The sequence below is a fragment of the Chryseobacterium sp. AG363 genome, assembly GCF_003610675.1.
GTDB classification, from domain to species: domain Bacteria; phylum Bacteroidota; class Bacteroidia; order Flavobacteriales; family Weeksellaceae; genus Chryseobacterium; species Chryseobacterium cucumeris.
The window spans coordinates 2,690,612-2,746,809 of record NZ_RAQF01000002.1 but is presented as its reverse complement, the minus strand read 5'-3'; the positions used below and the strand labels follow the sequence as shown (position 1 = coordinate 2,746,809).

68 protein-coding genes (2 of these 68 running past the window's edge) are annotated in these 56,198 nt (G+C 36.0%); 34 read left to right on the top strand and 34 right to left on the bottom strand.

Annotated features, from left to right (window positions below; genetic code table 11):
* On the top strand, positions 1-1,569 hold the 3' portion of the coding sequence (locus DEU39_RS12495; RefSeq protein WP_120232123.1) for a M16 family metallopeptidase. The gene continues 1,275 nt to the left of window position 1, outside the view; 1,569 of the gene's 2,844 nt are visible here — the last part of the coding sequence; its start codon lies off the left edge, out of view; the stop codon is at positions 1,567-1,569.
* Positions 1,570-1,649: 80 nt separating this feature from the next.
* On the opposite strand, the gene DEU39_RS12490 is transcribed toward DEU39_RS12495, so the two are convergent.
* Together DEU39_RS12490 and DEU39_RS12485 are read right to left on the bottom strand one after the other, a co-directional pair.
* Entirely contained in the window at positions 1,650-2,234 is a 585-nt protein-coding gene (locus DEU39_RS12490) for a DUF3109 family protein (RefSeq protein ID WP_034696856.1), read from the bottom strand.
* A 6-nt stretch (positions 2,235-2,240) separates the two neighbouring features.
* Entirely contained in the window at positions 2,241-3,146 is a 906-nt protein-coding gene (locus DEU39_RS12485; RefSeq protein WP_062673830.1) for a DUF6427 family protein, read from the bottom strand.
* A gap of 42 nt (positions 3,147-3,188) precedes the next feature.
* On the opposite strand from DEU39_RS12485, the gene DEU39_RS12480 reads away from it, so the two are divergent.
* Entirely contained in the window at positions 3,189-3,422 is a 234-nt protein-coding gene (locus DEU39_RS12480; protein WP_002976854.1) for a DUF6341 family protein, read from the top strand.
* Between the two features lie 83 nt (positions 3,423-3,505).
* Here the strand turns inward: DEU39_RS12480 and DEU39_RS12475 are convergent, their stop codons facing one another.
* Genes DEU39_RS12475 through DEU39_RS12450 form a run of 6 tightly spaced genes read right to left on the bottom strand, consistent with a single transcriptional unit; the run spans position 3,506 to position 7,106 of the window.
* Positions 3,506-3,943: a universal stress protein gene (locus DEU39_RS12475; protein ID WP_062673831.1), complete on the bottom strand. Its 438-nt coding sequence runs from the start codon at positions 3,941-3,943 to the stop codon at positions 3,506-3,508.
* 59 nt (positions 3,944-4,002) lie between these two features.
* Positions 4,003-4,608 (bottom strand): fumarylacetoacetate hydrolase family protein, encoded by a 606-nt coding sequence (locus tag DEU39_RS12470; RefSeq protein WP_120232122.1) that lies wholly within the window; start codon positions 4,606-4,608, stop codon positions 4,003-4,005.
* 7 nt (positions 4,609-4,615) lie between these two features.
* Complete coding sequence (locus DEU39_RS12465; RefSeq protein WP_062673834.1) at positions 4,616-5,176, bottom strand: hypothetical protein; 561 nt, start codon at positions 5,174-5,176, stop codon at positions 4,616-4,618.
* An 8-nt stretch (positions 5,177-5,184) separates the two neighbouring features.
* The gene (locus DEU39_RS12460; RefSeq protein WP_120232121.1) at positions 5,185-5,583 is read right to left on the bottom strand and encodes a DUF2007 domain-containing protein; all 399 of its coding nucleotides are present in this window, start codon (positions 5,581-5,583) and stop codon (positions 5,185-5,187) included.
* Positions 5,584-5,585: 2 nt separating this feature from the next.
* Positions 5,586-6,350, bottom strand: a complete 765-nt coding sequence (locus DEU39_RS12455) for a 3'-5' exonuclease (protein WP_062673838.1) — start codon at positions 6,348-6,350, stop codon at positions 5,586-5,588.
* 42 nt (positions 6,351-6,392) lie between these two features.
* Complete coding sequence (locus DEU39_RS12450; RefSeq protein WP_120232120.1) at positions 6,393-7,106, bottom strand: CDP-alcohol phosphatidyltransferase family protein; 714 nt, start codon at positions 7,104-7,106, stop codon at positions 6,393-6,395.
* Between the two features lie 89 nt (positions 7,107-7,195).
* Between DEU39_RS12450 and DEU39_RS12445 the strand changes: the two genes are divergently transcribed.
* From DEU39_RS12445 to DEU39_RS12400, 10 genes are all read left to right on the top strand, one after another.
* Positions 7,196-9,124, top strand: coding sequence for an LTA synthase family protein (locus DEU39_RS12445; RefSeq protein ID WP_120232119.1), 1,929 nt, complete (start codon positions 7,196-7,198; stop codon positions 9,122-9,124).
* 195 nt (positions 9,125-9,319) lie between these two features.
* Entirely contained in the window at positions 9,320-9,739 is a 420-nt protein-coding gene (locus DEU39_RS12440; RefSeq protein WP_062673843.1) for a DUF2147 domain-containing protein, read from the top strand.
* Positions 9,740-9,975: 236 nt separating this feature from the next.
* A complete protein-coding gene (locus DEU39_RS12435; RefSeq protein ID WP_034696867.1) occupies positions 9,976-10,956 on the top strand; it encodes a pyruvate dehydrogenase complex E1 component subunit beta in 981 nt (326 codons plus the stop codon).
* Between the two features lie 114 nt (positions 10,957-11,070).
* Positions 11,071-13,065: a KUP/HAK/KT family potassium transporter gene (locus DEU39_RS12430; protein ID WP_062673845.1), complete on the top strand. Its 1,995-nt coding sequence runs from the start codon at positions 11,071-11,073 to the stop codon at positions 13,063-13,065.
* A 65-nt stretch (positions 13,066-13,130) separates the two neighbouring features.
* Positions 13,131-13,604 carry a Fur family transcriptional regulator gene (locus DEU39_RS12425; protein WP_002976876.1) on the top strand — a complete coding sequence of 158 codons (474 nt, stop codon included), beginning with the start codon at positions 13,131-13,133 and terminating at the stop codon, positions 13,602-13,604.
* A gap of 3 nt (positions 13,605-13,607) precedes the next feature.
* Positions 13,608-15,347: an OstA-like protein gene (locus DEU39_RS12420; protein WP_120232118.1), complete on the top strand. Its 1,740-nt coding sequence runs from the start codon at positions 13,608-13,610 to the stop codon at positions 15,345-15,347.
* Between the two features lie 13 nt (positions 15,348-15,360).
* Complete coding sequence (locus DEU39_RS12415) at positions 15,361-15,951, top strand: hypothetical protein (RefSeq protein WP_131797507.1); 591 nt, start codon at positions 15,361-15,363, stop codon at positions 15,949-15,951.
* Positions 15,952-15,979: 28 nt separating this feature from the next.
* Positions 15,980-17,155, top strand: coding sequence for an aspartate aminotransferase family protein (locus DEU39_RS12410; RefSeq protein WP_120232243.1), 1,176 nt, complete (start codon positions 15,980-15,982; stop codon positions 17,153-17,155).
* A gap of 188 nt (positions 17,156-17,343) precedes the next feature.
* Complete coding sequence (locus tag DEU39_RS12405; RefSeq protein WP_034696870.1) at positions 17,344-17,730, top strand: START-like domain-containing protein; 387 nt, start codon at positions 17,344-17,346, stop codon at positions 17,728-17,730.
* Positions 17,731-17,808: 78 nt separating this feature from the next.
* Complete coding sequence (locus DEU39_RS12400; protein ID WP_120232117.1) at positions 17,809-18,624, top strand: aminotransferase class IV; 816 nt, start codon at positions 17,809-17,811, stop codon at positions 18,622-18,624.
* Between the two features lie 84 nt (positions 18,625-18,708).
* On the opposite strand, the gene DEU39_RS12395 is transcribed toward DEU39_RS12400, so the two are convergent.
* Positions 18,709-19,290: an N-acetylmuramoyl-L-alanine amidase gene (locus tag DEU39_RS12395; RefSeq protein ID WP_062673854.1), complete on the bottom strand. Its 582-nt coding sequence runs from the start codon at positions 19,288-19,290 to the stop codon at positions 18,709-18,711.
* 103 nt (positions 19,291-19,393) lie between these two features.
* Positions 19,394-19,942 (bottom strand): YqgE/AlgH family protein, encoded by a 549-nt coding sequence (locus tag DEU39_RS12390; protein WP_062673856.1) that lies wholly within the window; start codon positions 19,940-19,942, stop codon positions 19,394-19,396.
* Between the two features lie 24 nt (positions 19,943-19,966).
* Between DEU39_RS12390 and pdxH the strand changes: the two genes are divergently transcribed.
* Positions 19,967-20,608, top strand: coding sequence for a pyridoxamine 5'-phosphate oxidase (pdxH, locus tag DEU39_RS12385; protein WP_062673858.1), 642 nt, complete (start codon positions 19,967-19,969; stop codon positions 20,606-20,608).
* Between the two features lie 241 nt (positions 20,609-20,849).
* Here the strand turns inward: pdxH and DEU39_RS12380 are convergent, their stop codons facing one another.
* Positions 20,850-21,140 carry an HU family DNA-binding protein gene (locus DEU39_RS12380; protein WP_002976900.1) on the bottom strand — a complete coding sequence of 97 codons (291 nt, stop codon included), beginning with the start codon at positions 21,138-21,140 and terminating at the stop codon, positions 20,850-20,852.
* Positions 21,141-21,539: 399 nt separating this feature from the next.
* Here DEU39_RS12380 and panD point away from each other — a divergent pair, with 399 nt between their 5' ends.
* The 8 genes from panD to DEU39_RS12340 all read left to right on the top strand — a co-directional run bounded on the left by panD (position 21,540) and on the right by DEU39_RS12340 (position 28,962).
* Positions 21,540-21,890: an aspartate 1-decarboxylase gene (gene panD, locus DEU39_RS12375; protein WP_002976902.1), complete on the top strand. Its 351-nt coding sequence runs from the start codon at positions 21,540-21,542 to the stop codon at positions 21,888-21,890.
* Between the two features lie 3 nt (positions 21,891-21,893).
* Positions 21,894-22,922, top strand: coding sequence for a lysylphosphatidylglycerol synthase transmembrane domain-containing protein (locus DEU39_RS12370; RefSeq protein ID WP_062673859.1), 1,029 nt, complete (start codon positions 21,894-21,896; stop codon positions 22,920-22,922).
* Positions 22,923-23,103: 181 nt separating this feature from the next.
* Positions 23,104-23,679, top strand: a complete 576-nt coding sequence (locus DEU39_RS12365) for a TerD family protein (protein WP_034698933.1) — start codon at positions 23,104-23,106, stop codon at positions 23,677-23,679.
* Positions 23,680-23,706: 27 nt separating this feature from the next.
* Positions 23,707-24,384 carry a TerD family protein gene (locus DEU39_RS12360; RefSeq protein WP_034698935.1) on the top strand — a complete coding sequence of 226 codons (678 nt, stop codon included), beginning with the start codon at positions 23,707-23,709 and terminating at the stop codon, positions 24,382-24,384.
* Between the two features lie 85 nt (positions 24,385-24,469).
* A complete protein-coding gene (locus DEU39_RS12355; RefSeq protein WP_120232116.1) occupies positions 24,470-25,108 on the top strand; it encodes a vWA domain-containing protein in 639 nt (212 codons plus the stop codon).
* Between the two features lie 17 nt (positions 25,109-25,125).
* The gene (locus DEU39_RS12350; protein ID WP_120232115.1) at positions 25,126-26,169 is read left to right on the top strand and encodes a TerY-C metal binding domain-containing protein; all 1,044 of its coding nucleotides are present in this window, start codon (positions 25,126-25,128) and stop codon (positions 26,167-26,169) included.
* Entirely contained in the window at positions 26,169-27,446 is a 1,278-nt protein-coding gene (locus tag DEU39_RS12345; RefSeq protein WP_120232114.1) for a PP2C family serine/threonine-protein phosphatase, read from the top strand. Before DEU39_RS12350 ends, DEU39_RS12345 begins: the two co-directional genes overlap by 1 nt.
* Before the next feature lie 4 nt (positions 27,447-27,450).
* Positions 27,451-28,962, top strand: coding sequence for a helix-hairpin-helix domain-containing protein (locus DEU39_RS12340; RefSeq protein ID WP_120232113.1), 1,512 nt, complete (start codon positions 27,451-27,453; stop codon positions 28,960-28,962).
* Positions 28,963-29,139: 177 nt separating this feature from the next.
* On the opposite strand, the gene DEU39_RS12335 is transcribed toward DEU39_RS12340, so the two are convergent.
* The 7 genes from DEU39_RS12335 to DEU39_RS12305 form a co-directional block, all read right to left on the bottom strand.
* Positions 29,140-29,580 (bottom strand): GNAT family N-acetyltransferase, encoded by a 441-nt coding sequence (locus DEU39_RS12335; RefSeq protein WP_120232112.1) that lies wholly within the window; start codon positions 29,578-29,580, stop codon positions 29,140-29,142.
* Between the two features lie 18 nt (positions 29,581-29,598).
* Positions 29,599-30,120: a 3'-5' exoribonuclease domain-containing protein gene (locus tag DEU39_RS12330; RefSeq protein ID WP_120232111.1), complete on the bottom strand. Its 522-nt coding sequence runs from the start codon at positions 30,118-30,120 to the stop codon at positions 29,599-29,601.
* 212 nt (positions 30,121-30,332) lie between these two features.
* Positions 30,333-31,532, bottom strand: a complete 1,200-nt coding sequence (gene tyrS, locus DEU39_RS12325) for a tyrosine--tRNA ligase (protein ID WP_120232110.1) — start codon at positions 31,530-31,532, stop codon at positions 30,333-30,335.
* Between the two features lie 481 nt (positions 31,533-32,013).
* The gene (locus DEU39_RS12320; protein WP_120232109.1) at positions 32,014-32,604 is read right to left on the bottom strand and encodes an NAD(P)H-dependent oxidoreductase; all 591 of its coding nucleotides are present in this window, start codon (positions 32,602-32,604) and stop codon (positions 32,014-32,016) included.
* A 75-nt stretch (positions 32,605-32,679) separates the two neighbouring features.
* Positions 32,680-33,498: an AraC family transcriptional regulator gene (locus DEU39_RS12315; protein ID WP_120232108.1), complete on the bottom strand. Its 819-nt coding sequence runs from the start codon at positions 33,496-33,498 to the stop codon at positions 32,680-32,682.
* An 11-nt stretch (positions 33,499-33,509) separates the two neighbouring features.
* A complete protein-coding gene (locus DEU39_RS12310) occupies positions 33,510-34,004 on the bottom strand; it encodes a GNAT family N-acetyltransferase (protein WP_120232107.1) in 495 nt (164 codons plus the stop codon).
* The gene (locus DEU39_RS12305) at positions 33,982-34,602 is read right to left on the bottom strand and encodes a TetR/AcrR family transcriptional regulator (RefSeq protein WP_062673882.1); all 621 of its coding nucleotides are present in this window, start codon (positions 34,600-34,602) and stop codon (positions 33,982-33,984) included. The genes DEU39_RS12310 and DEU39_RS12305 overlap by 23 nt, the downstream gene beginning before the upstream one ends.
* Before the next feature lie 99 nt (positions 34,603-34,701).
* Here DEU39_RS12305 and DEU39_RS24785 point away from each other — a divergent pair, with 99 nt between their 5' ends.
* From DEU39_RS24785 to DEU39_RS12290, 4 genes are all read left to right on the top strand, one after another.
* Positions 34,702-34,836: a hypothetical protein gene (locus tag DEU39_RS24785; protein ID WP_262696573.1), complete on the top strand. Its 135-nt coding sequence runs from the start codon at positions 34,702-34,704 to the stop codon at positions 34,834-34,836.
* Between the two features lie 155 nt (positions 34,837-34,991).
* A complete protein-coding gene (locus DEU39_RS12300; RefSeq protein ID WP_147367588.1) occupies positions 34,992-35,210 on the top strand; it encodes a hypothetical protein in 219 nt (72 codons plus the stop codon).
* A gap of 205 nt (positions 35,211-35,415) precedes the next feature.
* Entirely contained in the window at positions 35,416-35,991 is a 576-nt protein-coding gene (locus DEU39_RS12295; RefSeq protein WP_062673885.1) for a Crp/Fnr family transcriptional regulator, read from the top strand.
* Between the two features lie 59 nt (positions 35,992-36,050).
* Positions 36,051-37,070 carry an NAD-dependent epimerase/dehydratase family protein gene (locus DEU39_RS12290; protein ID WP_120232105.1) on the top strand — a complete coding sequence of 340 codons (1,020 nt, stop codon included), beginning with the start codon at positions 36,051-36,053 and terminating at the stop codon, positions 37,068-37,070.
* A gap of 14 nt (positions 37,071-37,084) precedes the next feature.
* Here the strand turns inward: DEU39_RS12290 and DEU39_RS12285 are convergent, their stop codons facing one another.
* The 11 genes from DEU39_RS12285 to DEU39_RS12240 form a co-directional block, all read right to left on the bottom strand.
* Positions 37,085-37,708 (bottom strand): hypothetical protein, encoded by a 624-nt coding sequence (locus DEU39_RS12285; RefSeq protein WP_120232104.1) that lies wholly within the window; start codon positions 37,706-37,708, stop codon positions 37,085-37,087.
* A gap of 93 nt (positions 37,709-37,801) precedes the next feature.
* Positions 37,802-37,933, bottom strand: a complete 132-nt coding sequence (locus DEU39_RS24780; RefSeq protein WP_262696572.1) for a VOC family protein — start codon at positions 37,931-37,933, stop codon at positions 37,802-37,804.
* A 162-nt stretch (positions 37,934-38,095) separates the two neighbouring features.
* Positions 38,096-38,827: a class I SAM-dependent methyltransferase gene (locus DEU39_RS12280; protein WP_120232103.1), complete on the bottom strand. Its 732-nt coding sequence runs from the start codon at positions 38,825-38,827 to the stop codon at positions 38,096-38,098.
* A gap of 251 nt (positions 38,828-39,078) precedes the next feature.
* The gene (locus DEU39_RS12275; protein ID WP_062673898.1) at positions 39,079-39,492 is read right to left on the bottom strand and encodes an SRPBCC family protein; all 414 of its coding nucleotides are present in this window, start codon (positions 39,490-39,492) and stop codon (positions 39,079-39,081) included.
* Positions 39,493-39,494: 2 nt separating this feature from the next.
* Positions 39,495-39,998, bottom strand: coding sequence for an SRPBCC domain-containing protein (locus tag DEU39_RS12270; RefSeq protein ID WP_062673900.1), 504 nt, complete (start codon positions 39,996-39,998; stop codon positions 39,495-39,497).
* A 36-nt stretch (positions 39,999-40,034) separates the two neighbouring features.
* A complete protein-coding gene (locus DEU39_RS12265; RefSeq protein ID WP_047378845.1) occupies positions 40,035-40,355 on the bottom strand; it encodes an ArsR/SmtB family transcription factor in 321 nt (106 codons plus the stop codon).
* Between the two features lie 162 nt (positions 40,356-40,517).
* On the bottom strand, positions 40,518-40,718 hold the full coding sequence (locus DEU39_RS12260; protein WP_202967943.1) for a YqaE/Pmp3 family membrane protein: 201 nt from the start codon (positions 40,716-40,718) through the stop codon (positions 40,518-40,520).
* 27 nt (positions 40,719-40,745) lie between these two features.
* Positions 40,746-41,129 (bottom strand): tetratricopeptide repeat protein, encoded by a 384-nt coding sequence (locus DEU39_RS12255; RefSeq protein ID WP_120232102.1) that lies wholly within the window; start codon positions 41,127-41,129, stop codon positions 40,746-40,748.
* A 50-nt stretch (positions 41,130-41,179) separates the two neighbouring features.
* Positions 41,180-41,599: a DUF1801 domain-containing protein gene (locus tag DEU39_RS12250; protein ID WP_120232101.1), complete on the bottom strand. Its 420-nt coding sequence runs from the start codon at positions 41,597-41,599 to the stop codon at positions 41,180-41,182.
* A 92-nt stretch (positions 41,600-41,691) separates the two neighbouring features.
* Positions 41,692-42,108 carry a hypothetical protein gene (locus DEU39_RS12245; RefSeq protein WP_120232100.1) on the bottom strand — a complete coding sequence of 139 codons (417 nt, stop codon included), beginning with the start codon at positions 42,106-42,108 and terminating at the stop codon, positions 41,692-41,694.
* Positions 42,109-42,121: 13 nt separating this feature from the next.
* Positions 42,122-44,170: a M3 family metallopeptidase gene (locus DEU39_RS12240; RefSeq protein ID WP_120232099.1), complete on the bottom strand. Its 2,049-nt coding sequence runs from the start codon at positions 44,168-44,170 to the stop codon at positions 42,122-42,124.
* Between the two features lie 213 nt (positions 44,171-44,383).
* Between DEU39_RS12240 and DEU39_RS12235 the strand changes: the two genes are divergently transcribed.
* The 7 genes from DEU39_RS12235 (at position 44,384) to rimM (ending at position 48,633) form a co-directional block, all read left to right on the top strand.
* Positions 44,384-44,914, top strand: coding sequence for an SRPBCC family protein (locus tag DEU39_RS12235; protein ID WP_062673913.1), 531 nt, complete (start codon positions 44,384-44,386; stop codon positions 44,912-44,914).
* A 148-nt stretch (positions 44,915-45,062) separates the two neighbouring features.
* On the top strand, positions 45,063-45,512 hold the full coding sequence (locus DEU39_RS12230) for a hypothetical protein (RefSeq protein WP_120232098.1): 450 nt from the start codon (positions 45,063-45,065) through the stop codon (positions 45,510-45,512).
* A gap of 108 nt (positions 45,513-45,620) precedes the next feature.
* Positions 45,621-46,256: a DoxX family membrane protein gene (locus DEU39_RS12225; protein WP_120232097.1), complete on the top strand. Its 636-nt coding sequence runs from the start codon at positions 45,621-45,623 to the stop codon at positions 46,254-46,256.
* A gap of 44 nt (positions 46,257-46,300) precedes the next feature.
* Positions 46,301-46,810 (top strand): nitroreductase, encoded by a 510-nt coding sequence (locus DEU39_RS12220; RefSeq protein ID WP_120232096.1) that lies wholly within the window; start codon positions 46,301-46,303, stop codon positions 46,808-46,810.
* On the top strand, positions 46,811-47,395 hold the full coding sequence (locus DEU39_RS12215; protein WP_120232095.1) for a hypothetical protein: 585 nt from the start codon (positions 46,811-46,813) through the stop codon (positions 47,393-47,395).
* Between the two features lie 114 nt (positions 47,396-47,509).
* Positions 47,510-48,076 (top strand): 30S ribosomal protein S16, encoded by a 567-nt coding sequence (locus DEU39_RS12210; protein WP_120232094.1) that lies wholly within the window; start codon positions 47,510-47,512, stop codon positions 48,074-48,076.
* A 14-nt stretch (positions 48,077-48,090) separates the two neighbouring features.
* Positions 48,091-48,633 (top strand): ribosome maturation factor RimM, encoded by a 543-nt coding sequence (rimM, locus tag DEU39_RS12205; RefSeq protein ID WP_062673923.1) that lies wholly within the window; start codon positions 48,091-48,093, stop codon positions 48,631-48,633.
* Positions 48,634-48,689: 56 nt separating this feature from the next.
* Here the strand turns inward: rimM and DEU39_RS12200 are convergent, their stop codons facing one another.
* The 5 genes from DEU39_RS12200 to DEU39_RS12180 all read right to left on the bottom strand — a co-directional run bounded on the left by DEU39_RS12200 (position 48,690) and on the right by DEU39_RS12180 (position 54,342).
* Positions 48,690-50,345 (bottom strand): serine hydrolase domain-containing protein, encoded by a 1,656-nt coding sequence (locus DEU39_RS12200; RefSeq protein ID WP_120232093.1) that lies wholly within the window; start codon positions 50,343-50,345, stop codon positions 48,690-48,692.
* 96 nt (positions 50,346-50,441) lie between these two features.
* Positions 50,442-51,356 (bottom strand): helix-turn-helix domain-containing protein, encoded by a 915-nt coding sequence (locus DEU39_RS12195; RefSeq protein ID WP_120232092.1) that lies wholly within the window; start codon positions 51,354-51,356, stop codon positions 50,442-50,444.
* A gap of 167 nt (positions 51,357-51,523) precedes the next feature.
* Complete coding sequence (locus tag DEU39_RS12190; protein ID WP_120232091.1) at positions 51,524-52,363, bottom strand: SDR family NAD(P)-dependent oxidoreductase; 840 nt, start codon at positions 52,361-52,363, stop codon at positions 51,524-51,526.
* Positions 52,364-52,609: 246 nt separating this feature from the next.
* Complete coding sequence (locus tag DEU39_RS12185; RefSeq protein ID WP_120232090.1) at positions 52,610-53,416, bottom strand: helix-turn-helix domain-containing protein; 807 nt, start codon at positions 53,414-53,416, stop codon at positions 52,610-52,612.
* Positions 53,413-54,342, bottom strand: coding sequence for a helix-turn-helix domain-containing protein (locus DEU39_RS12180; RefSeq protein ID WP_120232089.1), 930 nt, complete (start codon positions 54,340-54,342; stop codon positions 53,413-53,415). The genes DEU39_RS12185 and DEU39_RS12180 overlap by 4 nt, the downstream gene beginning before the upstream one ends.
* A gap of 189 nt (positions 54,343-54,531) precedes the next feature.
* Between DEU39_RS12180 and DEU39_RS12175 the strand changes: the two genes are divergently transcribed.
* Positions 54,532-55,170: a hypothetical protein gene (locus DEU39_RS12175; protein WP_062673935.1), complete on the top strand. Its 639-nt coding sequence runs from the start codon at positions 54,532-54,534 to the stop codon at positions 55,168-55,170.
* A gap of 2 nt (positions 55,171-55,172) precedes the next feature.
* Positions 55,173-56,198, top strand: the 5' portion of a protein-coding gene (locus tag DEU39_RS12170) for a fatty acid desaturase family protein (protein ID WP_120232088.1). Its footprint extends 48 nt past the window's final position; only the first 1,026 of its 1,074 coding nucleotides appear in the window; the start codon lies at positions 55,173-55,175; the stop codon falls past the right edge of the window.

The window sequence follows — 56,198 nt, the reverse complement described above, 5'->3', positions numbered from 1 at the left end:
GAACATATTAAAGAAATCCTTCCGACCATAGCACTGGAACAGACCAATAGAATTATCAAAAAGCTGGTAAAAGATGACAGCAGGGTCGTTGTTATCACTGGTCCAAAAAAGGATAATATTACAATGCCAACAGAAGCGATGGTTCTGAAAACATTTGATGCCGTAAAAATGGCTGATCTTAAACCTTATGAAGAAAAAACGAAAACCGGAAGTTTAATAAAGCCTTTTAAATCTGAAGGAAAAATTACTAAAACACAAGTAGACGCTAAATTAGGAACTACCACATGGACTTTGAGCAACGGTGCTAAGGTCACTTTCAAGAAAACAGATTTTAAAGATGATGAAATTGTTTTTGCAGCAATAAGCCTGGGTGGAGTGTCTGTCATTCCCGATACTGATTACAATAAAACAAAATACGCATTTGATGCTTTGCTGGAAGCTGGACTAGCCGGGCTTTCCAAAACAGATCTTGCACACTATCTCGCAGGAAAACAGGTGAGTGCAAGCGCTTATGTGGGTGGCCTTACAGAAGGTGTTTCCGGAACAAGCTCGAAAAAGGATCTGAAGACCGCGATGGAGTTAATCTATGCTTGTTTTACAGATTTAAACTATAACCCCGAATCATTCAACGCCTACAAAACAAAAAAATCTGCAATGCTGGCGAATGTAGATTCGGATCCGGGATATTATTTTTCTAATGAATATTCCAAATTTATCAATCAGAAAAACCCAAGGTTCACCGGCCTCGAACCTACGGAAAAAGATTGGGCAAATACAGATTATAAGAAAGCTTACGATATCTACAAACAAAAATTTGCTAATGCAGGTAATTTCCATTTCTATTTTGTAGGAAATATAGATGAAGTACAGCTTAAAAATGAAGTCCTGCAGTATATTGCTTCACTTCCTGCAACTGGAAAATCATCTACATTTAAAGATACAGGCTACAGACCGGTGAAAGGAGAATATACTAAGGTTTATAAAAAAGGAAAAGAACCGAAGAGCCTTGTAACAATTTCTTACAGTGGAGAAGCTCCTTACAATGAGAAAGAAGCGATGGCACTTTCGGCTCTTGGAGAAGTAGCTACCATTAAAGTTCTTGAAAAACTAAGAGAAGATGAAAGTGGTATTTATGGAGGAGGTGCAAGTGGAAGCTTCAGTAAAATACCATACAGTGCGTATGATTTTAGTGTTAATTTCCCCTGTGGCCCTGAAAATGTAGAAAAGCTTACCAAAAGTGCCATGGCAGAATTACAAAAATTGATAGATAAAGGACCAGAGCAAAAGGATCTTGATAAATACAAAGAAGGAGAATACAACGAATATAAAACAATTCTTAAAGACAATGGATTCTGGCTGCAGGGTATCGCCCAGAATCAATTAGACGGAAGTGACAAATATGATATCTTAAATTATCAGGATAAAGTAAAAGCACTTACAGTAAAAGATCTTCAGGATGTTGCCAGAAAATACTTTACGAAAGAAAAAAATGTAGCAACGTTAATGCCGGAAGATGGTTGGGAAAAGGCTAGAAAAGGGGAAGTTAAAAAAGCAGGAACCTCCAAGTAACCTATTTTTTTAAGCTTTAATAAATAAGAAAACCGCAGGTCTCTCTGCGGTTTTTATTATTTCATTCAAATACATATCGGTTAAGAACCATATTCTTTTTTCCATTCTTCAGCAGCTTCGCTCAGAACGGTATAAAATTCTTCACCATACTTTCTCGTCAGTGGAGTTTTTAAAAACTTATAAACAGGCACCTGAAGCTCTTTTCCAAGGGTACAGGCATCACTGCATACATTCCACTCGTGATAATTCAATGCGGTAAATGCCGAATATTCCGTAACACGGATTGGGTAAAGGTGGCAGGAGATAGGTTTCTGCCAGTCCACGGCACCATCTTCGTACGCTTTTTCAATACCACATTTCGTAATTCCTTTTTCATCGAACGTTACATAAGCACATTCGCGGTTCTCCACCATTGGAGTAACATACATCCCGTCGTGCGGATCAGTAGTCCATGTTCCCTGTTCTTCAAGGGCTTTAATTCCTTCCTGAGTAAGGTAAGGTTTTATTTTGTCAAAAATACTGTCCAATATCTCAAGCTCGTTTTTATCCAACGGAGCTCCCACATCTCCTTCCACACAACATGCACCTTTACATTTTGTAAGGTTGCAAACAAATTCTTCGGAAAAAATTTCCTCTGAAATCAATTTATCGTCTATCTGAATCATAATTTTCTAAAATAAATCAAAAACTGTACCTGCTTTAAAGGTCAGTAAACTAATAATAATAACCCATACACTGGCTTCACGCATCCAGTATTTAGGCAAAAATCTCATCATTCTGCTCAGAATAATACTTGAGGGAAATGCCAGAAGAAGCAGATATTCATAGCTTTTATTCATGTATAAAATGATGGAAACAAGCTGTGCCACAGAAAAAACCAATAGGAAAGTGTATTTATACCTGCTTATCGGACTTTTCTTGTTATAATTTTTAAAATGGTCATATACCGCATAAATAAGCATCAGAACCACAGGTATCAATGGCAGAAGTTCTGTGTAATCTGTTACCGGTTTCATTCTTCCAAACGGAAAATAATCAATATTCCATGATGTGAACTGAACAAAATACATGACAGAAAAATAGCTGAATGTAATCAAAACAATTCCCAATAGAAACCTGAAAAGGTTCAGGGTGATTTTGGCAGAAGTTGCAATCACGTGGATGATAACAAAAACAGCCATCGGCCATGTTGTAGGGAGAAAAATAAAGTTCAGAGCTACAATAGATCCCACCAATACATAAGACTTCTTCCTGATATCTTCATCTGCACTCGTCAGTAGCAGGATAAGAAAGGAATTGGTAAGCAGAGAAACCGCAATTCCTATATCCAGATTTCCGGGATACAGCCCGAAAATAAAAAAGGTGTATAAAAATAAGGGCAGATGGGTCTGATAATTAAGGGCAACACTGTGAAAACAAAAATATCCCAAAGCAATTCCCAGAAAAGTTATTCCGGCAACTATGGCTTCGTAAGTATTGAAATTCAGTATGTTAAATATTATGACTACTAAAAGAAGAAAACCAATATAAACAGGAATTGAAAAAATATTGCTTTCTTTTGAAAGTAATTTAAACATTTTTTATAAATTTGTACAAAGTTAATTTAAAAAAGGAAAATAATGACGTCTTTCTTTCTATTCTTAAGCAAAGTTTTCAAATGGTCTTTCGGTTTCTTTGATGCTTTCGGTAATGTTTTAAACTGGATTCTATTTATAGTTTGCTGTGTACTATTCACTTATTGGTGCTATGTACTGGTGGTTACACTAGGTGGCGATAAAGATAAAGACTATTATTCTCCAACGGAAGGTAAGCACCCTTACTACGATCCGAATATCTACAAAAAAGAAGGTTAATTAATTGGTTATATAGTAAAAAACCGATCAAACATTATGATTTGATCGGTTTTTTTATTACTAACGATTAAAATTTCTTTTGCTTAGTCGTGAATAGGAAGTACCAGCACAGGAATACTTGAACTTTTTGTAATCCCTTTTGTTAAGCTTCCCACGAATACATCATAGATTCCGCTTCTGCCATGTGATCCCATCACAATATAATCTGCATTTTTTGCCTTTGCATGTTCCAGAATAATATCTTTGGCAAGTCCCTGTTTTAAAAGGTGCTCACAATCGATATCATGACTGATGATTCTTTGCTCAATTTTATTAAGCTGCACCAGCTCTTCTCTGATTTCATTGGCTTCCACTTCAGGAAAATATTGAAATCCCATATCACCAATGGCAAAGCCGATATCTGATGGCGCTACGTGGATCAGGTAAATTCTGCCGTTAAGCTGTTTTGCAAATTTTATGGCACCGTCTACCAATTGGTCTGTCTTGTCCCCAAAATCTACGGGTAATACAATATTTATCATAACCTCTAATTTTGTTACCTAAAGATAGGAAAAATTTGTCAGACTTTGATGTTAAATACTTATAATATTCGGATATCAAGGATTTTTTCCTCTTCAAGGTAAGCTTCCAGAATATCATTTTCATCTACTTTTCCAACTCCTTTTGGAGTTCCTGTGAAAATAAGGTCACCTACTCTTAATGTAAAATACTGAGATGCAAAAGCTATAATATCATCAAAGTTGAACATCATATCTTTTGTATTGCCATCCTGTACCTTCTCTTTATTCTTTAATAACGAAAACTGAAGGTTCTCAAGGCTGAAGCTCTCTTTTTTGAAAAAACTGCTTACCACAGCCGAACCGTCAAAACCTTTGGCAAGCTCCCACGGAAGACCTTTTGATTTCAGTTCACTCTGAAGATCTCTTGCCGTAAAATCTATTCCCAGGCCAATTTCTTCATAATGCTTATGCGCTGTTTCTTTCTGAATATATTTTCCTCCTTTTGAAATTTTTAGTACCACTTCAAGTTCGTAGTGAATATCATTGGAGAATTCAGGAATGTAAAAATCATTTCCCTTTAAAACGGCTGTATCCGGTTTCATGAAGATAACAGGATTCTCAGGAATTTCATTTCCTAATTCTTTTGCATGCTCACTGTAATTTCTTCCTATGCAGATTATTTTCATAACTTAATTAATTTACTTTACCTTTAAAATATCCTTTACCTTCTTCTATATATTTTTCAGGACCATATCTTCTTTGAACTTTGAGTTCAGTATATCCGAAGATGCTATCTCCTTTTTGATAAGATTCTTTATCCAGAATAAGTTTACTGTCCAAAACTTTATAATATTCTCCTGTGTCCAAAAAATCAAAGAGTTTTACATTGTCAGTATATGAATAGGGAGAGATTTTATATCTGCTTTGAAAAATATCTATCTGAAAACCACCACCGCTGAAACCATCTCCAACAGAAAATGTAACATTTAGCATTGGATTTTCAGTAATAGAACAGCTATAATATGCTGGACTTATACTGTCTGATTTTGTCTTAAAATCATTGGTTTTAATATCTTCACTCTCTGAACCCCAAATACTTGTTTGCTTTTGCTGATCAAAAGATTTAAAAAGAGGTTTCTGGCTTAAACTATGATCAACTTCTACGCTGTTCCATACCAATATGAATTTTCCTATTATGAAAACAAGAAAGCCAAGAATAACAACGAGAAAAATCTTTCCAAATTTTTTGACCATATTAAACCTTAATGCGTAAACTCATTCCCGCAATAAAAACATTTGAATTTGTGACTCGTCAGGAAAGAAATACCAAAGAAACTGGTAGCACTGTCATCCCTGTAGATGTGGTTTGAACCACATTTCGGGCATACAAAATCAAACTCAGGATCTTCAATGGTATGTTCTACTTCCAGCGAATATTGCTCGTTGTCTTTATAGTCTTGCAGGATCTGCTGTGCTTTTTCCACATCTTCTTCAAACACCTGAAGCTGTATTCCTCCTACCGCCTGTGACAGAAGCCAATCCGACTGGATCAGCTGCTCATTCGCAATGAAACTGTTGATGCCGTTTTCAGCCAGTATCTGCTTGTCCCTGTTAGCTTCAAGGGCAGTTTCATAAAATTTAAAACGAACCAGGTCAGACATATTTAAAATCTACTTGATAATTGAATTTTTGTAAAAACCTTCTTAGTATATAATGGAAAGTCAGCATTCTGAAGCCATCCGAAATATCCTAAGTCTTTTTGGAATACCGCTTTCACGCCCTGTCCTTTATATTTTCCAAAGTTGAAAACCTCTTCCATTTTTTCATTATATCCGATAAATCCTGCAAGATCTGCATTCTTATTATGGAATGTGAATTCACTTAACGGTGCTATTTCATTCGGGATATCATCATATTTTCCAACCTGGGCATCCAGAACTTCAAATGTTGCCCATACATCAGCTTCTGCAGAGTGTGCATTTTCCAATGTTTTTCCACAGTAGAACTGGTAAGCAGCACTTAAGTTTCTAGGCTCTTTTTTGTGGAAAATAGTCTGTGCATCTACCAGTCTGAATTTACTCAGATCAAAATCCATTCCTACTCTTAAAAGTTCTTCAGCCAAAAGGGGAACATCAAATCTGTTAGAATTAAATCCTCCCAAATCACTGCCGGTAATCATTTCCATTACTTTAGATGCAATGTCTCTGAAAGTAGGCGCGTCTTTTACATCTTCATCATAAATACCGTGGATCTCACTGCTTTCTTTAGGAATAAGCATTTCCGGGTTTACACGCCATGTTTTGCTTTCTCTGGAGGCGTCCGGATTTACTTTTAAAATACAGATTTCAACAATTCTGTCTTTTCCTATGTTGGTTCCTGTGGTTTCCAGGTCAAAAATACAAAGTGGTTTATGGAGTTTTAAATTCATGTTGACTATTAATAAATTGAAACGTGTTTTATTTAAATGAGTTTATTTTAATTGTGCCTGAAAAATAAGAGACACCAATATATAATAAATAACAAGCATTGGAATTCCAATAACCTGGAATATCGCAAGAATAGTAATTCCTCCCACCAGTAATACAACTTTAGGGTAATTATCTTTTAATTGTTTTGATTTGAATTTCATCGCCATCATTTTGATCGGGCTGATCAGAAGCCATGAAGTGAGAAGAGTCAGCAGAACCAATAACAATTCATTATCAAACAAAAAGCTGAAAGTTCCGGTTTCTTTAAAGGCATAATAAAGACCAAACAGTAAAACGGTGTTGGTAGGCGTATTCAATCCTTTGAAATAATAGCGTTGTTCTTCATCAAGGTTAAAGATGGCAAGTCTCAGGCAGGAAAATACAGTGACAATTAATCCCAGATATTTGATCTCAAATGGAAAATGAATTCCAAGAAGCTCAGCTCCAAAAGGCTCAAGGGCTTTGTACATCGTCAGTCCCGGGATTACACCAAAGCTTACCATATCAGCAAGAGAATCCAACTGAAGACCAAGATTAGAGTTTGATTTTAAAGCTCTGGCCACAAAGCCATCGAAAAAATCGAAGATAGAAGAGAGAATAAGACAGATTGCCGTTGTCTGATAATCTCCTAAAATTAAATGTATTGCACCTACACAGCCTGCAAATAAGTTAGCCAGAGTTAAGGCATTGGCCAGATTATTCTTTATAAAATCCATAAGCACAAAATTACAGTTTTTAAAAATTCTAACTCAAAATAATATGAACTAAAAAATGCATTAAAGTGATTTTGATGTAAATTTGCTCCATGAAATTTTTAAAAGGATTTAGAAAACAGGAAGTTCTGGCATTGGTTTACAGGATTTTTTTAGCCTATGTTTTTTATCAGATTGCCAGACTTTTATTCTGGTATTTTAATAAAGATCTGATTAAAGTTGACTCGGTTTCTGATTACATAAAGCTGGCTTTCCATGGTACGGCTTTCGATACCACAGCTATTTTGTATGTCAACGCATTATTTATACTCCTGAGTTTATTGCCGCTGGTTATTAATACCAAGAAAATCTTTCAGAAAGTCCTATTCTGGCTGTATTTCATCACCAACGGTATTGCTTATGCCATGAATTTTGGGGATTTTATTTACTATAAATTCGCTCAGGCAAGGCTTACTTCGGCTGTATTTCAGGTGGCTGAACATGAATCCAATGTATCTAAAACACTGATGATCTCTGTGGGAGAACATCCTTTTGTATTGATTTGGTACGTCGTGTTGATGATCTTATGGGTTTTTCTATACAAAAAGGTGAAAGTAGAAGATACAAAACCTGCGAAACTACTTCCTTACTTTATTACATCTATTCTTACTTTGTGTATAACAGCGGTGCTGGTTGTGGGAGGAATCAGAGGAGATTTTAAGCATAGCACGAGACCTATTAATATGGTGGATGCTACTCGTTTTGTAACAAATCCGCTTCAGGGAAACATTGTACTGAATAGTACATTCTCCTTTTTCAGGACTTTAAATACCAATAATTTTAAGGAAGTTCATTTTGTAGATGAAAAATATATTGAAGACTATGTACAGCCTTATAAAGTATATGACAGAAAAGTGGAGAATCGTCCCAATATTGTTATTTTTATTGTAGAATCTTTCGGGAGAGAATATTCAGGAGCTTTCAATAAAGATAAAAAGATCAAAGATTACGTTTCTTACACTCCGTTTATGGATAGTCTGGCTACCCAAAGCCTTATTTTCCCGAATACTTTTGCAAACGGAAGACAGTCTATTCATGGGATGAGCAGTGTATTGGCCGGAATTCCGAGCCTGACGGATGCGTTTACAGGATCTCCTTATTCCAATCAGAAAATTCAGTCTATTGTTTCTGTATGTAATGATCTTGGGTATGATACTTCTTTTTATCATGGTGCCCCAAATGGTTCTATGGGATTTCTTGGATTCGGAAATATCTTAGGATTTAAACATTATTTCGGAAAAACAGAATATAATCATGATGAAGATTTTGACGGAATGTGGGCGATCTGGGATGAGCCTTTCCTTCAGTATTTCGCTAAGAATGTAGGGAAGAAACAACCTTTTATGACTACTGTATTTACGGCATCATCCCATCACCCTTTTAAAATCCCTGAAAAATATAACGGGAAATTTAAAAAAGGAAAAATAGAAATCCATGAGCCGATGCAGTATACGGATTATGCGATCAAACAATATTTTGAGACGGCAAAAAAGCAACCTTGGTACAACAATACCATTTTTGTTTTCACGGGAGACCATACCAATCAGGTCTATTATCCGGAATATGAAAGAGCAATGAATCGCTATGCCGTTCCGTTGGTATTCTATTCTCCGAATCCTGCCTATCAGCTAAAAGGTGTTAGCCAGGAAATCGCACAACAAGCAGATATTTATCCTACACTTGCAGATCTTATCGGGTATAACAAACCTATCCGAAGCTGGGGGAGAAGTTTGGTAAGTGATAAAAAATATCCTTTCATCGTAGTCAACTCGGATGGAAGTACAGATCAGTTCATGATCGGAAATTATATTTACCGCTTTGATGGAAAAGAAATCATCGGAGTCTATGATAAATCTGATCTGAGCCTTGAAAAAAATATCATGAATGAAGTTAAAAATCCTGAAATAGAACAAGGAAAGAAAACGGCAAAGGCGTGGTATCAGGATTATATGGATAGGGTGATTAACAGGAAGCTGTATTAGGCAGAAGACAAAAAATAGAATGGCGAAATAGTCAATAAACTGATTGGCAAATTAATTGTTTTAGTAATCATTGATTTTACTTTTCTTCACCTCTTTATGCTTTGTATAATAAAAATTTTTGTTCGTTGAAAATTAATTTATATTTTTATCAATACGTAGATAAGAATATTGTATAAAATTAAAACTATAAGAAATATGAAAAAAATATTGTTAACGTTCGCACTTTCTTTATGTGGTGTACTTACATTTGCACAGATAGAAGGTAAGTGGAAAACGATAGATGATGAGACAAAACAGGCAAAATCTATTGTTGAAGTATTCAAAAAATCAGACGGAAAATACTATGGAAAAGTTTCTCAGTTGTTGATAAAACCTGCTGATCCAAACTGTACAGTTTGTAAAGATGACAGAAAAGGAAAACCAATTTTAGGATTGGAGATTATCAGAGGACTGAAAAAAGACGGTGATGAGTTCACCGGAGGAACTATTACAGACCCTAAAACAGGAAAAACATACAAATGTACCATTACAAGAAGCGGTGATAAACTGAACGTAAGAGGGTACTTAGGATTATCTTTACTAGGAAGAACCCAGGTTTGGGAGAAAGCTAATTAATATAAGTTTAAATAGAATTTTAGATGACATCTCAGAAATGGGATGTCATTTTTTGTGGATAAAAATTCTGTGAAAATTCTTCGGAACATAAAAAAGGTACAAGAAGGACGCATTTAAGAAGGAAAATTAATTTTAAATACAGTTAATATTATGACTTCTCATGGAAATGAAGACCGTTTTTATGATGTGTATAATAAAAAAACACTATTTTTGTAGTCTAAATTTTTCGAATAAATATGGCAGAATATACTTTTCGTGAGGTAATTGCACAGGCAATGAGCGAGGAAATGCGTAAAGACGAATCCATCTTTTTAATGGGGGAGGAAGTAGCAGAATACAATGGTGCATATAAAGCTTCCAAAGGAATGTTGGATGAGTTTGGTCCTAAAAGAGTAATCGATACCCCAATTGCAGAACTTGGTTTTACAGGAATTGCTGTGGGTGCTGCGATGAATGGTAACAGACCCATCGTAGAGTATATGACATTCAATTTCTCATTGGTAGGAATTGATCAGATTATCAATAATGCTGCAAAAATCCGTCAGATGAGTGGTGGACAATGGAATTGTCCAATCGTTTTCCGTGGTCCTACAGCTTCTGCAGGTCAATTAGGTGCTACTCACTCTCAGGCTTTTGAAAACTGGTTTGCAAACATTCCTGGTCTTAAAGTAGTAGTTCCTTCAAATCCTTACGATGCGAAAGGGTTGTTGAAAACTGCAATTCAGGATAATGATCCGGTTATTTTCATGGAATCTGAGCAGATGTATGGAGATAAAATGGAAATTCCTGAAGAAGAATACTACTTACCGTTAGGAAAAGCAGATATCAAGAGAGAAGGTACAGATGTTACTTTAGTTTCTTTTGGTAAGATCATGAAACTGGCTTTACAGGCTGCTGAAGATATGGCGAAAGAAGGAATCTCTGTAGAAGTTATCGATCTTAGAACAGTTCGTCCTCTGGATTTTGATACTGTTTTAGCTTCCGTTAAGAAAACAAACAGATTGGTTATTTTAGAAGAAGCTTGGCCATTTGCTTCTATTTCTTCTGAAATCACTTATATGGTACAGCAAAAAGCATTTGATTATTTAGATGCTCCTATCAAGAGAATTACGACTCCTGATGCTCCTGCACCTTACTCTGCTGCATTATTTGCAGAATGGTTCCCTAAACTTGAAAAAGTAAAAGAGGAAATCAAAAAAGCGATGTACGTAAAATAGTTATAGAGAAAAACTTCCGAAAGGAAGTTTTTTCATTTATTATATTCATGAAGAAAAATTCTTGACGTCATAAAATTAGTATAAATTTGCGCCTTTAAAATAAATTAAGCTGATATGGCAGAAGTTACAGAAGATGGCTACCACTTCGACATAAAGAAACTTTCCTTCATAGGAGTTTTAGTGTCTCTAGGAATTGTTTTTGGAGATATTGGTACCTCTCCGCTTTACGTAATGAAAGCAATTGTGAATGCAAGATCCCAAGGGAGCAATATGCCTTTCAATGAATACATAGAAGGTGCTCTTTCCTGTATTATCTGGACCCTTACCCTGCAGACCACGATAAAATATGTGATCATTGCTTTGAGAGCAGATAACAAAGGTGAAGGGGGTATCCTTGCTTTGTTTTCACTGGTAAGAAACCTTAAAAAAGGATGGTTGTACCTCATTGCAATCATTGGTGCTGCAGCCCTTATTGCAGACGGAGTCATTACACCATCACTGACGGTAATGTCAGCTATTGAAGGTCTTGAAATTTATAACCCACATACTCCTGTTGTGCCTATCACCATTGGAATACTGATTGCCATTTTTGTGGTGCAGCAGTTTGGAACCAGTTTTATCGGAAAATTTTTTGGTCCTGTAATGGTGGTTTGGTTCCTGGTATTAGGAGGACTGGGAGTAATGCATTTGAGTGAAAATTTTGAGATTTTAAGATCTTTCAACCCTTATTACGCTTATAAACTTATTGCCAACTCTCCAAGTGCTATTGTTATTTTAGGAGCTGTTTTCCTTTGTACAACCGGAGCAGAAGCATTGTATTCTGATTTAGGACACTGTGGCGCAAAAAACATCAGAATAAGCTGGGCATTCGTTAAGATTATGCTTATTCTGAATTATCTTGGACAAGGAGCATGGCTTTTAACCAATTATAACAAACCTGGATTTTCTGTAGTGAATCCTTTCTTTGGAATCATGGAAGAATGGATGATCATCCCAGGAGTAATTTTAGCAACAGCAGCAGCAATTATTGCCAGTCAGGCGTTGATTACCGGTTCTTTCACCATATTTTCAGAAGCAATGTCTCTTAACCTTTGGCCTAATCAGAAAATTGATTATCCTTCCGGAGTAAAAGGACAGATGTATATCCCAAGAATCAACTGGGGACTTCTTATCCTGTGTATCATTGTTGTGCTTCACTTCAGAGAATCAGGAAAAATGGAAGCCGCTTACGGACTTTCCATTACGGTGACCATGCTGATGACAACCGTTCTGTTGGTCTTCTGGCTCCTGAAACACAGAGTAAGCAAAGTCTTGATTCTGGTTTTCGCAATGGTTTATATGGCAATCGAATTAGGTTTCTTCAGTGCCAACATTATCAAATTCATGGAAGGTGGATGGATCACCGTTGTTTTGGCTGGTTCTATCGGAATTTCTATGTATGCATGGTATAACGGAAGACTGATCAAAACAAGATTTATCCAGTTTGTGAAAATAGAAAAATATGTGTCTATTCTTAAAGACATGAAACTGGACGAAACTATTCCGAAATATGCTACCAATCTGGCTTATCTGAGCAGAGCTAAAAGAAATGATGAAGTGGAATCTAAAATTATTTATTCCATCATCAAAAAACAACCGAAAAGAGCAGATCATTACTTCATCCTGAGCATTGTAAACCAGGAAGATCCATATACTTTCAGATATACTGTAGACGAGATCCTTCCGGGAACCGTATATAAAATCAATTTCCTTTTAGGATTTAAAGTAGACCGAAGAATCAACGATTATTTCAATATGGTCCTTAAAGATCTAATGGCGGACGGAACCATTCCTTCAAGAAGCAGCCACCCATCCTTAAGAGCTCATGATATACCACCGGATCTTAAATATGTGATCATAGATAACACCTATATCAACGATATCCTTTTAACTGTTAAACAGAAGATTACTCTTAACATTTACAATTTTGTGAAGTATATCGGAAGTGACGACTTTAAGGCTTGGGGAGTCTCTTCGCATAACGTTGAAGTAGAATCTGCACCGATCACAGAATTAACAGTTTATGATAATAAGATCGAGCAGTCCGGGTATTTCCGTCACAACTCGTAGCCACTCGTATTTAACCATACTATCTATTTAAATAAAATTCAATAAATTTGTAGATAATTTTTTTAATGGATACAATACAAAAAGAAAAGAATATAGCTTTGATCAAGGATGTTTTGAGAAACTACTTATTAGAAAAAGGGTTCAGAAACACACCTGAAAGATATACAATATTGGAAGAGATTTATAATATGGATCATCACTTTAATGTTGATGATCTGTATCTTCTCATGATGCAGAAAAAATATCATGTTTCCAAAGCAACCATTTACAACACGATTGAAATTTTCCTTGATGCAGGTTTAATCCGTAAGCATCAGTTCGGAGAAAAGACATTAACTTCTTCGTCTTATGAAAAGTCTTATTTTGACAAACAGCATGACCACCTGGTGATCTACAAAAAAGACTCTGATAAAGAAATTGAAGAAATTATTGAATTCTGTGACCCAAGAATTCAAGGAATCAAAGAAGCCATTGAAGAAGCATTTGGCGTAAAAATTGATTCTCATTCGCTATATTTCTATGGCACTAAGAATGACTAATTAATGAGAATAGCCCTTTTTCTGTTACTCTTTATTTCTACGCTCAACTTTGCGCAGGATAAAACCCCTGTGAAGAGAGATCCTTATTTGCAGGCTCCTTCACCGGCTCAGCCCAAGCAGGTGAGACCTGAAGATAAAGTAAAGATCATCCATGCGGACGAGATCAAGAAAAGTCCTGAAAAATATGACGGGAATCAATACTTTACCGGAAATGTTCAGATAGAACACCAAGGCTCCATTCTTACAGCAGATGAAGTTGTTCTGTATAATGAAGAGAACTTTGTAAAAGCAATAGGTAATACAAGGCTTCAAAATACCGACGGTTCTGTGATCACAGCAGGAGAAATGGAATATGATGCCAATACCCAGAAAGGTGTTGCCAGAAAAAATGTGGTTTTAACAGATCCGAAGCAAACCATTAAAACAGATATTCTGTATTATGACAGGCTGGCTAATCAGGCTTATTTTAACACAGGAGGGACAATTTCTGACGGGCAGAATGTAACCTACGCCAAAGTAGGAACCTATTTTCTCAATACAAGAGTGGTAGATCTTACTGGGAATGTAAAAATTGAAACCCCGCAGTATACTATAGAAGGACCCAACATCAAACAGAATCAGAACACAAAAATTGCTGATTTTCTAGGTCCTACAACCATTACCAGCAAAACCAATCCAAGAAATAGAATCTACACCGAAAAAGGAACTTATAAAATGGATTCCAAGGAGGCTTTTCTAACCAAAAACTCCAGAATCTATTATAATGAGAAAATTCTTACCGGTGATGATATGTACTATAATCAAATCTCAGGATTCGGTAAGGCAATAGGAAATGTAACTCTTGATGATCCTATAGAAAAAAGATATATAAAAGGAGGTTACGGAGAAATTTTTGAGAAAAAAGACTCTGCCATGATGACTAAAAGTCCGTATGCTGTAAAAGTGATGGAAAAAGACTCCATTTATTTCGCTGCAGAAAAAATTATCTCCTATCAAAGACCGGATACAGTAGATATCAAAGTGAAGAAAAGCTATCTGAGAGCTTTTAAAAAAGCCCGTATATATAAATCCAATGCACAGGGAAGAGCAGATTCCATTGCTTTCAATGAAACAGACGGAATCATGCATATGTATACCAATCCGATTCTTTGGAGCGGTGAAAAGCAGGTTACCGGAGATAAAGTAGAAGCTTATTTCAATACTAAAACAGAAGATATTGACTCCTTAAAAGTAATCGGAAATGCCTTTGCCATAAGTAAAGTTGACTCACTTACCCTGAAAGATGAGTTCAATCAGGTGAAAGGAAAATTCATGACGGTATACTATGAGAAAAATGCGATTAAAGAAGCAAGAGTCGTTGGAAATGCCCAGTCTATCGTGTATGTTGATGATACTGATCAGGAAACCAAAAAACCGGAAAGAATAGGGATTACATTATCAACCTGCGGAATTATCGGAGCATTGTTTGAAGAAAGAGCACTTCAGATTATTTCATGCAGTATTGGAGCTGCTTCCGATACTTATCCTATGAGTATGATAGAACCTTCGAAAAGAAAATTCCCGGATTTTAACTGGAATACCAAAGACAGAATCAGGAAATGGCAGGATATCCTTGTAGATACTCCAAATAACGAAGAAATACAATATACAGCTGATAGTGAGCTATTCGATAAAGCGCAGAAAGCAATTGACGACGAAAAAGCTAAAGAAGAAGCTAAAAAACCAAAGAGAGTAAGAAAATAGAAAACAAGTAGGTATGAAAAAAATTCTGTTACTGTTATTATTTTTCCCATTGATGTTTTTTTCCCAAGATTTACAACCAGGTGAATTTGTATGGAGTAAAGAACGAAAATTACAGAAAGAGGATTATAAATTGATTACCCATGATGATCGTATTTCAATCAGATCAGCAATCAACTTTTCTTATCAGTTAAGGGGATTTAATGCACTAAGTAATAATTTTAATAAAAAGATTATCAATAAATTTTCCAGCAGTGCTTCATCAATAAATCCTGATTCTCGCAATATTCCGGCTATGATAGAATATCAGCAGGTCAATTTTGATTTAGCCGAAGTATATGCCCGAAAAATGCGTAAGGACCTTCTTATTCATAAAAATACGCTGTGGAAAGGTTTTACTTATGCCAATGAAATGTTTAATAATCTGACAGCTGAATATACAAAAGCTCAGGCCCTGATAGACAATGAAACCAATTATGGCCTCAATACTCAGAAGCTGCAGGACTGGAAACAGAAAATTCAGAATGAACTTGATGAACTTTCTGATTTTGATTACAACAATACATCTAAAATAAAAATAAAAAAAGATTCTAAAGAAGAGAACTGATTTAGACTTTCATAACATATTTATGGAAATGCATAAAGATTTTTTTATATATCAGGCTCAAACCACCAAATTTGCTGCCGGTTTTGAAGTTGAAAAAGCAGTAGGAAGCTACATTTATGGTACAGACGGAAAAAGATATCTTGACTTTGTAGCAGGAGTTTCTGCTAATACTTTGGGACACTCGCACCCTAAAATAGTGGATGCCATTAAAGAGCAGGCCGATAAATATCTTCACGTAATGGTTTACGGAGAATATGCACAGGAAAAACCAATCGCATTATGCAGACTGCTTGCAGAAGCCACTCCGGATCCTCTGGAGGTTACTTACCTTGTGAATAGCGGTGCAGAAGCTATCGATGGAAGCTTAAAGCTGGCTAAAAGATATACGGGAAGAGAAGAAATAGTTTCCTTTAAAAATTCTTACCATGGAAATACTCATGGGGCTTTAAGTGTTTCCGGAAATGAAACTCACAAGAGAGAATTCCGTCCTTTACTACCAATGGTGTCTTTCATTGAGCTTAACAATGAAGATGACTTTGATAAAATTACGAAGAAGACTGCTTGTGTTATTCTTGAGACCATTCAGGGAGCAGCAGGCTTTCTGGTTCCAAATAACGACTATCTGATCAAATTAAAAAGAAGATGTGAAGAAGTAGGAGCACTTTTAATTCTGGACGAAATACAGCCCGGATTTGGAAGAACAGGGAAGTTATTCTCTTTTGAACATTTTGGAATTGTTCCGGATATTCTGGTGATGGGAAAAGGAATGGGTGGTGGAGTTCCTGTAGGAGCTTTTATGAGTTCCAGAGAAATTATGGAAACCCTTTCTCACTCACCAAAACTTGGGCATATTACTACTTTTGGAGGAAATCCATTAATTGCAGCATCAAGTTATGCCACATTAAAAGAAGTGTTGGATAGTGGTTTAATGAATGAAGTTGAGGAAAAAGAAAAGTTGTTCAGAGAACTTTTGGTTCATCCTAAAATTAAAAATATCAACGGTAAAGGGTTGATGCTTGCCGTGAACTTAGGAACTCCTGAATATACGCTGGAAGTAGCTAAAAAATGTATGGAAAAAGGGCTGATTGTTTTCTGGCAGCTGTACAGAAATGAATACCTGAGAATCTCTCCACCGCTTACATTATCTCTGGACGAAATTCGGGAAGGATGCAAGATTATTCTTGATATACTGAATGAAAATTAAAGATAAAATCTCTCTGTAAATGAGAGATTTTTTTATGTTTTGCATGGTAATTTTTAGCTTTAAAACCTGACATCACAGAGATTTAAATCCAGTGATAAATATCATACAGATTCTATAAAAAAGTAATTGTTTTTTTGCGTAATAAAAAAATTAATTTATATATTGCGGGACGATAAAACAAAGATTATATGGCGAAACATAAAGTCCATTACGAATTTCCAATGCACTGTTTATCAGAGATTTTATATGAATATCTGGCGACTGCAGAGGGATTGTCTGAATGGTTTGCGGATGAGGTAACAGAGAAAGGCGATGATTTCTTTTTTAGCTGGGGTGGAGGACCTGCTGAGAAGGCCACTTTGATCAGATATAAGCCTGAAGGTTTCGTGCGTTTCAGATGGGAAGAAGATGAAGGAACAAAAAATTTCTTTGAAATGACTATCACTATCGATGATATTACAGAAGATCTTGCTTTAAATATTACAGATTTCTGTGAAGAAGGTGATGAAGAGGAAAATGCAATGTATTGGGAAAATCTTATCGAAAACCTGAGAATAAAACTAGGTGCGGCATAATACCGGGCTATATGAAATGATAAAACTGATGAACGATTTATCGTTCATTATTTTTTTGTAAATAAATCATATCAAAAATTGGAAAATCAATATTTTACATCAGACGAGTTAAGTGTAAAGAACAGAGCTTTTCTTTGGGGAGACTCAGTAAAAGTATCTTTCTTTGTAAGAAATGGTGGATTGATCATGGACGAAGAATGCTATTTTTTCCTGATGGCTTCCATGAGAAAGATGAGACTGAATATTCCTTTAACTTACACCCTGGAGTTTTTCCAGAACCTTTTTCAAAAAGAAATCATTGAAGGTAAAGGAGTCAAGAACGGAATTATCAATTTCCAGGTGTTCAGAAATAATGATGGAGTGACCTTGGCAAAATCTTCAGTTTCCTATTTTTACGAAGTAATGGAAATGGCGGATGTGCTTGCAGTTCATCAAAGACCTTTGGAATTGGATTTGATTAAAGAAATTAACGTTAATAACAATCTTTTGAGCAATATCAGGGTTCACTGTCCGGAAAATATTTACGGAGTGATCTATGCCCAGGAAAATGACCTTGATGACGTGATTCTTCTGAATCCAAACAAAAGAATAGCGCGCACCACTGCAGGAAATCTTCTCTTTTTGGAAGGTGACGTGATCAAAGTACCCAAACAGACAGAAGGAGCTTACATTTCTCCTTTGATGGAAAACTTTGTTACTTTTTTACATAAAAATAATCTTGCTGATATTCAGGAACACGAGATTATCGCATTTGAATCTCAGAAAGCTGAAGAAATTTTAATGATTTCAGACGAGAAAGGTATATTTTCTGTAGGTAAGATAAGAAACAAGACTTTTGAAACTTCCCGTTTCTCTGAACTGGTAGAAAGCTGGAAGAAAAGTTTTAATTCATAAAAATTGACAAACCCGGTAAACAACAAAGTTCCAGAAGTCCTTTACCGGGTTTTATTCTGAGTAAATCAGAAATTGTTTTTTTATTTAATATTCGTTGATAATCTCAACAAATTTTTGTGCGATTTCTTTCTGCCCTTTTTCACTGGTAATATAATTCCTGTTGTCAGAATTATTGATGAAGCCAAGTTCTACCAATACAGCAGGTGCTTTGGTTTCTCTCAGCATATGAAGATTGCTCTCCGATATTTTTCGGGCATTGAATTTCTTATAGATTTTTCCAGCTAATTCCTTTGAAACATCAGAATTTTGAACGTACACTTCAAATCCGTTGTCAGATCTTTCTTTTTCAGGAGAGCTGTTCACGTGAAGGGAAATAACCATTTCAGGGTTTAGCTTGTTGATCAGATCTGTTCTTTCTGCAAGAGTAGGATAACTGTCTGAATCCCTTGTTAAAATAACTTCATATTGATTCTGGCTTTCATTGATCTTCCGGATTTCCTTAGCAACGCTTAATGCAATATTTTTTTCCAGAATTTCACCATAAGTTGCTCCAAAATCATTTCCGCCATGTCCGGCATCGATGACAATATATTTTTTGTTGATAGGAGTAAATGATAAAAAAGCTGTAGAAAATATTGATAAAGCAAGTAATGTAATACCTTTCATATCAGTGATTTTAGTTTTTCAAAGAACGGAAAAACTTTCTTTAAAATTGGTTAAAAGAATCTTAAAGTTTGTTAATTATCAGAGTAATGCGAAAAATATACTTTTAGTTCAGTGAAATATCTTCTGGCGAATTGGCCCAGAGAAGAAATTCTCCTCCAAGATTCTGCATGATAGATTTCCAGAGTGTCTGATCGTTTGGAAGTGTATAATCAAGATTATAAACATCCACTACAGTCCACATTTTCCTCTGAACTTCACTATCCAGCTGATTAGGAGACCACCCGGAATATCCTGAAAATATTTTGATATGATTAATATCCAGTTCACTGCTTAAAACCGCATTAATAATACGTTCAATATCTTCTGTAAGATAGTATTCATCAGTGATGTCTGTATAGATCTCAGTAACTCTTTTACCTTTTACAATGAAGAATACTTTGTCGTTTTCTACAGGCCCTCCATCATAAACCTCAATTTTAAAGTCAAAAAAATCTTTGAATTTGCTACTCATCTGGCTATTCTTTTTATTCAATATCAAACCAAATGCACCACTTTCATTATGTTCAATAACCAATACTACCGATCTTGAAAAAATATCGCCGGAAATGTCAGGGGTCGAGATTAATATTTTACCTTTGTATGAGTGATTCATACTCAAATTTAATAAAAAATATTTATGGAAAACCTGCACGACAAAAGAAAAGTGTACGAGAAATCCCAACTTATTGAAAGTGAGATAAAACAAAATCCAATTGAGCAGTTCAGAGACTGGTTTTTGGAAGCCAATGAGAGTCCGATGATCTCAGAAGCTAATGCTATGGCGGTTTCTACTGTAGAAGAAGATGGGTGTCCAAGAACAAGAATGGTGCTTCTTAAAGCATATACCCATGAGGGGTTTATTTTTTATACCAATTATAACAGCAGAAAAGGAAAAGCAATAGAAAGCAATCATAAAGCCTGCCTGCATTTTTTCTGGCCTAATCTTGAAAGGCAGATCATTATCAAGGCTGATCTTGAAAAGGTAGCAGAAAATCTTAGCGATGGTTATTTCCATTCCAGGCCAAAAGGAAGTCAGCTTGGCGCTGTGGTCTCTCCGCAAAGCCAGGAGATTCCTAATAGAGAATTTCTGGAAGATAAATTAAAAGAGCTGGAAAAGGAGTTTGAACATACGGAAGTGCCAAGACCTGCCAATTGGGGCGGATATCTTGCCAGACCCTATGAAATTGAATTCTGGCAGGGAAGACCCAATCGTCTTCATGACAGGATTATTTATGAGCTTAAAGACCTTGACTGGAAAATTTCAAGATTGGCTCCGTAATGGAAAAATAAGAGGTTAAAAACTAGATGATGCGTTATATTTTAATGCATGTCATGATCGGTTTATCAATAGAAGCGGGCTTTAGCCCGCTTATTTTATTGGGTCTGATAATACCGGCTTTAGCCAAAACTTAATAATTATAAACCAGTTAAATCTTCTTAACGGTTGGATTTCCTATCACAATTTGACATAAAAAAAGCTGTTTCTAAGAAACAGCCTTGAATTTTTGTAATCTGAATGATTATTTTTTCTTAGCACCTGAAACTGCATTTGATAAATCAGCTCCAGCTTTGAATTTAGCAACTTTTTTAGCAGCAATTTTGATTGGTTTTTTAGTTGCAGGGTTAATACCTTGTCTAGCCGCTCTCTCAGCTACTGAGAAAGTACCGAAACCTACTAAAGAAACTTTTCCGTCTTTTTTCTTTAAAGTAGTTGTAACGTTACCAATGAAAGATTCTAAAGCAGCTTTTGCTGCAACTTTAGTGATACCTGCATCTTTTGCGATTGCGTCGATTAATTCAGACTTGTTCATAATTTTTAATATTAAAGTTAGTTCGTAATTATAGCAAATATAGTACTATTTTCTAATTGTGCAATTTTTTTATTAAAACTTGTAAAATTTTTTTGCTTTTCACTGAAATCAGTTAAAATATGATAATTCCACTTTTCACAGAAAATCTACGTTACAGGTTACTAAAATCATGCCAAATGCTTATGTGTATTGACTTTAGCAAAAAGTTAATATTATTTTTCGTATTTATTAAATCCTAAATTGTGTATAAACAATTAATTTTTTTGACCATATGATTGTTAAATCTATAAGTAATTTTTAAATTTCTTATGTTTTGTGAAATTAAACCCCTGTGTTTGTGGGAGTTTTAAAATGATAATAAAGACCTGTTTTATTAATTTTTATTAATAAATTTGCAGCATGTTAATAGAAGTTTTCAAGTCTAAGATTCATAGGGTGAGAGTAACTGCCTCTGACCTTAATTACATAGGGAGTATAACGATCGATGAAGATCTTATAGAAGCTGCCGGTCTGGTAGTGGGAGAAAGAGTCTATATCGTTAATGTGAACAACGGAGAACGCTTTGATACTTACGTGATCAAAGGGAAAAGAAAATCAGGGGAAGTATGTCTGAATGGTCCTGCAGCAAGAAAAGTACAGAAAGATGATATTATCATCATTATTGCTTATGCTCAGATGACTCCGGAGGAAGCAAAAGATTTCCAGCCAAAGATCGTTTTCCCGGATGAAAAAACAAATCTTCTTACGTAGTACATGGAGAAAACATCAAAAAGTCCGGTAAAATCAATACTTACAATAGTAATATCGCTTGCTTTTGCAGGCTTTTTTTTATGGCTTGCCTTAAGAGGTCTGGATTTTAAAGTCATTCAGAAATCACTGGCAAAAGCTAATTATATCTGGGTATTGTTTGCTTCCGTATTTGGTCTTCTGGCTTACTGGTTCAGGGCAATCCGCTGGAATCTGATGCTGGAGCCGATGGGACACAGAATTTCCAATTCCAATGCGCTTTGGTCTATCTCATTTGGTTATCTGATGAACCTTACGATTCCCAGAAGTGGCGAAGTAGCAAGGGCAACCGCTTTATATGGGGTGGAAAAAGTACCTGTAGATAAATCTTTTGGAACTATTATTCTGGAAAGAGTAGTAGACCTGATCTGTATGCTTGGTTTCTTAGGACTGACATTATTGTTCAAATATGATGCAATTCTGTCATTCTATAAAAACTCAGGAGTCAATATCAATCCTACTAAAATAATATTCATCCTTTCCATTCTGGTAATAGGAACAGTCTTATTTTTTGTATTTAGAAAGAAACTGGCAGAAGTTCCGTTTTTAGGAAAAGTGGTTAGCTTTATTGACGGGATTTTTCAGGGGATAACTTCCATCTTTAAATTAAAAGAAAAAGGGAAATTCATTCTTTATACATTAGGAATCTGGATTTGCTATTATTTAGCAGCTTATCTGGTATGCTTTGCCCTTCCTGAAACTTCAGCATTTACCTTTGCAGATGGATTTTTCATTATTGTAGTGGGAACACTGGGAATGATTATTCCTGCCAGCGGAGGAATCGGAGCGTATAACCTTGCCATGAAGTATGGTTTTATGGCTCTTTTCATTTCAGTAGGAAAAAGTGCAGATTTTGGAGGTGAAATGGGACTTACCTATTCCTTTATTTCTTTACCGTTGCAGATTGTGATTATGCTGGTGATGGGATTAATTTCCATTCCTATGCTGGCCAAAGCAAGAAATGCTGCTGTTTCAGATAAAGAATTTGAAAATTAATTCAATACATTTTTTATATAATGCAAGGTTCAATTTTTTAATTGGACCTTTTTTTATGAGCATTTTTGTGATTTAAAGAGTTTAAAATTAAGCGGTATGGAACATTTTTTCATCAATAAATTTGGTCAATTCGTAAATCACTTCTATCTTAATGCAAAAAATAATCATAATATAAAACACTATGGCAATTAATCTACAGAAAGGACAAAAGATCGAGATAGGATTGACGAAAATGACGATTGGATTAGGCTGGGATCCGAATGAAGGAACCGGCTACGATTTTGACCTGGATGCTTCTGCAATCATGATTGATTCTGACAGAAAATTAGTAAGCGAAGAATACTTCGTTTTTTACAATAACCTGAATTCTCCGGATGGAGCACTTACCCATACAGGAGATGATCCGAGTGGTAAAAACAGTGATGGTGACGATGATGAAGCGATCATTATAGACCTTGATAAAGTAGATTCAAGAGTAGAAGAGATCCTTTTTGTGGTCACCATAGAAGACTTTGAAAGAAGAAGACAGAATTTCGGACAGGTAAGAAACTCCTATATCAGAGTAGTAGATAACCATTCCAACCAGGAAATTGCAAAATACGAACTGGATGAGGATTTCTCTATCGAAACAGGAGTAGAGTTCGGAAGACTGTACAAAAGAAACGGAAGCTGGAAATTTGAAGCTTCAGGGATAGGATACAGAGCAGATTTAGGCTTCTTCCTTGAAAAATACTACAAAGGGCAAATCATCAAATAAATCATCAAATACACAAAAACTATAACTATGGCAATTAATTTACAGAAAGGACAAACGATAGATTTAAGAAAGAATGACCGCGGAGAAAGCGTTTATGATCTTTCAAAAGTAACCATCGGTCTAGGATGGGATGTAAGAAAACAAAGCAGTGGATTCTTCGGTAAACTGTTCAGCAAGGAAGCAGAATATGATCTTGATGCTGTAGCCTTTCTTTTGGATGGCAACGGAAAAGTAGCTAATCTTGGAAGAACGGTGCAGACCAATGACGGAAGACAGATGGGCCTTTATCAGGGAGATGTGGTTTTCTTCAATTCTATGCAGCACCCAAGCGGAAATGTATGGCTTACCGGAGATAACAGAACCGGAGCTGGAGATGGCGATGATGAGCAGATCATTGTAAGACTGGATCAGCTGGATCAAAGCTACCAGAAAATTGTGTTCATTGTTACCATTTATCAGGGAAGAACCAATAACCAGCACTTCGGGATGATCGAAAATGCATTTATCCGTGCGGTAGATGCTTCAGGAAAAGAAATTACAAAATACAGCCTTTCCGGCGATTCAAGCATGAATGGTAAGTGTGCAATGGTTTTTGCAGAAGCCTACCGTCACAATGGCGATTGGAAATTCCGCGCTGTAGGAGAGCCTCATAATACAGATAATTTTATCGATATTCTGAGACAGCAATACGCTTATTCGAACTAGATTTTCAATTTTTTCAACTCATATAAAAGCCGGCTTGGAAGTCTCCGACTCCCTCCGCCGGCTTCAGAATTAATACTTGTCTATAATGAGCAGGAGATTATTAGCTTATTTTTTATTGGATACTTCAGGGTCTATGAACGGAGAACCTATTCAGGCACTGAACAATGGTTTCAAAGGTCTTATCAGTATGCTTCGCGCGGATCCGCAGGCGATGGACAGCCTGCATTTAAGTGTCATTACCTTTGATAGAGAGGTTAAGAATATTATACCCTTAACAGATCTGGCAAGTTTTTATCCAATGGAGATTACTTGTCCGGATAGTGGCCCTACGCATACAGGAGCTGCTTTGGAAATGGTTTCTGAACTGGTTCAGAGAGAAATTGTAAAAGAATCTGCCGATGCAAAAGGAGACTGGCAGCCGTTACTGTTTATATTTACGGATGGAAAACCTTCGGATATTCAGAAGTACAGGCAGATGATCCCTGTGATCAGAGGGATGGAATTTGGGGCTATCGTAGGATGTGCAGCAGGCCCGAAAGCAGATGAGCAGTTTTTGAAAGAACTGACCGATCATGTGGTAAAACTGGATACTACAGACGCGATTACTCTTTCTTCCTTTTTCAAATGGGTGAGCTCTTCCATTACACAGGGAGGACAATCTCAGAATACGGGAGAAAATATCACATTACCTCCGCCACCATCGGAGCTTACTATTATTATTTAAAATATTGTCTTTACACCATGAGAAGACTGCCTATTTATTTTTTAGTAGATATCTCCGAATCTATGGTAGGAGAGCCTATTGAGCAGGTACAGGAAGGTATCGCCAATATCATCAGGGAATTAAAAAAAGATCCGTATTCACTGGAAACGGTTTACATTTCTGTGATAGGTTTTGCAGGAGAAGCGGAAGTGATTACTCCCATGCAGGATATTATCAGTTTTTATCCGCCAAAAATCCCAATCGGAAGTGGAACGTCGCTTTCCCAGGGATTAATCAAAGTAATGGATTGTATCGACAAGGATATTGTGAAAACAACGTATGAAAGAAAAGGCGACTGGAAACCTATAGTGTTCCTTTTTACAGACGGAGTTCCCACTGATGATGCCACCAAAGCCATTGAAAGATGGAATACCAAATACAATGGAAAATCTAACACTATTGCCGTTTCTATTGGAGAAAATACCAATTATAAACTTCTCGGTTCTCTGGCAGACCATGTTTTACTGTTCAATAATTCTGATGAGAATTCTTACAAAGAGTTTTTCAAATGGGTAACGGATTCTATTAAAACAACCAGCCAGAGTGTCACAGAAGCAAAAAAAGAAGGAATTAATTTGTCTAAAATTGATTCCATTATTCTGGAGAAAGTAGATCCTGAAATGGAACAGAGATTTCCTGATAATAATTTTGTAGTATTGAATGGAAAATGCCAGGAAACGGAAAAGCTTTATCTGATGAAATTCAAAAAAACATTTGCAGAATCAAGCATACCGGGAATGGCTACAAGATATTACAGACTGGACGGAGCATATAAAATTGATGAAAAAGCCTACTACAGACTTTCTTCCAATCAGAAAACTCATCTTAAAATCAATATCGAAGAACTGGACGGAGGAACTTCATGCCCTCACTGTGCCAATCCCATTGCGCTGGCTACCTGCTCGTGTGGAGGAATTCATTGCCTGAGGGGAGAAGGATACAGTAAATGTCCGTGGTGTGGAACTTCCGATTATTATGGATTTTCCGGAGGTGGATTTGATATTAACAGAACGTTGGGCTAATGATGGGGAAATTTTTCAGGAAATCAAGGGATGAATCCAAACCGAAAACTATGGAACAGGCTCTTATCTTTAAAGAAAAAGAAGAATTCAAAGACGTTCATTGGGTATTGAAAAATGCCAGTGCCAAACAGTTCTATGAGTTCAGTCTGCAGATGCAAGAGTTTCCCAACATCAGGATTCAGAATATCGGAAACCTGGAAGAAACTGGACTTAGTTTTGAAAATGATACTATTTCAGGAATTCCGTTAAAGAATAATATGTACCATCTGGATGTTCGGTTTTATCACACTCATGATCAGAATCAAATTGAAATAAAAAAAATCCAACTGTTTGTCAACGCAGATCCTAAAGACTTGTGGAGAAATATTCCAAGCGATACCAATGCTGCTTTTTATAAATCGGAAGAAGACTCATACAAAGGTTCTTTTTCAGACAAAAAAATTGTTGTAGTTTCCAAAAGAGGACGTTCTCACGCTCATGAAGGTAAATTTCGTGAAGACGATTTTGCCGTAAATACGCTTCCCAACGGCTGGAATATTATTTCTGTTTCAGATGGAGCGGGCTCTGCCTCAGCTGCCAGAGAAGGTTCAAGGCTGGCAACTACAACGATCAACCATTTTTTTAACTCACAGGAGATTTTAAACCAGATTGAAAATAACATCAATGTTTTATATATCAATCAGTTCCCTGATAAAGAACAATTGAAAGCCAAGCAGGATACCATCAATATCTTATCGGAAAGTGTCTTGCATGTTTATCACACATTAGAAAAAAAAGCGGCAGAAAATGCCCTTTCTGTGAATGATCTGCACACTACACTTATTTTTACTTTGCTTAAGAAATTCAGTTTCGGATATGTGATTCTGAGCTTTGGAGTGGGTGACTGTCCGATCAATCTGATTAATACAGACTTTTCTGAAGTAAAATTGTTAAACCGAATGGATGTGGGAGAGTTTGGTGGTGGCACTCGTTTTATCACCATGAAAGAAATTTTTAATGATAAAATGGCTTCCCGTTTCCAAATTACCTGTGTAGAAGATTTTTCCTATCTCGTGCTGATGACAGATGGTATTTATGATCCTAAATTTACTACAGAAAATAAACTGGAAGATGTAGAAAGCTGGAAAGCACTTTTTGAAGACCTTGCCGGAAATAATGATGACCGGACGAAAGCAGATTTTATTAACGATGAAAAAATCGATGAAGAGCTTTTAATTTGGAGCGATTTCTGGAGCAGAGGAAATCATGATGACCGTACATTGGCCATAATCTATTAATACCATGAAAAAAACTATTAAAGTTGTCTCTGTTCTGGATACAGCCAAATCTTATGAATACGTAGATGAAAACCCTATCCGGGGCGGAGTGAAAGATGTTTATTTTTCGCCTGATAAAGACTATGTAGTCGCTTTCTACCGAAATCCGCTGGATGAAGGACAGAAAGAAAGAATCATGAGGATTGTTTCTACCTATCTGCAAAGTATACAGAATGGAAATGCTTCTGAATATTTTCTGAATGAAATATTCAGATGGCCTTATGATATTGTTGAAAGAAATAGACTAACGGGAATTGTAGTTCCTGTTTATCACGATAAATTTTATTTTGCCAAAGGCTATATTGGTTCAGATAATATCCAGGGACAGGATAAGGTGGGGAAATGGTTTACCGCTCCCATGTTCAGGAATCAGCAGTATCCGTTGAGACTTGATCAGTCAGAATTGGGAGATTGGCTGAGCTATTTCCAGATTGCTGTCAATATCAGCCGGGGAGTGAAAAAGCTGCATCAGATGGGACTGGCACACTCCGATTTGTCTTATAACAATATTCTGGTAGATCCCGTTACAAAATCTGCCTGTATTATCGATATTGACGGTCTTGTGGTTCCCAAACTCTTTCCACCGGAAGTCATAGGAACCGCCGACTTTATTGCACCCGAAGTTCTGAAAACACAACATTTAAAACTTCAGGATCCGAATAGGCATTTACCCAATCAAAAAACAGATCTGCATGCACTTGCCGTTCTGATTTATATGTATCTTTTGAGAAGACATCCGCTGCGTGGAGGAAAAATCTGGGATCTGGATTCCGAAAAGGACGAAATTTTATCCATGGGAGAAAAAGCTATGTTTATAGAACATCCGGAAAATAATTCCAACCATGTGAAGTCCGATCATCTCAGAAAGTGGGATGCATTCTGGGGAGATCCTCAAAAGATTCCGTACACCGTTACAGGTCCATATATTTCAGAATTGTTCAGAAAAACATTCATTGACGGTTTGCATGATCCTATCAGACGTCCCACGGCCAATGAATGGGAAGCCGCATTATTGAAAACCGTAGATTTGATCCAGCCTTGCCAGAATTCCGGCTGTACAGAAAAATGGTATGTCTTTGATAATAGCAGCAATCCAAAGTGTCCGTTCTGCGGAACACCTCATCAGGGAACATTACCCGTTTTAGACTTATATTTTAAATTTGATGATGAGGTATGGAAACCGGAAAATCACAGGCTCATGGTTTATCATAATCAGTATCTTTTCAAATGGCATGTTTCCAGGAAAGTGATACGTAACGAAAATCTGACGATGCAGGATAAAATGCCGGTAGGATATTTTACGTTCCACCAGGGAAGATGGGTATTGGTCAACCAAAGCTTATCAGGAATGAAGGATGTCACAGAACAGAAAGAAATTCCACCAGGCTCTATGGTAGAACTCATTGATGGTAAAAAAATACTGCTTTCCTCAGAAGAAGGCGGAAGATTGATCTATGTAACGATGGCAAACCAGTAAAGACTAACGGATAATCAAGGCTTGTTTCCGGAGTGTCATTCTGAATGGAATGAAATGTAATGAAGAATCTCACAGATGATTGTGGCCATTTGTGCTCATTTATTTGTGAGATTTGTGTTTAAATCATTTAAATCAAAGGAAACATTCAACGGCTATAGCAAAACTTTAAAAAAACATTTACTGTCTTTCCGTTTCCATAAAATAAGAATACTGATCCTCGTCCACAATTCTAAATCCAAGACTTTGATAAAGATACTGTGCTTTATTGGTTTTTAAAACACTTAATGAAACCGTTTTTCCAGCTAATGAAGCTTCTTCTAAAATATCTGACAAGATCTTTTTTCCAAGTCCTTTGCCCTGTTGGCTTGGATCAATCTGAAGCTGTAAAACCTCGATATTGGTAAACGTTCTGTCTACTTTTAATAGTCCAATGGGCTGATCATGTAAAAAAATAATATTAGCTTTTTCAAACTGATACAAAACTCTTTGCAGGGTTGTTTCTCTGTCAGTAGAAAGTCCTGAAGTTTCATAGTGCGGATTCATGGTTTTCATTCTGAGATTGAGAAGAAAATCAATGTCATTTTCATCAGCTTGTTTATAATGCAGGTCAGGATTCATAGTCAAAAATTAGAGTTCTTACTTTAATGCAATTTTTAGTCCCATTTCTTCTTTCATGTACAGCAAAACTTCGGCATTTCCTCTGGCGTCGTCTACCGGATTGTGCGTGTGTTCCGTTTTGCGGAGATGTTTCCATTGGGCAAAAGTATCTTTTTCCAGCCCGCAGTACAGATCAGAAAGTCTTCTGGAAGAAAAGCCAAAAGGATTTCTTCCGATAAAATGATGAAAATACCAGCAGATAAACATCCAGTCGAAACCATTATTGTCACTTATGAAAATAGGTCTGCCTTTGGAATGAGTGGTAATCCAGTCTTCAAAGGCCAGCATTACTTTCTCAGGATCATCAAAATTCATTGTTTCTTCCCTGCTGAATCCGGAAACTGCTAAAGCATCTGGGTTGAACTTCTCAGAAACAGGCTTTAATTTTCCATAAAAAGTAGTGTCCAGTTCTTTATTCACGAGTACCGCTCCGAAACAGACCATTGAAAAATCTCCGGGAATCGGACCGTCCGACTCTATGTCAACCATAATGTAGCTCATTGGAAATAGTTTTTAACTGGACGAAGATATTGAAATAAGCTGAGAGATGGAAGATGGAAGTGGAAGGAAAGGAAGCTGGAAGTTATTTTTGTGTAGTAAAGAACTCTTTTGTCTTTTAAATTAAAATACTCTTTTAAAAAATATCCCAATCAATAACCTCCATAAGTTCATCGTCTTAAAGATCCTCCATTTCCATCCTCCATCTTCCAGCCTTATACTATCTCAAAAAAGCCCCTTCTCCCAATTTTTATTTTAGTTTGAGGGGTGAGCTGCATTTCTTCATTTGCGTCCGTTATTCTAAGGGTATTGATCTGAACTCCTCCATTCTCTATTAATCTCCTGATTGCCGATTTGCTGAGGTCATTTTTAAGTTGATGACACAGTTCAACGAGAGAGATTCTGTTCCCTGTACTTTTCAGTGAATCAATAGCCACAGGTTCATACACTTTCTCTTCAAAATTTTTATTCTGAAATTGGTTGATAAAAAACTGTTCTGCATTTTCTGCTGAAGCAGGATCGTGGTATTGACTGATAATATTTTTAGCAATCAGTTTCTTGATATTCATTGGATTTTCCCCTTCTTGTATGCTGGAAAGAAGCATCGTTTTTTCTTCCATAGAAAAATCTGTAGTCAGGTTGATAAATTCTTCAATCAAAGCATCCGGAATAGACATGGTTTTCCCAAACATTTCATTGGGTTCATCTGTCAGTCCGATAATATTATTCAGGGATTTGCTCATTTTTTCCTTTCCGTCAAGCCCTCTCAGCAATGGCATACACATGACAATCTGAGCAGGCATTTGATGTACTTCCTGAAGCTGTCTTCCCATGGTACAGTTGAAGAGCTGATCCGTGCCACCCATTTCAATATCACACTCTATTTTTACAGAATCAAAACCCTGAAGAATCGGGTAAACCAGTTCATGCATGGCAATAGGTGTATTTTCTGTGAATCTTTTATTAAAATCATTCCGGTGCATCAATTGAGCCACGGTCACTTTTGAAAGCAGTTGGATGACTTCAGAAAAATCAAGAGCATCCAGCCAGTCAGAATTGAAAACAATCTTTGTCTTCTGTACATCAATGACCTTGGAAAGCTGATTGATATAAGTCTGGGCATTATGCTGCACATCTTCAGCACTTAAAGGTTTTCTGGCTTTATTTTTTCCGGTGGGATCGCCAATTCTTGCCGTAAAGCTTCCTACGACAATAATAATATGATGGCCCAGATCCTGAAACTGTTTCAGTTTTTTTAAGACTACAGCATGTCCCAGATGCAGATCCGGAGCGGTGGGATCAAATCCCAGTTTGATGGAAAGTTTTCTGTTTTCCTTTTCGGCTTGAGCCAGTTTTTCTTCCAAACCGTTTTCAGGCAGGATGATAGCCACATTTTCTTGTAATGGATGAATCATGTTTGAATAGTTTTAAAATGAAAAAAGCCCGGACAGGTACTGTCCGGGCTTCTATATAAACGTTAGATTATTTTATTGGATTACAGATATAGAAAGTCTTCCCGAACGATAGCCCGGTGCATAATATTCACTGAAGAATGGAAGACGTAATATACTGTTCAGATGTTTCATTATAAGGTAAATATACAGGAATTTCCTGAAGATCCAATATTTAAACCATTAAGACGCATTGTAGGGTTATAACAAGATTTGTTTTAAAAGAAAAACTTAACCATCCATCAATCTTAATGGCTTAAAATAATGGTTCAAAACAATTTTACTTGCGATTTTTGAAGCTAATTTCATGCCATAAATCCCTTAAAAATAAAATACAAGATAAAGATGTAAAAACTGTATTTTATTATTTTCTTTGTTGCCTGATAAGAATTCTGTAAAATAGGGCTTATTCTCTGTTTTTCTCTCGTTGTTTTCATGAAAAAAATTAATGGTTAAGAACATTTTTAGAGTATAAATTTTTAATCTGACCTTTCCAGATTTCCAGATTTTCAGGAGAAGCTTTATCTGCTTTATCAAAAAAGAAATGTCTGATAATTTCAAGCCCGGAATAGATAAAAATACCATTGTCAGAAGTTAAAGTAAGGGCTTTATCCATGCCTGTTTTTTCATATTCTTCATGAGATTTTCCATGGGTATTGATGATAACGGTTTTTTTGCCTTTCAGAAGACCTTTCTGTATGCCCTGGTCATATCGGTAAGCAAAACCATAACTGAACACACGGTCTATATATCCTTTCATCATTGCTGGAAGACCGGTCCACCAGATAGGATAAATAAAAGTAATTTGTTCTGCCCACGAAATATGATCCTGTTCGGTTTTTACATCATCTGATAGTTTTCCCATCCTTTGTCCTTGTATATCATTCAAAGAAAGAACAGGATTGAAACCGATGTCGTAAAGATCTCTCACAATAATTTCCTCGTTGTGATATTGAAGGGTTTCAATAACAGTGTTTAGAAGATGATGATTTAAGCTGTTTTCATTAGGATGCGCGTAAATGATTAAATGTCTCATTGTTTTGATTGTTAAGATTAATGAGACAAAATTAGCGGAGTGCTCTTTTTAAAAATTGTAAGAAAACGAAACGGACTATTTAGATTTTGGATTACAGATTTCCTGTTGGAATTTTAAATACTGAGCGGGAGAAATGTTGATAAAATGCTTGAAATCATGGATGAGCTGGCTTTGATCATAGTAACCGCATTCATCAATAATGGTAAACCATTTGACCTGATTTTGTTTTTCAGTCTCTTTTTCGATGAGTTGTATAGCTTTTAAAAAACGGTTGTAGCGGGCAAGCTCTTTTAAAGAATAGCCAAACTGTTCTTTTTGTTTCCGTTGGATATTTCTTTCCGTCTGATGGGTTTGCTCTGCAATGACTTTTATGGGATTTAAAAGATCGTTTTCAAAACTGCTCAAAAGCTGGCTGGTGATATCCTGATCCTGGAGATAAGGCTTACAGAATTCAAGAATATGATTCACCTGTTTGGTGACTGAATCTAATCTGGTAAGCTGATGCCAAAGGTCTGTAAAGCAGTTTTCTTCCAGCAATTCATCCGGATGTCTTACCGATTGTTCAATGGATATTTTTCCGAAGAATCTGAAAAAAGCATCATCTTTAAAATTAACAACCAAAATAGAGCAGCCAGCGGGAAGTGTATATTCAAAGGCTTGTCTTACAGGCCCGAAAACCATACATTTATCAACACTTATGATGGTCTTTTCCCGGGTGGACATCGTGGCATTTTCTCCAAAACAAAATAACAAAATCGTCTGATAAGTGGGTAAAAGCGTTTTGGTAATGGAGGATTCAGAAGTATTTGCAGCAAAGTAAAAATGAGTAAATATGTTTTCAAATTCCTTTGGAACTGAAATTCTATACTCGTTATATTCTGAACGTAATTCCATAATCCTGAAAGTTAAGAGATAAGATGTTTTACCATTTTATAGTTGGTCATAGCAATTCCTTTTACATGAACAGTCTGTTCCTGAACCACATGAAAACCTGTTTTTTCAAAAAAAGGTCTGGCCGTTTTACTGACATCAGCTGTAATTTTTTTTTCATTATTCAGCAAAGCTTCCTTTTCAATGTGACGATAAAGCAAGGTTGCAATTCCTCTATGCTGAAAATCTTTGTGTACAAAGAGCAGATCAATATAATTTCCCTGGTCGAGCGTACAGAAACCTGCTATTTTAGTCTCTGTAACAGCTACAACAACGTATTGATCTTTGATTACCTTCATCCATCTTTCTTCATTCTCGGCACCGGATTTCCAGGCTTCGAGCTGTTGTAGATCATAGTCTTTTTTGCACACCTCATCTATTGTTGCCGTAAACAGCTGCAGCATTGCCGGGAGATCATCGTAAACTCCTTTTCTAAGGATGATATGATTATCTGATGTATTGCTGTTCATAAAGTTTTTGCTGTTCTTTATTGAGAAGTGGGTAGAAAAGATTCATCTGCAGAAGGGTATAATGCTGAATAGCCTCATTCGGATTAAGTTTCAAAATAAGTCTGTTATGGGTAAGCCAGTTGTCGGCAATGATGAAAATCTGCTCAACAAGACCATCTATAATAAAATGAGGTACATCTTTCAAAAATATATTGTTCTTCTGAAGATCTGAAAAGATCAGTTGAAATTCCTCTTTTCTGCTGAAATTAATCCCTTCATAATTGGCTTTGATGTCAGGATTACGATTCAGAATATCTATAAAATTGATAAATATAAAGCGGTAAGAATAAAAAATTTCACAGGTAGAATAGGTAAACTGATAAAGATCTTCCAGACTTTTATTTTCCTTTTTTTTCATCTGGTTCAGTAGCTCATCCATTTCCAGGGTAAGCTCTGAGAATAGGATTGTAATGATGTCTTCAGAATGTTTGAAATGGTAGTGCAGATTTCCTGCACTGATGTGAAGTTCGGCAGCAATATGCCTTGTGGTAATATTGTTGTACCCTTTCTCATTAAATAATTCCAGTGCTTTAGACAGAATTTTATCCTTGGTCTTCATAACCCAAAGATAAGAATATCAGAGTGGATATAAATCATATTTTTAAAATTAGAACAATTGTTCTAATTTGATATCTTTGCAGTATCAAATCTTATGACAATGGAAGGTAAATCAAAATTCAATGATGAGTTGGCAGAAAGTACTGATCAAGAAACCCAAAAAGATCCCGGGGAAGTTATATCAAAAATACTGCAGGTTATTCTTGGAGTAATAATGGCTGTTTTGCATATGTGATGAATAAACGAATTTCCTTTTGGTTCCTACTGGGACTGGCAACATAGGGAATTATTATTCTGCTGAGAACAAACGGAATTGTTATTCCCGTTATCAATGACCATTTTACAGATTGTATTACAATTCCCATGTATTGTTATCTGATAGAACATATCATGAATGGAATTCTCGGTTATCAATGGAAACCTGATTTGAAGTTTGTATTGACCTCAGTGCTGTATCTCTCTTTTTTGTTTGAAGTGATCTGTCCCAAACTATCAACTCATTTTACCGGAGATTTTTTTGATGTGCTGGCTTATGTTGCAGGAGGAGTAGGGTACTATCTTTTTGTAGTAAAGCAGATACATAAAAAAGCCAGCAGTTCTGCATCGTAAAAGGAGACTGCCGGCTGTGTTATAGTTTTTATCCTGGTTCAATAATTATTTTTACTGCATTTGGAGTAGCAGTTTTCTTTCGGTTATGTATAAAAGACAATTATTGAATGCAAGATGTTACATGGATAGGTGACTATTTTTTAAACTTGTAATTATTGAAATTTTCTTTTGGTATTTTTGTATAGGATTAAAAATATTCACTTCAATGCACGACAAGCTTTTACAATATATGTGTTCTGGTCATGATTTTACCCTGGAAGAAACTGAAGCAGTCAGGAAATATTTTGAGCCTGTAACATTTTCAAAAAATACAATAATAGAAGAGGCCGGGAAAATCCCCGAATACCTTTACTATATCATTGAAGGTTATATTAGGCTTTTTTATATGGATGAGAATGGAAATGAAGTGACTACGCATATCAATTGTCCACCGGGATTTTTTACATCTTATTCAGATTTTACCAACCAGACCCTTTCTGAAAATACTATAGAATCCATCACTAATTCTGAGCTTTTAAGAATTTCCAAAGAAAACCTGGACCAGCTGATCAGCCAAAGCCAGGCTATGAAAGATTTCAGTATTTCGGTTTTTCAGCAGTCGATTACCTATAACGAAAAACGTTCCAGAGAATTATCTGTTTTGAATGCTGAACAACGATATTTGAAACTGATGAATGATTATCCCGAAATTATTCAGAATGTTCCTATTCAGTATATCGCCTCATTTTTAGGAATGAAACCGGAAAGTCTAAGCAGAATCCGGAGAAAAATAATTAACTAACAAAAGTCAAGTGGTTCCGGTTTCTGGAAAATGAACTTTGCAAGATTAAAATTTATGCAATGACAAAAAATAATCTAAGCCTTGTTTCAGGAGCCAATGGACATCTGGGAAATAATTTAGTCAGATTCTTACTAAAACAAGGGCTTCCGGTACGGGCAGCTGTAAGAAATACAGAGAACAGAAAACCTTTTGAAGGATTGGATTGTGAGCTGGTGCAAGCCGATATTACTGATAAGACCTCTTTTTTAAAAGCACTTCAGGGAGTAGAAACATTTTACGCGGTAGGGGCTTCTTTTAAATTATGGGCTAAAGATCCTAAAAAAGAAATCTATGACGTGAATATCAAAGGTACCCGAAATACCATCGAAGCAGCGGCAGAAGCAGGTGTAAAAAAAATAGTGTACGTAAGTTCTATTGCAGCACTTAATTATACCCACTTGCCTACAAAAGAAAGTAAAGGTTATAATCCAGATCGTAGAGATATGTATTATAATTCTAAGAATGACGGGGAGAAGTTGGCTTTTGAGCTGGCTTCAAAACTGGGAATAGAACTGGTTTCAGTGATGCCTTCTGCGATGATTGGAAGTAAGGCATTTTTACCATTAAATGTTTCCTACGGAGTTCTCAAATTAATTTTGAATAGAAAAATTCCGGTAGATACTAAAATTACCCTGAACTGGATTGATGTAAAAGATGTTGCGGAAGGATGCTATCTGGCAGCTGAAAAAGGACGCTCCGGTGAACGTTATATTCTTGCCAATGAAAAATGCATGACAATCACGGATACCACCATTCTTGCCAATACCCTTTATCCGGAGCTGAAACTGAGTATTCCACGTGCCGTTCCCAAAGGGATCCTGTTTACGATTGCTGGTATCATGGAATTGACCGCAAAGCTGAGCAGAAAGCCACCGGTACTTACCCGAAAAGATATTGCAATGTTTTCAGGATTACAGCAGGATTTTGATATTTCCAAAGCCAGAAATGAACTGGGATTCAATCCCAAAAGCCCTGAACAGGCTGTGAAGGAAGCATTAGATTACCTTATGAAAAACCCTGAAATGTTGATAGAGGCGTGAAAAGCCTCTTTTTTTTATTGATTTTCCAGTTTAATAATAGAACCTTTATAAAACTTGGTCAGATCATAGAGATCATTAAAATAGTGCTGAAGATCCGGAATGATGTTGGGATCAAAATCTTTCACCCCGCATTGGTCTTCTGCCAGAAGGTATAAAGACTGGTTATCCGGTTTCAGATATTCACAAAGGATATTATCAGGATGCTGTTTTCTGTTGACCATTTCTGTCAGAAAAATTCCGTAGATCAGAAACTGATTGAAATTTTTAGAATCCACAATATAATTCATGTCCTGTTTCAGCAGTTTTTCATAGTCCGAAAGAATCTGAAGAAAATTCTCAGCATGAACATTTGTTGGAATTTCATAAAAAAGATCTATACCATTGATGAAAAGCTGTGTTTTGGTCTCCTCATGATCTGAAGAATAGACTTTATGAAACCATTGAAAAATAAGCAAAAGTTCTTCCTGTGTAAGTGCTTCTACAGAATCCTTGATTTTTTCTTTAATGGTTTCAAGGGTGTTTTTCGCTTCAGGCTGAAGAAATTTCAGAATATTTTCTTCTTCACGGCTCAACTTATTGTACAAATTAATTTTGGCAATAGTTGGATTGGTCTTGATGAAATAAAGTTCTTCCGCCATAGTTCTTTACCCAGTTGGATTTCAAATGGTTGTTTAAATATACAAAATATGCGGTAATTCTGTTAAAAAAATAATATGCAATAAATGGTATGGCTATTTTACGGTTTCATGCAGTGCAATTCTGTTTCCTTCCGGGGCTTCAAACTCTGCTACAGCAAACCCATATTTTTCGTCAATTCTTTTAGGATAAAGAACCGAACCACCATGGTGAACGGCTTTCTCCAATTTTTGATCACTATTCTCTGTATGTTTTTTGTAATGATCTATATTCTTAAAGTTCCGGACGATGTTCTTCCGAATGAAAAACAGAAAATGATATTGTTTTTTTAGTATTTCTTACATCATCAGATAATAAGGGGAATGCATGCGGGAATTTCTGGTTGAAAATTATTTTTCAGCTGAAATGAGCAACATCATTGGTCTGCGGAGTTCCTCTTTCATCTCCGGAATTTCTTTCAACATCTCTTCGCCTGGTTGAGGTTCAATAACTTCTTTGATTTTAAAACCAGCTTTTAATAATATATTTAAATAAGAAGTTAAAGTGCGGTGGTATTTAATGACATTTTCACCCAGAAAAGTTGTATTCCTTTTTCCTTCTATAAAATAACGGTCTACCGGCCAGCAGATTTTTTCACCATTTTTATCATATATCCAGTCCTGACCACCTTCTGCAGTGAATACAGGATGTTCTACTGAAAATACAAAAGATCCGCCGGGTGTGAGCCATTTATAGATATTTTGAGCAATACTATCGAAGGATTCTACATAATGTAAGGTGAGAGAACTGAGTATGATATCAAATTTTTCAGCAGGATAATCCACTTCTTCCAGAGCTATTCTTTCATATTGAATTCCAGGCAGACTATTGATTTCCACAGCTTTTGCCAGCATTCTTTCTGAAAGATCAATTCCGGTAACCGTTTTGGCTCCGTTTTCTATAGTGAAACGACAATGCCATCCGAAACCACATCCTAAATCCAGAATGTTTTTTCCATGAAAATCCGGCAGCATATTTTTGAGAGTATGCCATTCTCCAGCTCCTTCCAATCCAATCTGAGAACGGAGCATTTTTTCATACTGGTCAAAAAATGATGGATGGTCGTATTTATTTTCTTTCATAGCTTTCCAAAAAATGTGGTTCTTTAATTAAAATCATTTTGATTTTTTCTGAATGATCCTCTATCCTTGTCAAGGTTCTAACCCTTGACTTATCACAAGGATTAAAGAAGTTTGTAGTTTTTTACTATCAATCCTTCAGAGTTTGAAATGTAAATTTACAACAATATCAGATTTCAGAGATTTCTGATCCCAGAAAAATAAAAGCTGAATGTAAAACATCCAGCTTTTATCAATTTTTGATTGAAATATTTTTAATTGGCTTCCGCATACTTTTTGAAATTATCAAGAATTGCCTGCCAGCCTCCTTTCTGCATTTCTTCAGGATTCTGGCTTTCAGGATCAAAAGCTACATGTACATGGGTTTGGCCATTGTTTTCTTTAAAGTCAACATGTACCTGTCTTCCGTCCGGCATGGTATAAGTAAAGTTTTCACCATCTTTTATTTCATTGTAAATGGCTTCAAAGTCGAAACCGAAACTTCCGTCTTTGGCTTCCATTCTCGCTGCATATTTTCCACCTACTTTCATATCATTGGAAGCAGATGGGCATTGCCATGAAGGATCAGCAAAGTTCCATTGAGTGATGTGTTCAGGATGGGTGTAATAATTCCATACTTTTTCTGCATCTGCACTGATGATGGCAGAAACTGTGATTTTGTGGCTCATTTTTATGGGTTTAATGTTAATAATAATTCGTCAAGCTTTTCAAGAGTAGCCATCATTCCCTGTTCCATTCCCATTTCGATAATGGTTTCCAGATCTGCTAAGGATTGATAGGTCACAATAGTTTCTACAAGGGTATTCTCATTTTTATCCGTGAAAGATACTACCCATTCTGCTTGAGGAAGATCTATATTGATTTCTCCCTTTTCATTGCAAAACGCATCACTTGAAGTATAAGAATCAATTGGATTGATCTTGTGATAGCCAACCCAGCTCCAGTATTCTTTTCCGTCAGGTTCTACCATTGCATAATGCCAGTGTCCACCTTCACGGAATTCCATAGATTTTGTTTTGGTAGTAAATGGTTTGGGAGCGAACCAACGATCAAGAAGGTCACTTTTCGTGTAGCAATCCCATACCAATTGTCTGTTCGCCATAAACTCACGTCTGATGGTTAAGGTGTTCTTTTCCTTATCTGCAAGGAAATCGAACTGAAGAAGATGTTTCATATTAATATTTTTATAGTTTGGTTGTCGTATTAAACTTTATTTCTGCTGGCTTTTCAAAGTTGCCAGTAACGTGTCAAGCTGTTCGAAACGGCTTTCCCATATCTTTCTGAACTGTTCCAGCCAATGGTCTATTTCTTTCATTTTATCAATTTCTAGAAAGTAATAAATTTCTCTTCCCTGATGATTTTGAGTCACCAATTCACACTCTGTCAGAATTTTCAGATGTTTTGAAACGGCCTGTCTGGTCGTATCAAAATGCTCTGCTATGGCATTGGGCGTCATCGCCTGTACTGCGATCAGTGCAATAATAGCTCTTCGTGTAGGATCTGCTATAGCCTGAAAAATATCTCTTCTCATAGATGATGATTTTAAATGAAACTATATGGTTGCAAATATATGTGCAACTTTTCGGTTTCGCAATTTTTTTTGATGAAATTTATAAATCAGAAACTGAAAAACAATAGATAATGTTTATTAATTGATTTTAAATCAGGTGTTTGTAGTAGGCTTGGGTAAGTTTTATCTTTTATTTTCCCGCATGGCTTTGATCAATCGGTCATTTCTTTTGTCTGCTCTTTCATTATTTAAAGAAAGTACAGCCCAGATTGCCGCAGGAAGCCATCCGATCAGAGTGATCTGTAAAATAAGGCAGATAATTCCGGTGAAAACTTTTCCACGGACCATGAAAGATAAGAAGGGAAGTAAGATGGCTAATAACATGATTTTAAGTTTTTAATTAATTTGATTTTACCGGGACTGAGGATCAAAATACGCTTTAAAAGTGAGAGGATCTTCCGTTTTATCCTCTGCTTCTTCTAGATATTCCAAATACTCTTCCTGATGTTTCTCCATATAAACAAGCACAATAGCGAGATTTACAAAAAGATTTTTGTCTTTTGAACCCAAATCTAATGCCGTTTTTAAATACTCCAATGCCTTTTCATTTTCTCCCATATCCGAGTAAATAGCCCCAATATTGATTAAAGCCGAAGTGTTTTCAGGCTCAATCAATAAAATTTCATCTAATTCTTTAACCAACAGATCATTTAAAGTATCCCAATGGTCTTCATTTTCCCATCTTTTAGCCTGAAGTTTTTTTACGTTTTCTAATCTTGTTGTTATCGTACTCATTATTTAAAATTACAGAATGGATGTTTACTATAAGGTGCAAATTTAGCTTTTTACTCTTTAAGTCTATTCAGTATGGCAGCTTTCAGGATTTCAATGTTGATATCTTTCAACGCTTTGAATTTAATACAATATCCTGTTACACTGGCTTTCCCTATTTTATCTCCATATGTTTTGGCTAAATAGACCTTATCACCGATATTCATAATGTAGATAGAAATTCCTGTGGTATTGGCACTCATTCCAATCTGATAAAAATCTCTGGTTTTTCCATCTGCATACTGCATGGTATATGATCCATATCCGATATTGGGATTGGAAACGGTTTTATTTTCACTGTTTTTACCATCCAGAAACCACAGCTGGCATTCCGGGATGAGCTCCACAATAATATTGTGGAGTTCCTGCATATCATTGCGTTTCAGTTCCGGCTGACTGTTGATGTAGCCCTGGATTTGTTCTTGAATGGTCATAGATCAGGAATTGATTTTGAAATTATCGAGCAACTAATTTAAAACAAAAAAGAACAGCGATTACTGTTCTTTTTTATTATATTTTTCCTGATTTATTGAATCAGTTCTTTCATTGTTTTCTCTGTTTTCATCAGTTCACCTTGTGGAATCTGATGATGAAGATAAGTGAAAAGCAAATTGGCGACCCAGCTGTTTTCAATCTGATGAATGTAGTAAGAGCAAATCAAACCAAAATCATCCGAAATATAAGCCGGAAGATCTGAAGAACCGGTACTTCTGAATGTGGAAACAAAAATCTCCTTTCGGATATCACTTATTTTGTCTTCCGTTTCCTCATCAAAAGGCTTTTCTTCAATCATCTGGTAAGCTTTCATCCATTCATCAGAAAACTCTGCAGAATCTCTGTTGTCAAGAATTTCATCAATCTTTTCCGGAGTAATATGGTCAAGAGCTGTTTTTAAAGATTGATTAAAAACAGCTTGCAGTATGTTAATTTTTTCTGTCGTCATCACAGTCTGTATTCTATCCAAATGCTCTTTTCAGTAAGCTTTCCACTTTTGGTTCACTGCCTCTGAAATTTTTGTAAAGCTCCATCGGATCTTTCGTTCCCCCTGAAGAAAGCAGTACTTTATATTTGGCTGCAATCTCAGGATTGAAGATTCCGTTTTCTTTGAAATACTGGAATGCATCGGCATCCAGAACTTCCGCCCATTTGTAAGAATAATATCCTGCGGAATATCCTCCCTGGAAAATGTGGGAGAAACTTGGACTCATTGCCGTTTCAGCGTTGGAAGGATAAAGAGTGGTTGCTTTGGTATATTTGTCTTCAAACTCTTTTACGCTTTCGTTCTCCAGTTCTGCCACTTTGGTGTGATAGTTCATATCCAGAAGTCCGAAACCTAGCTGTCTTAAAGTCTGATATCCTTCCATAAAGTTTTTAGACTGCTCAATTTTTTCAATTTTCTCGTCAGGAAGTACTTCTCCGGTTTTATAATGTTTTGCAAACGTTTTTAAGAATTCCGGCTCATAACAGAAGTTTTCCAGAAACTGTGACGGAAGTTCCACAAAATCCCATTTCACAGAAGTTCCGGAAAGAGTAGGATATTGAGTATCTGCCATCATGCCGTGAAGCGCATGTCCAAACTCGTGGAATAGAGTAGTCACCTCCTGGAAAGTCAGTAAACTAGGTGTATCTTTTGTCGGTTTGCTGAAGTTGCAGACAATTGAAATATGCGGACGGGAATTTTCACCGTTTTGTTTGTACTGATTTTTGTAGCTGGTCATCCATGCACCGGCTCTTTTTCCCTTTCTTGGAAAATAATCAACGTATAATAATGCCTTATAATCAGATTCTGTCTTTCCTGTACTGGAAACTGCTATAATTTCTTTTACTTCATATACTTTTACATCGTCGTGGTATTTTGGAATATCATTTCTTTCCTCAAAAGTCAGTCCGAAAAGTTCTCCAGCCAGTCCGAATACAGCATCCTGTACCTGGTTTAATGGAAAATAGGGTTTTAGTTCTTCATCATTAAGATCGAATTTCGCCTTACGAAGTTTTTCAGCATAGAATGCATGGTCGTAACCTTGCATTTCCTCAATTCCGTCAGCTTTTGCTAAAGATTTTAATTCTCCAATTTCCTTATCAGCATAAGGTTTTGCTTTGGTAAGAAGTTCATTTAAAAAATCGAAAACTTTCACCGGAGACTTGGCCATTCTTTCTTCAAGAACGAAATCAGCGTAGTTTTTATATCCTAAAAGTTCAGCTTTTTGTTGTTTTAAATTCAGAAGTTCTTTAATCAAATTCTGATTGTCAAATTCTCCACCATCGAAAGACTTTTTGCCATTGGCTAAAGCCAGTTCTTTTCTCAGTTCACGGTTTTCAGCATAGGTCATGAATGGAATATAGCTTGGATACTGTAAAGTGACTACCCAGCCTTCAAGATTCCTTTCTTTCGCTTCTTCCGCATATTGATCAATGATCGCCTCAGGAATTCCTGCAAGATCTTCTTTATTAATGATATGTTTAAAATAAGCATTCGTAGAAGCCAGTACATTCTGTCCGAACTGTAAAGATTTTAAAGAAAGATCCATGCTGATTTTCTTTAATTTTTCTTTGTCTTCCTCATTCAATAAGGCTCCGCTTCTTACAAAACCTTTGTAGGTTTCATTCAAAAGCATTTCCTGCTCTTCATTCAGATTATATTTTTCCTTTTCATCATATACTTTTTTGATTTTGTTGAAAAGGGCTTCGTTTTGAGAAATTTTTGAAGAATATTCCGTTAAAATTGGTGAAACCTCCTGTGCAATCTGTTGGATTTCGTCGCTGGTTTCTGCAGAATTTAAGTTGAAAAAAATATTGGAAACCACATCCAGCTGCTCTCCGGAATATGCCAATGCTTCAATGACATTTTCGAAAGTAGGGGTTTCAGGATTGTTGACAATAGCCTCAATTTCTGCTTCAGATTTTTGAATTAACTCTTTAAATGCAGGAAGATAATCTTCATTTTTAATAAGGTTAAACGGTGCTGAATGATATGGTGTGTTAAATTTTTCGGTTAAAATATTCATTTTTTGATCTTTTTATATAAGGTAAATGTAATGATTCATCGGGAATCACAGCTGAAATGCTCAAAAATAATGCCTTACTGGCAAGTTATGACAAAAATACCTTATCTTTAATTAATCTTGTCATATGGAAAGAAGGAGTGATATGGGAATATTTAATTTTGAAAACAGATTTAAAAGTCATCATTAAAATAAATAACCTTAAATATATAGACTATGAAAACACTCTTAAAAATTATCGGTATCATCATCGTACTGATTCTTATCTATGCTGTCATTGCTGTGCTGGCTTTCAGTAAAGACTATCACTATGAAAAATCTGTTGTCATCAACGCACCTCAGGAAAAAGTATGGACTTATACGGGGAACTTAAAAGGATATAACCAATGGGATCCTTTCTCCAAAGCCGATAAAAATATTGTGATTACCTATTCAGGAGAAGGAGATAAATTAGGAGATTCTTATCACTGGAAGGGTGATAAAAATGTAGGGGAAGGTGAACAATCTATTACCGAACTGATCCCTAATCAGAAAATGGCGACAAAACTTCACTTTATAGAACCTTTTGAAGGAGATGCAAAAGCTAATATTGTGCTGACTCGTGAAGGGAATGGAACCAGAGTAACCTGGATGATAGATAATGAACTGAATAGTATGATGAAGATTATGAAGCCTATGATGGATAATAACATGGATAAAATGTTTGGCCAGGGTCTGGATAATCTTAAGAAATTAGCCGAAAAATAATAAGAAAGCCTTGTAAATTTTGCAGGGATTTTTTATGAGAACCTATTATTTGAATAAATCATATTTCTCTTTATTTTGTTATCGTTTTTGTATAAAGTCAAAGAAATATTATTCTAAAAATATTATCTTTATATAAAGAATAGATTGTATGGAGAAGATTGTATTTGAAAAAAGTGATATCAGAGACTTTGTGAAGACCACCATCGCAGAGAAAATTGAGAAGCTTAAAAACTTTATCGAATTTACCATGGAAGCCAGCCGTGACATCAAAAAAACTCCGAAATATGACAGCATGAGAGAAGAAATGCAGGAGGAAATTTATCAGATGCAGCGGCAACTCGGCGCATTGAATGATCTTAAGAGGAATATGGCAAAGGTTCTGAATACAGCTACAGAAAGGGTACAGCTCGGTTCACTGGTGATTACCAATAAAGCCAGGTTCTATATTTCTGTGTCGCTGGGAGAGTTCTTTTTTGAGGGCGACAGATTCTACGCTATTTCTCCGGAAAGCCCCATGGCCAGAAAAATGATGGGAATGAGACCCGGAGACGAGTTTACCCTGAATAAAATCCATCAGAAGATTGTAGAGGTATTGTAAATAAGATTCTGCAGTATCATATAGTTATTCATCTTAATAAGATTAACTTCAGATTTATATTTGAAGTTTTATTTTTATTTAGTACCTTGCTATGCAAAATACTATACTATGAAATTTGAACAATTAAGAACAGGCAGAATTAATCAGTGGATCATTATTCACCTTCGTTATCTCGTAGGCTCTGCTTTTTTTCCATCAGGTTTAATAAAGCTTATGGGAGAAAGGTTTACCAGAATTTCAGCTGATAACCCAATCGGATACTTTTTTGAAGCTTTATATCAATCCGGATTTTATTGGAATTTTTTAGGACTGGCACAGGTGGCAGCCGGAATTTTACTGATGACACAGCGCTTTGCAACATTGGGTGCATTGATGTTTCTGGCTATCTTGAGTAATATCTGGGTTATTACCCTCAGCCTTTCCTTTTCGGGGACCTGGATAATCACCTCCTTAATGATGGTTGCCGTACTGATATTGGTCATTTGGGATCAACATAAACTGCTTCCTGTTTTTAATTACAATAAAGCAAGTACCGTGAAGGAATATCCTGATCCCGATAACAGATGGATCATTGCCGGGGTAGTATATTCCATAAGTTTTATTGTGTTATTTATGCTGAACCCGGCAAAAGGGGAAGTCTATGAAAAATGGCTGGGTATTCTGATTGCTTTAATCATTGCCGCAACATTTATCATAAGCAATTATCAGGCGTATAAAAATCGTAAACTGGCTATACATCCTTAACATTTTAAAATGAAGATTGAATTTCATGTTGTAAATTTGCAGGTATGAGTAAAGCAACCATTTTAAAAGAAATTATAGAGGAGAGAAGAAGTATTTTCCCGAAAGATTATACAGACACAGAAATATCTCAGGAAGTTTTGGAAGAGATTGTAAATTCTGCCACGTTTGCTCCCAATCACAAACGTACTAAGCCATGGCGTTTCAAAATATTCAAAGGAGAAGAAAAAGCACAGCTGGCAGCAGAAATGCAGGCTATCTATAAGACCGTTACTCCAGAACAACTTTTTTTAGAAAAAAAATACAACGATATCGGTTTTAAAATCAATAAAGCCAATGTTGTGGTTTCTATTGTTGTCAACTTCAGCGGTATGGTTCCGGAATGGGAAGAAATAGCAGCGACTTCAATGGCGGTTCAGAATATGTATCTTAGCTGTACAGCAAATAATATCGGGTGTTACTGGAGTTCTCCTAAAATCGTGGACGAGCTGAAAGACTCTCTGACCATTGAGGAAAACCAGAAGTGCCTTGGACTTTTCTATATGGGAACGGTGTAGATGAAGAATATTTACAGAAATTATAATGAAGAAGATCTTCATGCTGCCTATCTTCATATGACTGATCATACTGGTAAAGTCAATGATGAACTGCGGGAAGCCATCAGTCAGCAATTCAATTATGATGAATTTGTAAAAGCAGCAGAATACAGGAAAGTTTTAGTCAAAGAAAAAGGGAGAATCTCATTTGAAGTACACAAAAGGGTACAAAAGGGAGAAAATATAGATGTTATCCTTGAAAATATTTCTTCAGAAATGATTAGCAGCAGCGATTTAAAGATTTTTATTCTGAATAAATTTGATCAGTTTTCAAAAGTCAAAGAAAATGATAAGATAGATGAGAAAATCATTTTTAAAAGTCTTTTAGGGCTTATCATAGCTTCTGTAACCGGGAGTCTTTTTTTTAAGGCTGTGCTTACATCTACCGGGCAGTTTTCATTTTTTCTACTGGTGCCTGCGTATATCATCAACTATTTGGTGATCTATGGGATTACAGGAAAAACAAGAGATAATTTTGTTGTTTTTATGGCAGTTTTAATTTCTGTGATTATTTCAACAGTATTCTCTTTTGCACTGATTAGTTAAAAAATAATGAATTTTATAAAACTTTTTACTCAGAGCTCTTTACTTCAAACTTTTTTACTATCTTTGCACTCTTAAATATTTAACTGGGACGAGTTCCCGTAAAATTCAAACATTATGTCAGTAAAAATCAGATTACAAAGACACGGTAAAAAAGGAAAACCTTTTTTCCACATCGTGGTTGCAGATTCTAGAGCTAGAAGAGATGGTAGATTCATCGAAAAACTAGGTACTTACAACCCAATTACTAACCCGGCAACTATCGAATTGAACGTTGATTCTGCTGTAAAGTGGTTAAACAACGGTGCTCAGCCTACTGATACTGCTAGAGCTATTCTATCTTACAAAGGTGCTCTTTACAAAAAACACTTACAAGGTGGTGTAGCTAAAGGTGCTTTTGACGAAGCTGAAGCTGAAAAAAGATTCAATGCTTGGGTAGAAGCTAAAGATGCTAAAGTACAAGGTAAAGTAGAAGGTTTAGCTACTGCTAAAGCTGATGCTAAGAAAGCTGCTTTAGATGCTGAAGTAAAAGTAAACGAAGCTAGAGTTGCTGCTGCTGCACAAGCTGAAGCTGATGCTAAAGCTGCTGAAGAAGCTGCTAATGCACCTGCTGAAGAAGTTGCTGCTGAAGCTACAGAAGGAGAAGCTCCTGCTGCTGAAACTGAAGAAAACACTGAAGCTTAAGAACAAAACCTGTTATGCGTAAAGAAGATTGCTATTTTTTAGGAAAAATCACACGCAGACATGGACTTGCGGGTAACGTGATCCTTAAATTGGATACCGATCAACCCGAGCTTTACAATAAATTGGAATCAATATTCGTTGAAATCAACGGATTATTGGTTCCATTTTTTATTGAAAAATCATCATGGAGCAAACTGGATGCTCTGAATCTTGCATTCAAAAACTCTTCTGAAGCGATGGTAGATCAGGTATTGGGTAAAAGTGTTTACCTTCCACTTGCTTCACTGCCTAAACTTTCAGGAAAACAATTTTACTACCACGAAATCATCGGATTTGAAATTTTTGACCAGAATGACAACAACTGTGGAGTGATCAGATCAGTAAACGATCAGACAGCACAGGTGTATTTCATTACCAATCTGGATGGAAAAGAAGTGGTAATTCCTATGATCAAAGACTGGATTCTTGCAGTTGACAGGGAAGAAAGAACAATCAAAATGGAACTTCCTGAAGGTCTTATTGATGTATTTCTGGTTCCTTCCAAAAAAGACGAATAGTATTGCAATAAGCAATAAGCTATTCTTTCTCACTTTTCTACATTACTCATTACTGATTATTCATTACTCATTTTTAAGGCGGGTAAAAGATAATCCTGTACTATTTTTTCAGATTGCTGGTGTGCGTAGGGCTTGTTGTAGGCTTGCGCTGTAATTACTATGACAACTGGTATCTGAGTGAAAATAATAATTTTATTTCCCCCATTTCCACTGGATTGGAAAGCTTCATAACTTTTGTTTCCCACAGTATAAACTTTTTTCCAGAATAAATATCCATATCCTTCAAAATCAGGATTGTCTGTGAAGTAATTGGTGAAAGATTTCTGAATCCATTCTTTACTCAATAGGATTTTTCCACTCCATACGCCATTATTTTGATATAATTGCCCGAATTTTGCAAAATCAAGTGCTTTCATGCGAAGTCCTCCTGCCAATGAAGGCTTTTGCTGGGGTGTAAACTGCCATTTGTAATTTGTAATTCCAAGAGGTTGAAACAACTTTTGATCGGCATAATTTTTTAATCCCTGTGGAACAGTTTTATCCAGAATATCTCCGGATACTACTACTCCTGCTGTGAAATAACTCCAATTTTTACCAATGGGATTTTCCGTCATAGGAAGATCCAGAGTAAACTTTACCCAATTTTCAGTAGGGTACATATTTTCTTCATTTCCGGGAGATTCGTAGTTCTCATCGTTTCCGTCAAACCCTGAACTCATTGTCAGTAAACTTTTGATAGTGACATTATCTTTTTGAGGAGAATAGTTTTTAAAGAGCTTCAGGTCATAAAATTCACTCAGTTTCTGGTTTTCACTTTTTAAATATCCTTCTTTAATAGCAATCCCCATTAAAGCTGAAGAAAAAGATTTTCCTACCGATCGTGTGTCCTGCAAAGAGTCTCTTCCGGATCCGTTGAAATATTCTTCCAGAAGAAGCTTTCCTTCTTTTATAATGACAATTCCGGTGATATTTTTGAACCTGTTCTCTGCAATTTTCTTATTCAGAGTTCTGATGCTTTCCGTATTGATTCTTTCCTGTGAAATATTCCAACCACTATTGGACTGAATAGGTTGAATGGCGATTTGCTGCTCTGTAGTGTTTTGAGCAGGAACCGTAAGATTGATTTGTCCTTCTGCAATGACTGATCCCGTTTGGATCGTAGAAGTATTGATATAAGGTCTGATTTCAATTTTTAAAATATGATTTCCTGCTGTCAGCGCATCAATTCCGTTATGAGCCATATAAAAACGCATCCATAAATACCTTCCCCAGGAATCTTCATTTTTGCTGCTGAGAAGAGGAATTCGTAAGCTGGTTTTGAATTTTTTATGGTCGGAAGTTCCCGCTCCTGTATTGAGATTTTCCTGATAAATAAGTTTTCCGTCTACATAAAATGAGAACTGATAATTTCCTTTTTTCAGCAGTTCATCCACAGAAAGAAGGGGTTCAAGCTGATGCAGATAATTAACCAGAGAGTTATCAAAGAAGGCATGAATACCAAGATCACCATTTTCCTGAAATATTGCAGAATTAAGAATATCCGAATCTCTCAGATTTTCCGTGGCTATGTTTTGGCTTAGAAAAACAATTTTTCCGGAATATTTTTTCTGAATTGGATTCTCTGTTTTTTCAACATTGATTATATCTTTTTTACTTTGTCCCTGATAGAAATAAAATGTGAAAATAAAGATCAATAATAGGATTAGTTTCATCTTAAAGAAGTATTTAAACAAAAATAATGAACTTCCTTATCACAAAATAGAATGAAATTAACATTGCTATTTTATAATGATCATTTCAAAGCAGTGCTAATTGAAAAGCTTTCTGAATTCTCCTGGTGACTGATTTGTTTTTTGCTTAAAAAGTTTGCTGAAAGACTGCGGATGCTCAAATCCCAGCTCATAAGCAATTTCACTTACGGATAAACTTGTAGTGCTTAATCGTTCTTTGGCAGATTCAATTAATTTATTCTGAATATGCTGTTGTGTATTTTGTTGGGTGTGAAGACGTAAAAGTGTTCCCAGATAATTGGGAGAAATATTCATCTGTTCAGCAATACACTTCACTGATGGAATCCCGTTTTCAAGGAGACTTCCGCTTTCGAAATATTGAGAAAGAATGTCTTCAAATTTGTATAACAATTCATGACTTGATTTTTTTCTGGTGAAAAACTGCCTTTCATAAAAACGGTCAGAGTAAACCAGTAATAATTCAATCTGGGTAATAATCAGTTCCTGTGTGAATCTATCGGTATTGGTCTGATATTCACGTTCAATGTTTTTAAAAATATCAACCAGGATTTTCTCTTCTTTATCAGAGAGGAAAAGAGCTTCTTTTACCTGGTAGCTGAAGAAGTCATACGATTTTATTTTTTTGGTTAATGAAGTATTCCACAGAAAATCGGGATGAATCAACAATAAAAATCCTGTAGGCTCTACTTCTACGTCCGGGTTGATTTCAAGACTTAAATATTGCTGCGGTGAAACAAAACACAGCACTCCTGAATTAAAATCATATTGCTGATGCCCGTAATTGAATTTTGGAGTGACATTTTTTTTCAAACCAATGGAATAAAAATTCTGAATCCACTTCAGTTCCTCATTTTCTACAACATAACGAACCTTGCTGTAATCGATCAAACTGATCAGCGGATGCTCAGGATTCGGAAGACTGCAGAAAGCATGAAAATCTGATATAGAATTAAAACGAACAGGTTGTTTCATAGAGCGAAGTTAGTTGTTTTTATAAAAAGTATAATACATTTCAAAAAGTCTTCGGCTCAGCTCAGACAGACTTCTCTAAAATTTTATATTTAATCCATGCATATAAATTAAAACATTCAGTATTAGAAATGTCATCCTGAGCGGAGTCGAAGGATATGATTATCATATTAAATTGCAGTAGAAACAGTAAGACTTTCCCATTGCTCAGCGTCTTTCTTTAAAATATCAATTTTGTTATTGAGAAATTCTATGGTTCCTACCCCTAATAATAAATGGACCGGAGGATTTTTCTCTTTACTGATCTGGATCAGAACATCGGCTGCTTTTTCAGGATCATTAGGCTGGTTTCCATTGATTTCGTTAAGGTGCGCCTGTTCCGAATTTCTTGCAGCTTCATAAGCCTGAATAGGATTTGAAGGCGTTTTCACAGAATCTTTGGTTAAGAAATCGGTACGGAAATATCCGGGATAAACAACCGTAGCATGAACTCCGAAGTCTTTTACTTCCTCTGCCAGCGCTTCCGTAAATCCTGCAACGGCAAATTTCGTAGAACAATAGATTCCCCAGCCTGGAAAATTAGCAGAGTATCCACCAACAGAAGAAATATTGAAGATGTTTCCTGATCTTTGTTCACGCAGATAAGGCATGGCATTTCTGATCACATTTAAGGTTCCGAAAACATTCACTGCATAATTTTCTCTTGCCTCTTCATCTGTCAGTTCTTCCAGCGTTCCGATTTGTCCATAGCCTGCATTGTTGACCACCACATCAATGCGTCCGAAGTGATGAACTGTTTTTTCAATGGCAGATTTGATGTCATTATTGTCTGTGATGTTGGCGCTAAGCGGAAGAAAATTTTCTGAAGTTTCTCCGATGGTGGAGATCAGGGATTCAACAGTACGGCTAGTAGCTGCAACCTGAAACCCTTCGGATAGTAATTTTTTTACCAACTCGAATCCTAATCCTTTTGAAGCTCCTGTCACGAACCATACTTTTTTTGTTTCCATTTTTAAATATTTTTTTGTTTAAATGATGGTACAAAGATGGAAACTTACGAAAAGGTAAATGTAGCCGAATCGGGGAATGATGTATCCAAATCGTGAATGGTGTTATTTAACGCGTGTCATTCTGAATGAAATATAATGAAGAATCTCAAACAATTGATGAATAACAAGATTCCTACCTTTTTAGAAATCGCAGATTGACCGTAGTCTATGACAAAATCCAAACCCCTCTTTAATTTCAAACAACTTTCAATGATTTTTCAGAAGATTTCTGTATTTCAGCGGTGTAATTCCTATATTTTCTTTGAAGCAGCGTGTAAAATGGCTTTGATCTGAAAAACCGCACCCTAATGCAATATCCGTTAAAGAATGGGATGAAGTGAGAAGTTCAAGAGACTTATTGAGTTTTAATTTTCTGAGATATTCACTCAGATTACAGTGGAAATATTTGTGAAAATCTCTGCTGAGATGAATAGGATGGATGTTCAGGGTTTTGGAAAGTTCTTTGAGATTAAGGCTTTCCGTAAAGCTTTCATGTAGAATTTCATTAATCTGTCCTACCCATAAAGGTTTTCTTTCTGTGCTTTCTTTTTGTTGGGTCAACTGGCTGAAAAGATGTAGCAATAGTTGATTAAAAGCCAGTTCAAGTGAAATATCATCACCTTTGGTTTCTTTGAACATCTGATAAACCAATAGTTTTAAAGCCGGATCTTTTATGTTAAAACTGCCTTCCACTTTACTTTTCTGAATATCAAACCGGTCAAACCAACTTTGTGAAAGCTCAATATGAAAGCCTCTTGTGAAAATATCCGGTTTAATATTATAATGCGGATCTTCCAAATGATGGTACAATAATGTTCCGGCAGAACAGTCGTAGGCTTCCTTTCTGTTTCCTTCCGTCATATTCCCCTGAAGAAGAAAAGTGAAATAAGCATTTTCATGATAATGCCAGTCTACATAAGAATGAGTATACTCCGTATCGGTGATGGTCAATCCTTCTAAATTGACCCTTTGATTGGTGTCTCCAAAATATTCGCCGTTACGAAGTGTATTCATGATAAATTTTGTTTTAATCGGTCAATCTGTTCATACATTTTATTAAAAAACATTTTCCTTTCTCTGTTTCCTGATTCATTAAGTGATCTGGAGTTCTTGATCTGATGCTCAAAATAGCTCAGCGAATCTTCACACGTTATTTTATCATTGGTCATCATATATCCGAACATGCTGAAAGGTACAAAAAAGGAACATTGTTCTTCATTTTTGAATAGAATAGCGTTGTTTAAAATGACTAAATCATTCACATAGATCTGAAAATTATTTTTTTCCAGTGTTTTAATTTCCAGTCCTACCAGTAACTTTTTCAGGTCTTCCAGAATAAGATCTGCATCATTCTTTTTCAATAATCCCATTTCATAATAAAACGAAATTTGTCTCAATGCACTCATAATGGTGGTATCATTCCAGATTTCCGTTACGTTTTGTTTGTCGTAAAGATCTTTCAGCATTTCATTTTTTACAGAATGATATTTCATTGTGAACTCGTCAAACGGACTTAAAAATTTATCCTGGTTCAACAAATTCATCCAGACATAAAACTTAAAACGGGACAGAACAGAATCTGAAATGGTATAGAAAAAAGGGATGTCTTTTGCGGAATAAAATACTTTGGAATTATTGATATTCTGAAAAACATTCAAAATCTTCAAGGAGTTCTCGAAATAGTTTAAAAGATCTTCGGTCGTTTTTACAGGTTGTGTTCTCTTAACGACTAATTGATTTTCCGTTCCCAGAAACTGATCCAGTGAGATCTGATAGTATTTGGCAAGCTCCAGAGCTTCCTCAAAACTGAACTTGGCTTTCAAAGAAGTCCTTCTGTGAGCCGCATCATAGCTGATATTAAGAATGTTGGCAATCTCGTCATTTAAAGATTTCTCCCCTATTTTTCTTCGGATTTCTTTCAGCAGAGCTTCCTGGTGCATAGTTTTGTGATTTTCACAAATGTAGTGTTTTTTGTGGAACCACTGAGAGTAACTTCCAGCCTCCTTCTTCAGGCTTTCAACCCGTATTTTGTGATTTTCGCAAACACGATGTTTTTTTTAATTTTTTTTCACATTCGGAACTGGAGCTTCTGCGGATAATTTTGAACTGTAATTTTAAAACAACGAGTTATGAAAACACGAATTATATTATTAACAGCAGTTCTTTTAGTCAATAGTCTGGTTTATGCATCAGATAATCTGAAAGTGGATTCTTTGAAACCAAGACTGATTGCAGCTTCACCTTCAAAGACTACCAGAAATGTCAACGGAATTTTATTTAAATATTTTGACGAGGAAGAATATTTTAAGCCTAAAAAAGTAAATGGCTTAGCCATGGGATTCAATTTTGTAGGAATTTTTCTTCCGCCATTAATGCTTTTCAATTTACAACCGCCAGTTAACGATGATTATGTAATTGTTCCCCGCGAAAAGATGAATACCATTAACGGACTTCAGCTGTCGCTTATTAACCTGGAACCCACTGTTACCAATGGTTTGGAGATTAATGTTTCAAGTAATGTCAATACGTATGCAGTGACTAACGGAATGTCTGTTTCTCCGTTTTTTAATCTGCATCATGAGATGAAAGGGGTTTCTGTAGCGCCATTGGCGAATATCGGGCAGAAATGCCGGGGAATACAGATCGGTTTGTACAATCAATGTAAGGATTTCCGTGGAATACAGATTGGAGGATGGAATGAGAACGGAAGAAGGAAACTGCCTTTGATCAACTGGAATTTTAAGAAACAGAAAGTAAATAAAAAGTGATTATGAAACCCAAAATCAGATTTAAAAAAGCAACCTCTTCTTTCTACTCGGAATTGCGTAAAGAGGTGGATCTATTGCTGACGGATGAAGTGATGAAAAAGGCCGGAAGATTGATGATCATAAAATTCCTGTTGTATGCTCTGGCCTTTCTGCTTCTTTATGCTAATCTTTTCAATCCTTATATATCAGATAAGAACTGGCTGGTAACTTTGAATTATATTGCTTTAGGACTTACCGGAATATTGCTGGCTTTTAATTGTGCTCATGATTGTGTGCACAATACATTCTCAAAGTATAAACAACTCAACAGGATTATTTACTATATCACTTTTAATTTGCAGGGCGTAAATGCAAGACTGTGGAGGAAGAGGCATATTGCTTCTCATCATGTGTTTCCTAATGTGGATGGCTGTGATGCTGATATCGATGATAATATTTTTTTGCGCTTGTCTGTACATCATCCCAAAAGAAGAATCCATGCCTACCAACATGTATATGCTACTGTGCTGTATTGTTTTTACACCTTGCATTGGATTATGATCAAAGATTTTATGTATGTAAGGAAGAAAGACCTGGCTAATCTCAGAAATCAGAAACATTCTATTCTATCTGTAGCAGAAGTTATCCTGCTAAAATTAGCTTACTTCGGCTATATGCTGATGTTGCCAGTGCTTTTTACAGATATTTCGGTCATGACAATTTTCATCTCTTTTATTATCATGCATGTGACCATTTCACTGTTTTTTGTTCTGACCCTGATTATTTCTCATCTGAGTCTTGAAACTGATTTCCCCCAGGCAGATGAAAATGGATATCTGCCATATGATTATTATGAGCATCAGTTAGCCGTCTCTCTGGATTATCATCCAACCTGCAGTTTTGCCAACTGGATTTTCGGAGGGTTCAATTCCCATGCGGCGCATCATCTTTTTCCAGGTTTGCCACACACAGTCTATACCATTATTACTCCTGCCATCAAAAAAGCAGCTGCCAGAAACAATTTTCCATACCATGAGAAAAGTATTGTG

Coding starts and splice junctions, on each gene's coding strand:
- DEU39_RS12305 (WP_062673882.1), bottom strand. CDS start 34,602: ATGAAGACCAAGGATAAAATTCTGTCTAAAGCACTGGAATTATTTAAT.
- DEU39_RS12265 (WP_047378845.1), bottom strand. CDS start 40,355: ATGAGAAGAGATATTTTTCAGGCTATAGCAGATCCTACACGAAGAGCT.
- DEU39_RS12450 (WP_120232120.1), bottom strand. CDS start 7,106: ATGGATTTTATAAAGAATAATCTGGCCAATGCCTTAACTCTGGCTAAC.
- DEU39_RS12480 (WP_002976854.1), top strand. CDS start 3,189: ATGACGTCTTTCTTTCTATTCTTAAGCAAAGTTTTCAAATGGTCTTTC.
- DEU39_RS12370 (WP_062673859.1), top strand. CDS start 21,894: ATGGAGAAAACATCAAAAAGTCCGGTAAAATCAATACTTACAATAGTA.
- DEU39_RS12315 (WP_120232108.1), bottom strand. CDS start 33,498: ATGGAATTACGTTCAGAATATAACGAGTATAGAATTTCAGTTCCAAAG.
- DEU39_RS12285 (WP_120232104.1), bottom strand. CDS start 37,708: ATGGCGGAAGAACTTTATTTCATCAAGACCAATCCAACTATTGCCAAA.
- DEU39_RS12355 (WP_120232116.1), top strand. CDS start 24,470: ATGAGCAGGAGATTATTAGCTTATTTTTTATTGGATACTTCAGGGTCT.
- DEU39_RS12440 (WP_062673843.1), top strand. CDS start 9,320: ATGAAAAAAATATTGTTAACGTTCGCACTTTCTTTATGTGGTGTACTT.
- DEU39_RS12405 (WP_034696870.1), top strand. CDS start 17,344: ATGGCGAAACATAAAGTCCATTACGAATTTCCAATGCACTGTTTATCA.
- DEU39_RS12455 (WP_062673838.1), bottom strand. CDS start 6,350: ATGAATTTAAAACTCCATAAACCACTTTGTATTTTTGACCTGGAAACC.
- DEU39_RS12270 (WP_062673900.1), bottom strand. CDS start 39,998: ATGAAACATCTTCTTCAGTTCGATTTCCTTGCAGATAAGGAAAAGAAC.
- DEU39_RS12320 (WP_120232109.1), bottom strand. CDS start 32,604: ATGAGACATTTAATCATTTACGCGCATCCTAATGAAAACAGCTTAAAT.
- DEU39_RS12275 (WP_062673898.1), bottom strand. CDS start 39,492: ATGAGCCACAAAATCACAGTTTCTGCCATCATCAGTGCAGATGCAGAA.
- DEU39_RS12445 (WP_120232119.1), top strand. CDS start 7,196: ATGAAATTTTTAAAAGGATTTAGAAAACAGGAAGTTCTGGCATTGGTT.
- DEU39_RS12435 (WP_034696867.1), top strand. CDS start 9,976: ATGGCAGAATATACTTTTCGTGAGGTAATTGCACAGGCAATGAGCGAG.
- DEU39_RS12470 (WP_120232122.1), bottom strand. CDS start 4,608: ATGAAAATAATCTGCATAGGAAGAAATTACAGTGAGCATGCAAAAGAA.
- DEU39_RS12300 (WP_147367588.1), top strand. CDS start 34,992: ATGAATGGAATTCTCGGTTATCAATGGAAACCTGATTTGAAGTTTGTA.
- DEU39_RS12255 (WP_120232102.1), bottom strand. CDS start 41,129: ATGAGTACGATAACAACAAGATTAGAAAACGTAAAAAAACTTCAGGCT.
- DEU39_RS12350 (WP_120232115.1), top strand. CDS start 25,126: ATGAGAAGACTGCCTATTTATTTTTTAGTAGATATCTCCGAATCTATG.
- DEU39_RS12340 (WP_120232113.1), top strand. CDS start 27,451: ATGAAAAAAACTATTAAAGTTGTCTCTGTTCTGGATACAGCCAAATCT.
- DEU39_RS12215 (WP_120232095.1), top strand. CDS start 46,811: ATGAAGAATATTTACAGAAATTATAATGAAGAAGATCTTCATGCTGCC.
- DEU39_RS24785 (WP_262696573.1), top strand. CDS start 34,702: ATGGAAGGTAAATCAAAATTCAATGATGAGTTGGCAGAAAGTACTGAT.
- DEU39_RS12380 (WP_002976900.1), bottom strand. CDS start 21,140: ATGAACAAGTCTGAATTAATCGACGCAATCGCAAAAGATGCAGGTATC.
- pdxH (WP_062673858.1), top strand. CDS start 19,967: ATGGAAAACCTGCACGACAAAAGAAAAGTGTACGAGAAATCCCAACTT.
- DEU39_RS12250 (WP_120232101.1), bottom strand. CDS start 41,599: ATGACCATTCAAGAACAAATCCAGGGCTACATCAACAGTCAGCCGGAA.
- DEU39_RS12410 (WP_120232243.1), top strand. CDS start 15,980: ATGCATAAAGATTTTTTTATATATCAGGCTCAAACCACCAAATTTGCT.
- DEU39_RS12345 (WP_120232114.1), top strand. CDS start 26,169: ATGATGGGGAAATTTTTCAGGAAATCAAGGGATGAATCCAAACCGAAA.
- DEU39_RS12420 (WP_120232118.1), top strand. CDS start 13,608: ATGAGAATAGCCCTTTTTCTGTTACTCTTTATTTCTACGCTCAACTTT.
- DEU39_RS12485 (WP_062673830.1), bottom strand. CDS start 3,146: ATGTTTAAATTACTTTCAAAAGAAAGCAATATTTTTTCAATTCCTGTT.
- DEU39_RS12245 (WP_120232100.1), bottom strand. CDS start 42,108: ATGACGACAGAAAAAATTAACATACTGCAAGCTGTTTTTAATCAATCT.
- DEU39_RS12475 (WP_062673831.1), bottom strand. CDS start 3,943: ATGATAAATATTGTATTACCCGTAGATTTTGGGGACAAGACAGACCAA.
- DEU39_RS12240 (WP_120232099.1), bottom strand. CDS start 44,170: ATGAATATTTTAACCGAAAAATTTAACACACCATATCATTCAGCACCG.
- DEU39_RS12210 (WP_120232094.1), top strand. CDS start 47,510: ATGTCAGTAAAAATCAGATTACAAAGACACGGTAAAAAAGGAAAACCT.
- DEU39_RS12330 (WP_120232111.1), bottom strand. CDS start 30,120: ATGAGCTACATTATGGTTGACATAGAGTCGGACGGTCCGATTCCCGGA.
- DEU39_RS12220 (WP_120232096.1), top strand. CDS start 46,301: ATGAGTAAAGCAACCATTTTAAAAGAAATTATAGAGGAGAGAAGAAGT.
- DEU39_RS12185 (WP_120232090.1), bottom strand. CDS start 53,416: ATGAATACACTTCGTAACGGCGAATATTTTGGAGACACCAATCAAAGG.
- DEU39_RS12365 (WP_034698933.1), top strand. CDS start 23,104: ATGGCAATTAATCTACAGAAAGGACAAAAGATCGAGATAGGATTGACG.
- DEU39_RS12195 (WP_120232092.1), bottom strand. CDS start 51,356: ATGAAACAACCTGTTCGTTTTAATTCTATATCAGATTTTCATGCTTTC.
- DEU39_RS12280 (WP_120232103.1), bottom strand. CDS start 38,827: ATGAAAGAAAATAAATACGACCATCCATCATTTTTTGACCAGTATGAA.
- DEU39_RS12175 (WP_062673935.1), top strand. CDS start 54,532: ATGAAAACACGAATTATATTATTAACAGCAGTTCTTTTAGTCAATAGT.
- DEU39_RS12200 (WP_120232093.1), bottom strand. CDS start 50,345: ATGAAACTAATCCTATTATTGATCTTTATTTTCACATTTTATTTCTAT.
- DEU39_RS12260 (WP_202967943.1), bottom strand. CDS start 40,718: ATGTTATTAGCCATCTTACTTCCCTTCTTATCTTTCATGGTCCGTGGA.
- DEU39_RS12415 (WP_131797507.1), top strand. CDS start 15,361: ATGAAAAAAATTCTGTTACTGTTATTATTTTTCCCATTGATGTTTTTT.
- DEU39_RS12190 (WP_120232091.1), bottom strand. CDS start 52,363: ATGGAAACAAAAAAAGTATGGTTCGTGACAGGAGCTTCAAAAGGATTA.
- DEU39_RS12235 (WP_062673913.1), top strand. CDS start 44,384: ATGAAAACACTCTTAAAAATTATCGGTATCATCATCGTACTGATTCTT.
- DEU39_RS12395 (WP_062673854.1), bottom strand. CDS start 19,290: ATGAAAGGTATTACATTACTTGCTTTATCAATATTTTCTACAGCTTTT.
- DEU39_RS12390 (WP_062673856.1), bottom strand. CDS start 19,942: ATGAATCACTCATACAAAGGTAAAATATTAATCTCGACCCCTGACATT.
- DEU39_RS12335 (WP_120232112.1), bottom strand. CDS start 29,580: ATGAATCCTGACCTGCATTATAAACAAGCTGATGAAAATGACATTGAT.
- DEU39_RS12460 (WP_120232121.1), bottom strand. CDS start 5,583: ATGTCTGACCTGGTTCGTTTTAAATTTTATGAAACTGCCCTTGAAGCT.
- panD (WP_002976902.1), top strand. CDS start 21,540: ATGTTAATAGAAGTTTTCAAGTCTAAGATTCATAGGGTGAGAGTAACT.
- rimM (WP_062673923.1), top strand. CDS start 48,091: ATGCGTAAAGAAGATTGCTATTTTTTAGGAAAAATCACACGCAGACAT.
- DEU39_RS12465 (WP_062673834.1), bottom strand. CDS start 5,176: ATGGTCAAAAAATTTGGAAAGATTTTTCTCGTTGTTATTCTTGGCTTT.
- DEU39_RS12360 (WP_034698935.1), top strand. CDS start 23,707: ATGGCAATTAATTTACAGAAAGGACAAACGATAGATTTAAGAAAGAAT.
- DEU39_RS12180 (WP_120232089.1), bottom strand. CDS start 54,342: ATGCACCAGGAAGCTCTGCTGAAAGAAATCCGAAGAAAAATAGGGGAG.
- DEU39_RS12425 (WP_002976876.1), top strand. CDS start 13,131: ATGGATACAATACAAAAAGAAAAGAATATAGCTTTGATCAAGGATGTT.
- DEU39_RS12290 (WP_120232105.1), top strand. CDS start 36,051: ATGACAAAAAATAATCTAAGCCTTGTTTCAGGAGCCAATGGACATCTG.
- DEU39_RS12225 (WP_120232097.1), top strand. CDS start 45,621: ATGAAATTTGAACAATTAAGAACAGGCAGAATTAATCAGTGGATCATT.
- DEU39_RS12230 (WP_120232098.1), top strand. CDS start 45,063: ATGGAGAAGATTGTATTTGAAAAAAGTGATATCAGAGACTTTGTGAAG.
- DEU39_RS12295 (WP_062673885.1), top strand. CDS start 35,416: ATGCACGACAAGCTTTTACAATATATGTGTTCTGGTCATGATTTTACC.
- DEU39_RS12490 (WP_034696856.1), bottom strand. CDS start 2,234: ATGATTCAGATAGACGATAAATTGATTTCAGAGGAAATTTTTTCCGAA.
- DEU39_RS12310 (WP_120232107.1), bottom strand. CDS start 34,004: ATGAACAGCAATACATCAGATAATCATATCATCCTTAGAAAAGGAGTT.
- DEU39_RS12430 (WP_062673845.1), top strand. CDS start 11,071: ATGGCAGAAGTTACAGAAGATGGCTACCACTTCGACATAAAGAAACTT.
- tyrS (WP_120232110.1), bottom strand. CDS start 31,532: ATGATTCATCCATTACAAGAAAATGTGGCTATCATCCTGCCTGAAAAC.